Raw genomic sequence first — 47,356 nt, 5'->3', positions numbered from 1 at the left:
CGAAGCAGCCGTGCTTTCCCTGCGCTCGGGCCGCATGGAACCCATTAAGTACTGAAGCAAAGGGACACACGGTAGGAGCTGGACGTTCCATCTATCCGCAGTTCGACCGGAGCGCCGACAGGCGCAATTCCGTCGGCTGATACTGCTGTTCGTTTGAGTCGAACGTCCAGGCATCCAAGATCGGAGACGCTAAGCCACGTGCGTCAGGGCATGCCGAAAATGCCCGCTGAGGTCCTAACCAGGCTTTTTCAAAGTTTGTTCCTTTGGGCCGTGCAGCCGCCGGAGCGGCCAGGACGCTCTGACACTGTGTGTGCCTGGCGCCGCGGGGTCATTTGGGTTGTGGGGAACGGCTTCAGGCTCGGCCGCGGCCGGCGGGGCCCTCCGCATGCGTGCTCATGCTGGGGTTATGCGTTCTTCTCTTGATTCGTCCGATAGGTCGTGGTTGTCCTCAACCTCTGCAGGGCAGAGGGACCGAGCGCAACGTGGCGTCGAGATGCTCCGTCAAAGTTAGTGGTTGGGCTGGTTGCTGCCGCGAGGCGACCGACCCCGGCCGGTCCTTTTGTCAGACCAAAGTGGGAGCGGACATTGTCCACCTAAATCGCCTTTATCGAGCGAAGGACGTGAGAACGTGTTCGCGGTCAACATCCGGGCGTCTTTATAGGTTCCGAGGCCATAGACCACTTGAGCGGCGATTGGCGATCATCAACATCATCTCCACTGCCGGCGGATGTAGGAAAGACCGTCTGAACCCACCCCTCAACATCATGTCCATGTGGTTCTCCATCGCATCGATCGACCACAGCAGGCACAGCATCAAAAGGTGTTGCGGATTTAGGAAGACCGGGGGTTGCCACGTACAGTCCGCCGGATGTGGTCCGGGGTAAGCCCGGTCAGCGAAGCAAGTTCCAAGTCATCACAGACCTGCTTCCGGCGTGCCATGAGAATGAGGGCTTCGCGGCGCCCAAGGATCTGGTCCCGATGAGCTTCGGCGGTCCGGAGCTCCTCGCTTTTCGCCCGTAACGGGGACAGATGGGCCTGGCGGGGGAGTCCGCTCGGATAAAGCTCTTCATAAGCCAAAGCGATGGTCCGGACTGCTTTGATGTTCTCTCCGGCGACGGCAGCAACAGTGCCGACGGGAAGCCCGTCCTCTATAGCTTGGGCGATCAACTCGTTTCTTGCTGCGGTCAAATTCCGAATGGCACTTGCCGCGTGGGAGAGGAGTTGCCGGTGGGCGGCGAGGGCGCGCGTGAGCTTGGCATGTTCCTGGTCGTCCGCAGCTTCGGGTCGGACGGGTTCCTTGGCGCGATAACTGTATCTGCCAGTAGGCGGTCGGCTCTGGACTGACCCGACTTGGGCGCGCATTGTCTCTCTCTCCGACGATTGGCGAACACTTCTGAGCTATGAATCTAGGCAGCCTTCGTCCAGCCGCGGAAATACCAATAACGTGTGAGCCCATAAGCAAAGTGCATAGCCACAACCCGTCCGGGCTGGAAAACACCCTAATCAGCACACGGATCACCGGTACAAGGCCGGACGTCATAAGACCCTCTTATGAATCCACGCACATTAGGTCTTATCCACAGCGCCCCCGGATCCCTAGTCTCGAAAAAGGGATACGCGAATCCGCGCGTCCCGAGTTCCACATTCCTGGAGGAGACATGTCTGAGTTCCTGCCGGCGTCGAGGGTCACGCGTATCAAGTCCTCCGCCAGCGTTGCCGCGGCCGCCCGCGTCCGCGAACTGAAAGCTGAAGGCATCCCGATCATCGACCTTACTGTTGGCGAGCCGGACTTCGACACCCCGGACCACATCAAGGCCGCCGCCATCGAGGCAATCCACGCCGGCGAGACCAAGTACACCTCGGTGACTGGTACGCCCGAGCTGCAGACGGCCATCCTTCGAAAGATCGAAGGCCACACCGGGCACCACTACGAGCGAAACCAGCTCACTATTGGCGGCGGCGCCAAGCAGGTCCTGTACGTCGCACTCATGGCATCGCTCAATGAAGGCGATGAAGTAATTGTCCCGGCGCCGTACTGGGTTTCCTACCCGGACATGGTCCTGGCCAACGACGGCACGCCCGTGATCGTCGCGTGCGGCGAAGACACTGGCTTCAAGCTCACGCCGGACGCGTTGGAAAATGCCATCACCCCCAAGACCAAATGGCTGATCCTCAACGCGCCATCCAACCCGACCGGTGCGGTCTACTCCCGCAAGGAACTTCAGGCTCTTGGAGCGGTCCTCGGTGAACACCCCCACGTCTTCGTCCTCACCGATGAAATCTACGACGAAGTCAACTTCGGCGACGGCCGCGTAACCAGCTTGGTCACTGCCGCTCCGGCTCTCAAGGATCGGATCCTGTTGGTTAACGGCGTTTCCAAGGCCTACGCGATGACCGGTTGGCGGCTGGGCTACGGCGTCGGGCCGGCGCCCTTGATCGCGGCGATGAACAAACTGCAGTCCCAGACGTCGTCGTGCCCGTCGTCCATCAGCCAGGCAGCCGCAGCCGCCGCGCTGAACGGCGATCAGTCCTTCGTTCGCGACAGTGTGGAGGTTTACCGCAAGCGCCGGGACGCCGCCGTCGAGGGTTTGAACGCAATCGACGGCCTGTCAGTTGCGCCGGCGGAAGGTGCCTTCTATGCCTACGTGAACTGCTCAGGGGTAATCGGCAAATCCGCGCCTGACGGCCGGATCATCGAGAACGATCAGGATTTCACGCTCTATCTGCTGGACGCCGCGCGCGTGGCCGTCATCCAGGGTTCGGCCTACGGCCTTGGTCCCTACTTCCGCATCTCCTTCGCCACTTCGCTGGAGACCATCAACGCCGGCGTGGATTCCATCCGCGATGCCGTCAACAATCTCACCTAGAAAGACCCAGGAAATGATCCACGTCAAGACCAAGTTCGAGCGGCCCGAGGCTGATGTCGTCAGCCGCCTCGCCGCCTTCTCTTCTGCAACGATCCATGAAGCGCAGGGCCGCCGGGGCGCCTTGAGCTCCAAGATCAAGCCGATTGACCGCTCCATGTCCTTCTGTGGTCCGGCCGTCACCGTCGCCTGTGCACCGCAGGACAACCTCATGCTCCAGGTGGCCATCCACTATGCACAGGCGGGTGACGTCGTGCTTGTTGGCGCACAGGAAATGGCCGAGGCCGGCACGTTCGGCGACGTCCTGGGCAACGCCATGAAGGCCAAGGGAATCGCCGCGATGGTCACCGATTCCGGCGTCCGCGACACCCAGGACCTGATCGCGCTCGGCCTGCCCGTCTTCTCCGGCAGCATCAGCATCAAGGGCACGGTGAAGGAAACGCTTGGCCCGATCAACCACCCGATTATCTTCGGCGACGAAATCATCTACCCAGGCGACATCCTTCGCGGTGACGCTGACGGGGTAGTAGTAGTTCGCCGCGAGGAGGCCGAGGAAGTCATCGCCTTGTCCCAAGCCCGCGACGACCATGAGCGCGAACTCATCAAGCTTTACCACGACGGCGGCAACACCATTGAGCTGTGCGGCCTGACGGAGAAGCTGAAAGAGAAGGGCCTCCTGGTCGAAGACTAGGAGCTCCGGCCCGGACCGGCCGCTGCTGGTACATCAGCAGCGGCCGGTCTTTGGCGTGCCGTTGACTCTTTGGCTTGCTGTATTCGAGCACAAGAAAGGCGCCTTGCCGGTGGCAGGGCGCCTCAACGTGGTGCAGATTCGGTTAAGGTACGACGGCGGGTGGCCGGGTCAGTCGAGGCCGGCGCGACCGGGCCGGGTGTCCACCAAGTGCCATTCAATGCTGTTGCCCGCGTGCGCCGGCATCAGGCTTCCTTCAAAGACGAACAGCGGTTCGCCGATCCCGCCAAGTGGGCGCCAGAAGCCGTTCCGTGGGCAATGGAATCCGGTTCGTGCGCTGAGGGTTCCGCGGGTTGGATTCGACACCCATCCGGCTGTGCTGATCTTTTTCACCGTTGTTTCCTTTGAACGTGCCCGCGGAATCCGTGAGCTGGTTTCGAATTGTTTGCTAATTCGATATTAGGAAATTAGAACGGTCTTGAATAAGACCAAAGCTGTCTGTCCGGATAAGGCTTTGTTATGGATGGGCCGGGAGTTGCACGGGGTCGGTCCCGTACTTGTTGATCAGTTGCTGATGGAGCATCTCTTTGACCACCAGCAGCACGGCAGACGCGGCCTCGGACAAGGGCTCGTGGTCCGGGGTGCACAGGGCGATCTTGCTCTGCAGGCCGGGTTCCACGATCCGCAGCACCTTGAAGTCCTGGTCCGGGAAGAGGGCATCCGCTGCTGATTTGGGCAACACCGTGCCGCCGAGGTTCGCCCGGATGAGCCTGGTCAGGGAAGGGACGGATTCCACTTCGCCCACCAGCCTCAAAGGCAGGTCCTGGTCCGCCAAGCCTTTTTCGATGAGCTGGCGAAGGGTGTGGTTCTTCTCCGGCAGGAACAGCCCTACTGTGCTGGCTTCCGCAAGCGTGATGGTGTTCTTGCCGTCTTTGCCGGGGGCGAGGTCCACGTCCGGGTGCACCACCAGGTGGAGGTCTTCGACGATCATGGTGGTGAATTGAACGCCCCGGATCTTTCCAGGCTCGTAAATCAACGCCATGTCGAGGCGGCCGTTCTTGATGGCTTCGCTCAGGACTCCGCCAAAAATTTCGGTCAGGTGGACCACGATATCCGGGTAGCGGCGGCCGACCTCGCTGATGATCTGGGGAGTCAGGCTGGAGGCCATGCTGTACGGCGCGATGGCAATGGACACCCGGCCCGGGTGCGGCGCCGGAGGAAGCGACGTCCTGGCGGGCTTGCTCCACCAGCCGCAGGATCGACTGTGCATGGCGGTAGAGCGTGTGCCCGGCTGCCGTGGGTTCGACGCCTTGCTTGCTGCGGATCAGCAGCCGCTGCTTGAGATCGTTCTCCAGTGCCGAGACTTGCTGGCTGAGGGCCGGCTGGGCCACATGGAGGGCAGCCGCGGCCTTCGTGATGCTCCCGGAGTCAACGATCTGAACGAAGTATGAGAGCTTCCGCGTGTCCATGGATGTACCTTCCTGGAGCCGTGCCCCGTGGGTGGGAAGTCCCCTGGGTGGCAGGTCCCGATGTTCAAATATAGACGCATCTCCCAGCAGGGTTCCGCTGGGACCCATGCCACAGGGCCGGGTGGTGTACGTCATAACGGAGACCTATCACGGGATAGCTATTAGGTCTTTGTGCAGGGGTCCCGACGGGTGCGAGACTTTTGGAACGAACTTCAGGCAACGCCCCCGATTTACTCCGGCGACTGCCATTTACCGGGAATTCTTTTATGACCCATTACGCGGCGTTGGCAAATTCCCGCATTACCTGCAGAACCACACGGAAAGAGAACCACGTGAACCCGATAATTGATCTTGTAGCGGATCTTGGAGAGGGATTTGGCGCCTACACCATTGGCGACGATTCCGAGCTCCTGGAGATCGTTTCAAGCGCCAATATCGCGTGCGGGTTCCATGCCGGTGATCCGGACATCATGGCGGCCACGGTGGCTGAGTGCGTTCGCCGCGGAGTCGGCATCGGGGCACATCCAAGCTTCCCTGACCTGCGAGGGTTCGGACGGCGGGACATGGGCCTCACTGCCGACGAGGTCCGGAACGATGTTCTTTATCAGCTGGGCGCGTTGAACGGCTTCGCCGCTTTCCACGGCACCAAGGTCACGCACCTGGCCCCGCACGGCCGGATTGGCAACCTCGTCGCAGTCCGCGACGACTATGCCAAGGCTGTGGCTGAAGCCGCGGTCCGCGTCGACAACGAACTGATCGTGGTGGCCCAGGAAGGCGAACTGGCTGCAGCGTCACGCGACGCCGGGCTGGACGTCGCAATCGTGGGCATCGTGGACCGCGCCTACCAGGAAGACGGCACGCTGGTTCCCCGCAGCCAGCCCGGTGCCGTGCTGCATGATCCTACGGAGATCGTGGACCGTACCCTGCGCATGGTGGTTGAGGGCAAGGTCCGCTGCGCCAACGGTGCGGACCTGGACATCGCCGTGGACACCCTCCTCCTGCACGGGGACAACCCTGGCGCCGTGCAGCTGGCACGTCGGATCCGTTCGGAACTCATTACCGCCGGTGTCCACATCGCACCCCTGGCTGAGGTCATGGACGCAAAGAAGAAAGCGGCCTGACATGTCCGTCCTCACAGCGTCTCCCACCGAGATCTACGAGTCCGGAGACTCCGCAGTGCGTGTGGTTGCCATCTCCGAAGCGAGCGAACAGAACTGGCTCACCGTCCATGGGCTGGCCAACTGGCTCGAAAACTGCGGTGCCGAAGGTCTACACGGCGCGGTTCCCACCTACGATTCGGTGTTGGTGGAGTTCGATCCCCTCCTCGTTTCTGCCCGCCAGGTCCGGGCCTTCGTAAAGCTGGGACTGTTGGAGCTCGCCCACGCCGACGAGTCCGCAAAAGCACCCCGCGAGTTCGATGTCCCCGTCGTGTATGGCGGCGGGTACGGCCCCGACTTGGAGCGCGTCGCTGAGCACCAGGGGATCTCCGTGGAGGAGGTCATCCGCCTCCACATCGAAAAGACGTACACCGTCCGCTGCCTCGGCGCGCCCGCCGGGTCCCCGATGATGGACGGGCCCGCATTCCCCAAGCCCGTGCCGCGGCTCAAGGATCCCCGGCTCAGCGTCCCGGCTGGAGCCGTCTCTGTGGCCGGTCGGCAGGCAGTCATCGCTCCGGCAATGGCCCCGGGTGGTTGGTGCGTCATCGGACAGACTCCCTTTTCGGTACTGAACATTCGTCGCGAGCCTCTGGTGCCTTACAAGCCGGGGGACATCCTGCGGTTCCGCCAGATCCGCCCAGAGGAGTTCAGCGACTACGCCGGCCTGGAGCTGGAACCCTTGGAACCAGGGGTGCAGCCATGACCGGCGAAATCCTCATCCAGCAGCCAGGCAACTCGGTGGTTACTGACCTCGGCAGGACCCGTGGCCCCCGCTTCGGCCTTCCGGTCAACGGGGCCCTGGACCAGTACTCGGCCCGTGCCGCCAACATCCTGGCAGGGAACCTGGACAACCATCCCCTGGTGGAGATCACGGCCCTGGACTTCCGGATGAAGGCCACCACCGACATCCTGATCGCCGTCACCGGGGCTCCACTCACGCTCACAGTTGGCGGACGTCCGGCCAGCCAGTGGGAGCCCGTGTCCGTACGGGCCGGCGAATCGGTTTCCCTTCGCGGGATCCATCGTGGCCTCCGCGCCTACCTTGCTATCCACGGTTCCGTCGAGGCAGAGACCTTGCTCGGCAGTGCAGCCCCGGACACGGTCGTGGGCTTCGGGCTTCAGCTCAAGGAAGGAACTACGCTGCTCACCCGTAGGAGCGTGGGCCCAGTACGCCAGCCGTACTTCGACCTTCCCCTTTTCCGGCTCGGCCTTGAACGCCCGAGCATGGGATCAGACTTGTTGGTCGACGTGACCGACGGGCCGGATGTCGCCGAGTTCGGCGAATCCGGTGAATTGCTCTTCACCACCGAGTACGCAGTCAGCGGCCGCAGCAACCACATCGGTCTGCGACTCGGCGGGGAGCTTCCGGAAAGAACCACCACCGGTGAGGTGCTTTCCCGCGGCGTGCCAGTGGGCGCCGTCGAGGTTCCCTCAAGGGAAGAGCTGCTGGTACTGCACCGTGGACGTGGCGTCACCGCCGGGTATCCGGTACTCGCAGTAGTCACCAGCACCGGACTGGATGTCCTGGCCCAAGCGAGGCCAGGGGACAAAGTCCGTTTTCGGAAAACAACAGTGGCGGAGGCAACTGCCGTCCACAGGCGCTCGCGGGCCCAACTCGAAACCCTCCGCGAATCCGTTAACACCGTCTTCGGACTCCTCGGCATCGGATGCCGTCCCCAGTGGCAGGACCTACCAGTTGCGGCATGCAGCTAAAACCCTGTCGTCATACCAGTAGGCGTTGCTACGCTCATCTCAGTAAGGAAAAGTCATGACCGCAAGCACCAACGCTGCGCCCGCGCAGCATGAGCGGCTCACGGGCCGCCAAACCCGCAAGGTTGTCACCGCAGGTTGTGTTGGCATCTTCGTGGAACTGTACGACAACGGCATTTTCGCCTTCATGGCGGGAACGCTGGCCCTCGTCTTCCTGGCGCCCGGGAACCCGGACAACGCCCTGCTCTTCGTGTTCGCAGGATATGCGGTCTCTTTCTTCGTCCGCCCGCTCGGCGCCGTCGTGTGCGGCTACCTCGGGGACCGGATCGGCAGGCAAAAGCTCCTGGTCTTCGTCATTCTCCTGATCAGTGTTGCCACGGCCGGCATCGGCCTCTTGCCCTCCTACGCGGCCATCGGCATCGCGGCCCCCATTCTGTTGGTTCTCCTGCGTCTCCTGCAGGGCTTCTCCGTCGGCGGTGAAGCTGCCGGCGCCATGACCTTCCTCGCTGAGCACGCCCCGGAAGGCAAGCGCGGCATCATCACCTCCTACGCCCAGATCGCATCCTTCGCGGCACTGCTTACCGGTACTTTGGTCGCTTACTCCATGTCGCCGTGGCTCACCCAGGCAGCGATCGACGGCGGGGGCTTCGGCTCGTTCGCATGGCGCATCCCGTTCCTTGTCGCCATCCCCATGGGCATCATTGGTTGGTACATTCGCAAGGCCATCAGCGACACCCCCAACTTCGTCAAGCTGAAGGAAGAGGGCGGCCTTTCCAGGAACCCGCTCAAGGAAGCCTTCAAGTCTGCCGAGCACCGCCGGGCCATGCTCCTGGCACTCTTCATCCCGCTGATGAACGGCTCCGGCTACTACGTCCTGTTCTCGTACATGCCCACGTTCCTCAAGGGCAAGCAGCTGAACTTCACCATTGGCGAGGCACTGCTGGTTACCGCGTGCAGCCTGGTTGTCATCTGCATCGCCATCCCGTTCATGGGCGCCCTCTCCGACCGAGTGGGCCGCAAGAAGGTCATCGCCGGGTCCGCCATCGCCATGGCAGTCCTCGGCATCCCGTCCTACGCATTGATCGCCACCGGGGAAATGGGCTTGGCCATCCTCGGTGCCTGCATCATGGCAATCGTCTTCGCAGGCCACACGGCAGTGATCCACATCCTCATCGTTGAACTGTTCCCCACACGCGTCCGCTACTCCGCTTACGGCCTTGGGTACAACATCTCTTCGGCACTCTTTGGCGGTACGGCCCCCCTTCTCATGACTTGGTTGATCAGCAGCACCGGCAACATCTACATGCCGGCGTTCTACGCAGTGATCACAGCGCTGGGCACCCTCATCGCGGTCAGCACCGTCAAGGACCGCGCCCACGAACCGCTGCGCGACGCCTAACCCTTCCTAAATAGCGAAGTGCGCCGGATCACCCGGTCCGGTGCACTTCGCCTACCGATTCCCCACCTTTTTGGAGAACCCCAATGTCTTTTTCTGACTACACCACAGCCCTCGTCACCGGAGCTTCAACCGGTATGGGTGCCGCCATCGCCGAACGACTCGCCAAGCGCGGCCTCACCGTCCACGCCGTCGCCCGCAACGAGGAACGCCTCGCCGAACTGGCCGACCGCACCGGAGCAGTTCCGCACGTGGTGGACCTGACCGACACGGCCGCCCTGGCCGCCGTCGTGAATGACCTCAAGGTGGACGTCCTGGTGAACTGCGCCGGAGTTTCCCGGCCCGGCAACATCCTGGACTCGTCCGAAGAGGATATCGACGAACTGGTGGACGTGAACCTGCGCGGCCTGCTGCAGCTCACACGGCTGGTGCTGCCCGGAATGGTGGAGCGCGACCTCGGCCACGTCATCAACATCAGTTCGATTGCAGGCACCTACAACTTCTACGGACACACGGTTTATCACGCCACCAAAGCCGCCGTGCACCAGATTTCCCGCCAGCTCAGGAACGACACCGTCGGCAAGCGAATCCGCGTCACCGAAATCTGCCCGGGCCGTGTGGAGACCGAGATCTTCGGCCGCAACATGGGTGGCACGCCCGAGGCCATGGAAGAAGCCTGGCAGACCTACTACGAAGGCTACGAGTCATTGACCACCGACGACATCGTGAACGCCCTGGACTACGCAATCGAAACTCCCCGCCACGTCAACGTCGGCATGCTCGAACTCATGCCGACATTCCAGGTCCCCGGCGGCCTCACCTTCGACCGCCGCTAGCCGCAGCCCCCACCAGACCGATTGATAGGTTTACCCATGCAAACTGTGCGCACCGTCAGCCTCCCGGACCGGCAGCTCCTCGATGATCTCTCTCCTTTACCCGAAGGGCTGCGGGGGGTGGTCTGGGACCTGGAAGCAGATCCCGACGGCGGGACGCTCGCAGAGATTGACGGCGTTGTCCTCCCGTACATCAACGCCGGCGCAGTGTTGGGTTCCCTCGCCAAGGTTGAGTCCCTGAAATTCGTCCAGACCCAGTCGACCGGGTACGACGGCGTGATTGAGGCAGCGGGTCCGGCGGTCGGAGTCGCCAATGCCTCCGGCGTCCACGCGGCAGCCACGGCAGAACTAGCCATCGGGCTAATCCTTGCCAAGCTGCGCGGTATCGACCAAGCGGTCCGGGACCAGCAGTCCGGCCTCTGGCGGCCAGAGCGGCGCCAGTCCCTGGCCGACCGGCGCGTCCTGCTGGTGGGAATCGGAGGGATCGGGCAGGAGATCCTCCGCCGCTTGCAGCCTTTCGAAGTCACGGTCACCCGGGTGGGCAGCTCCGCCCGCACCGATGAGCACGGTAACGTGCACGCCTCCTCGGAGCTCGTCGCGCTTGCCACCAGCCACGACATTCTTGTGTCGGTGCTTCCCCTGAACCAACACACCCATCAACTGATCGGTGAAGAGGTTCTTGCCGCCCTCCCGGATGGTGCCTTGGTGGTTAACGTGGGCCGAGGCTCCGTGGTGGACACCTCGGCGCTGACCAAGGAGGTCCTGTCCGGTCGCCTGCAGTGCGCCATCGACGTCGTCGATCCCGAACCGCTGCCGAAGGACCATCCTCTGTGGTCCACTACCAACGCCTTGATCACGCCTCACGTGGGCGGCAACGCGTCAGCGTTCCAACCGCGGATCCTGAAGCTCCTCCGGAAACAGCTCAAAGCCCTGGCAGATGGGCAGGCTCCAGCCAACCTGGTGCAGTCAGGGCCGTTTTCATGAGTTCACTTTTCGACCTGACAGGTCGGGTTGCCTTGGTAACAGGTTCGAGCCGGGGGATCGGCAACGGACTGGCACGGGCTCTCGCCGACGCCGGCGCAACAGTGGTGCTGAACGGCGTCACCGAGGAGCGGCTCAAGGACGCCGCTGCCGCCATGGCAGCCGACTACGCGCCCGGCCGGATCCACAGTGTCGCTTTCGACGTTACGAGCGATACCGGAGTGGCGCGGGGCATCGCCTGGGTGGAAGAGCACGTAGGGCCGCTCGGGATTCTGGTGAACAACGCGGGCATCCAGCACCGCGTGCCGATGCTGGACCTGGACGTGAAGGACTGGGATCGGGTCATCTCCACTGACCTGACCAGCGCCTTCCTGGTGGGCCGGGAAGCAGCCCGCTTTATGATTCCCCGCGGCCACGGCAAGATCATCAACATCTGCTCGGTGCAGACCGACCTGGCCCGGCCCACCATCGCCCCGTATGTAGCGGCGAAGGGCGGACTGCGGAACCTCACCCGCGCGATGACCGCCGAGTGGGCTTCGTCCGGGCTGCAGATCAACGGGATTGCGCCGGGCTACATCCACACCGAAATGACCCAAAACCTGGTGGACGACGAGCAGTTCAATTCCTGGATCCTTGGCCGGACTCCGGCGAACCGGTGGGGGACTGTGCAGGATCTGGCGGGCCCGGCAGTCTGGTTAGCATCCGGCGGCTCGAACTTCGTCAACGGACAAACCATCTTTATCGATGGCGGAATGACGGTGGTGGTCTGATGAGTATTGATACAGCCCTTCCAGTGACAGGTCCCGCCGTGGTTGCTCATGCCGCCGGCGACTTACGGATCGAAGAACTCACCCTCGCCGCTCCAGCTCCAAACGAGGCAGTCGTTGAAGTTCACTACGGCGGTGTTTGCGGATCGGACCTGCACTACTGGCTTCATGGCGCAGCCGGGGAGTCGATCTTGAAGGCGCCGTTGGTCTTGGGGCATGAAATTTCCGGGACCGTGCTCCGCCCTGCTGCGGACGGAACCGGTCCCGACGCCGGGACCCCCGTGACGGTTCATCCCGCCACCCCCGGCCCCGGTGTTGCCCGGTATCCGGCAGACCGCCCCAATCTCTCGCCGGGCTGCACGTACCTGGGCAGCGCGGCGCGCTACCCACACAAGGACGGGGCTTTCAGCCGATTCGTGAACCTCCCGACGAGGATGCTCCGGGCGCTGCCCAACAGTATCGACCTGCGCACTGCGGCGCTGATCGAGCCCGCTTCCGTGGCCTGGCACGCTGTAGAGAGGGCCGGTGACGTCAATGGAAAGACGGCGCTCGTGATCGGCAGTGGCCCCATCGGCGCACTTGCGGTCGCGGTCCTGAAACGCGCCGGTGCGCGCCGGATTACCGCCGTCGACATGCATGAAAAGCCGCTTGAAATTGCCAAAGCGGTGGGGGCGGACAACGTCATCACCGCCGAGGACGCTGAGGCGATCGCTGCCGTGGAGGCCGACGTCGTGATTGAATCTTCCGGCAACCACCACGGCCTCGCCTCCGCCATCCAGGGCGCAACCCGCGGGGGCACGGTGGTGATGGTTGGGCTGCTGCCCACCGGTCCGCAGCCGGTGCTGATTTCCCTGGCCATCACGCGGGAGCTTGAACTGAAAGGTTCCTTCCGGTTCAACGACGAGATCGACGAAGTCATTGAAGCACTCGCGGACAGCTCCCTGAGTATCGGTCCCATCATTACGCACGACTTTCCTGTGGAACAGGCGCTTGAGGCTTTCGCTGTGGCCCGCAACTCCGCTGAATCAGGGAAAGTGCTGCTGAGCTTCGGTACAGGAAGTGCATCGTGACGGTGCTGCCGCCGCTGGTGGTGATGGGCGTGTCCGGGTGCGGGAAATCAACGGTCGGGTTGCTGCTGGGGGAGCGGCTGGCCGTTGACTTCTTTGACGGCAACGACTTCCACCCTGCCGCAAATAAGGCCAAGATGGCCGGCGGAGTTCCGCTGAACGACGACGACCGGGCGCCTTGGCTCGCAGAAAAGGGCGCCGCGTTGGCCAACCCGCCCGCGGGGGGCGGACTCCTGCATCATCGCGTGCTCTGCGCTCAAGCGCAGTTACCGCGACCTGCTGCGGAGCCTCGCCCCGGATGTCGTGTTCATCCACCTCGCCGGGGACGCCGTCACCATCTCGAATCGGCTGAGCAGCAGGAAACACCAGTACATGCCCGGAAGCTTGCTGGGCTCCAAGCTGGCTACGTTTGAGGGTCTTGAATCCGACGAGGCGCACATCCCCGTAGACATCAACGAGGAGCGAGAAGGACTGGTGAATCGAATCGTGGCCCAACTGGTCCACGTTTCGGGCAAGGTTGTTAGTACATCCCTGAATCGCTGTTAAGTTCGTAGCACTGAGCCCCGGCTTTGACCTAAGCGGTGTCTCTTGTGCGTCTGCAAAACGAAGTGCACGGCGGCTGGCCTGCTGCGACGTGGATCGTTCCTCTGTCAACGGACCTGCTGCTGTGGTCTCCCGGTAGATCTGGAATGGTGTGGCTGGGAAAGTCCCGCTTTTTTAGGCCATCAGGTTGAGCCCTGATTCTTATGGCATGTCCAAGTCGTTCCGGTAGGCGGTGTTTTTGTTGGTGTTCCAGCTTGCGATGATGCCGGCGCCGAGCATGTGGTCGGTGAGGCGCGAAGCGGTAGCCGGGGTCGGTGTCGAGGGCTAGTTGGAGGTATGGGTGGGCTTTGGATCCTCTGCCTTCCCACCAGTTGATGTAGCCGATGGTGGGGATGGGCGCGGCGTGCTCGGGGCTGGTGAGTGTGCAGTTAGCAGCCGCCGGCGGACGGAACTGGATGGTTTCCATGTGGTGTTCGACGGCGGCCGCGTCCTCTGGCTTGTGGGTCGCCGCCGGCAGGGTGACGCGGGTGGTGGGTGCGATTGTGCTGCTGCGGTATATGAATTCAGCGTTGACCTGTGCGTATTCGGTGGAGCTGATCGGGATGGCGATGTTATCCCCGGGGGTGTCGTAGGGGGAAGTAGGTGGTGTTGGTGACCTCTGGCCGGCAAACGACAACACCGCCCCTTCTTTCGAGAAGAGGCAGTGTTGTCAGGAAGTGTTCAGGAGGCGGCTTCGGCTTCTCCGAGCGAGAGCATCAGCCGGTTGGCCCAGTTGAAGAATGCCGCGCCGTGGACGACGTCTGAAATCTTCAGGGGCTGGGAGCAGGACCAGCAAATAGCCGGTCTCCTGGAAATTGCTGATTTGCTGCCAGCGAATCTGACGTGCCGTTATACCTACTGCTCTCCAACGTGACCGCGAAAAGACCGGGCCGCATCGACCGTAAGGCGTGGCAGAACCAGCGCGGCCCACCGCTCGCGTACCGGTTCTGCCTGATCCAAAGGCACTGCCGAAATCGGATAACGCCGCCGCCGCACGGGTTTCATCGATGTCCGCGGCAGCCCCAAGAGCAGGAGCGGCAGATTTCGCGGCCGCGTTCAGCGCAGAAATCCGGACGACCTCGCGCAGGAACGAAATGATGATCAAAAGTGGCGAACCACGGCCTTTCTTGGCGTGATCGAGCGCCGACTCGGCTTCGACGGTGATTTGCTCGACGTACTCAGCGAGCACAGCCCCCACCAGATCCGTCTTCGTTGGAAAATGCCGATAGAGAGTCCCTAGGGAAACGCCGGCCAATTTAGCAGAAAAGTGTCCGCGGTCAGCAGGCAGAGTTCCGGGTTTATGCCCGAGCCGGCCAGTGCGGTGCCCACCAGCCCGCGCCGCCGCACTGTAACCCTGATTCACTGGCGTCGACATCGGCATTCTCTCTTGTGGTGACCACCGATCACTGCCAGACTGGGCAGTGAGTCGCGCCGCTCCCTCGATAGGTTGAGGTGGTTCCACGAGGCCCGTTCGGTCCGCATCATCCCAACGCAGTACCGTTCCAAGGAGACTCGCCATGAAAACTGTCGTGCAGTATGGAATCAACGGGATCCGGCTGGGTGAGCAGCATGATTGAGTTTGCGTTGTCGGTGACCTTGAAGGCCAAGCCCGGCAAGGAGAAGGACGTCGCGGATTTCCTCCGCAGCGCACGCTCCGTCGTAGAACAGGAGCTTGGTACGCGCGCTTGGTTCGCCCTCCAGTTTGACGAATCGACCTTCGGCGTCTTCGATGTATTTCCCGATGACGAGGCCCGGCAGGCCCACCTGGCCGGGGGTGTCGGGCAAGCTCTTGCCGCTCACGGAGCCGAGCTGTTCAGCGTGGAACCGAACATACAGAGCGTCGACGTGCTCGCTTACAAGCTGCCCGGCGACGACGCCTAGAGGCCTTCCAGCGTCACAGCACCAGCGAAAAGCACCCAGGGCCAGCTGATCCTCAGGCATAGGAGCAGAAGGTGACACGTTCAGACACCGGCCGTGCCGAGGCGTTCAGTGACGCTGTTATCGCGATCGTCATAACGCTCCTGGTACTTGAACTGCAGCCGCCAGAGACCGAGCCCGGGGGGTTGCTGGCGGCATTGCTGGGTCAATGGCCGACATACCTGGCGTACGCGGCCTCCTACCTGTACTTGGCCGTAATCTGGCTCAACCATAAATCCGCCTTCACCCGAATCCGGGAGATGGACATCGGCCTACACTGGTCTAACCTGGGAATCCTCGCGACGCTGGCGCTTTTGCCTTGGCCCACCGCGGTTATCATCGATACCGGCAAGACGGGCAACCTGACCGACGAAAGGGTCGGCGTCGCACTGTACGCGATCATCGGGGCCCTGCTGTGCCTGTCATGGCTGGTGTTCTTCTCACACCTTGCCCGGCATCCCGAACTCACCGAAGAGGAGGTGGAAGATTCCTACTTCGCACGTGAGCGGCCCCGTGCTGCGGCCGGCGTCGTGCTTTACCTTGCGGCGGGGGCGGTGGGTGTCCTCGTCCATCCACTGATCGCGTCGGTGATTTTCGTGATCCTGCCCGTCTTTTATGGCCTCACCAGCCACGGGATCGAGCACCGGCCAACCTTCCTCCGAGGTATTTAGGCCCCGAGGCAGGAAAGCGGTCAGTGCGGCCCGCATGACTGCCGGCCGGGCTTCACGCGCGACGGATTATTCGCTTTGGTCGGCCGACTGTCGACGATGACGTTCCCGTTGGCCGTAAGCCGCCCGAAGAATGTCATCCTTTGACTCGAATCCCGAGCCCAACGCCCCACCGATGAGCACCGCCGACGTCGTCATCCATGCGACTTCCGCAAAGTCCCAAACGGTCACCGGATGTTGCAGGGTCTGCGCCAATAGATCTGCGTCGATGGTAAACGCCGCCGCCAGCAGCACGGCGACGAACAACAGGACGTAGCTGATCACGACGCCAATCACCAGTGACCACACCGTAGAGGTGTTGTACAAGGAAGCCTTGTAGCGTTCGAGGGCATTGTCTCGCCGGGGGCTTTCCCATAGGTCGTGTTGGGTGATGATCCAGAACACCATCGAACAGATCGAAAGGATCATCAGCAAAATCAACCTCGTCGCACCCAGCAAGTCTGCGAGTTGCCAGATTGTGTTCGTGACAAGCGCGAAGGCACCCGTGGCAATGGCGGCAGCCATTGCGCTTCTCAATCCGAAGACCAGACGCCAAGGACGGTTCGCCCGGAGCATGCCCGCCAGCAACCGCCCCCGCCCGAGACGGGTTGCTGAAAGGTAGCGAAACCCGATCGGCCCCTCGTCAAGGACCGCACTCTCAATACGCCGCGATTGGTGCAGCGATGGTGGACCGAAATCCCCGTAGTCATCCTCGGGATCGAAATGGCGATGCATCGCCCACCCGAGGTCGGTGACGGCGGAGCGGACTCGGCGATCAATGTTGACGGCGCCGAGCGCGGGCAAAGAAACCAGGGAGATGGGCTCCCCGAGCGCGACTTCCGCGACCACAGTCCGGCCCTCAAGACGAATCGGAAGATCGGTCAGGCAAACCATGACATCCCATGCACGGTGGGTCCGGTGTTTCGCCAAGGAATCCAACATCGGGGTCAACCCGTTGCCCGCCGTAAAGTCCTGGTACTCGACTACCACGGACCAGTTGTGGCGTTCATCGGCAAGGTTCAGAAGATGGCCCACTTCTCTGCCGTTACGCTCGGCAAACTCGGCGGTGACCTCCGGTTCTGCGAGCACGCCCAGCGTACGGGCCGTTGTTGGGTCTGCGTCGCCTAAACTTTCCGGCACGCCTTGCCTCCTAAGGTTCAGTGTTTGGTAGCGGGTCCATTCCGAAGGAGGCGCAGGTGTTCGTGGATCATTGCCACTGCTGTTGAGCCTTCGCCGGCGGCGGCCGTTACGCGTTTCACCGAGCCATGCCGAACGTCTCCGGCCGCGAATATGCCGGGCACGCTGGTTTCCAAGGGCAATCGTCTTCGCCCCAAGTGGCTGAACTCGGGAGGAAGGTCTGCGAGGTCAGCCCCGGTGAGAACAAAGCCGTGGTCATCCAGGGCCAGGGTATCCTGCAGCCATTCTGTGTGTGGCTTGGCTCCGATGAAGATGAAGAGGTATCGCGAAGGGAAAATGCGTTGTTCGCCCGTGGTCTTCAGTTCTACGACGATACGTTCAAGGGCGCTTGGACCAACCAGGCCCACGATGTTCGCCCCCAGCAGTACCTCTATGCCGTGATGCTCTTCGATTCGATCCGCGAGGTAGCCGGACATGTCCGTCCGGAGGTCTTCCCCGCGCACCACCAGCCGTACGGGCGTTCCCGTGCCAGCCAGGAAAAGAGCTGCCTGGCCCGCGGAGTTTCCGCCACCGACGACGGCCACGGGCCGGGTTCCACAAAGCCTGGCCTCATGGACAGTGGCGGCGTAGAAGACGCTGATTCCCTCGTATTCCTCCAGCCGGGGGACTGGCAGACGGCGGTAGTGGACCCCCGTGGCGAGGAGCGCGGCACGTGATAGAGCCGGGCCGCTCTCGTCGAACTCGGCATGGAAGTCACCGTCCCGCAATGTTATGGAGTTTGCCTGGCATCCGACGTTGACCTGGACTTTGAACTTTCGGGCCTGCATGATCGCCCTTTCTGTGAGTTCCCCACCCGAGATTCCGGAGGGAAAGCCGAGAAAGTTCTCAATCCGTGGTGACGTGCCGGCTTGCCCACCTATCGCATGGCCATCCTTGAGGACCACCGATAAGCCGTCCGACGCCGCGTACACGGCGGCCGCCAGCCCGGCCGGACCGGCCCCGATCACCATGAGATCGTAGGGGGCAGAATGCTCCTTCACTGCCCGCAGGCCGAGGGCAAGGGCCAGTTCCGCGTTGGACGGGTTTTTGAGGACATGTGAAGCGTTCAACACCACTGCGGGCAAGTCACTGGCGAGGATTCCCGCTCGGTTCAGGATCGCCTGTGCCTGCCCGTCATCCTCCAGATCGACGAGGCGGTGGGGCAGGCGGTTGGCAGCTGCAAAATCCAACAGCCGAAGCGTGTCACGGCTGAAACGGGATCCGACGACGCGGATGCCTACGCCCGCGCTGATCAGGAAGACCCGACGCTGAAGATATGCGCGCAGGATGGTCTCACCGACTGCGGGGTCCCCCAGCACCACACGACGCAGAACGTCCCCGCTGATTTGGAGCACCTCACCTGCTTCGGCAACCACAGTACTGACGAAGGCCGGTTGACCCTCGACCAGTCAGAGTTCCCCAAGGAAACGTCCTGGACCGTGAACCTCGAGGATCCGCGTGCCCCGGCCCTCCGCAAGCTCTCTGCCTTCGGCGGCGTGCAGCCCCTCCACCACCAGTACCGTGCCCTGGAGCACGACGAAGAAGTCCGCTTCGATGTTCCCTTCGTGAATGAGGACTTCGCCGACGGAGGTTGCCCGCCTGGTGCCGGTACGTCCCAACAATTCGATCTGGGCCTGGCTGAGCCGTGGATAGGCGCCGGAGACATCCGGCGTTTCGATCGGCGTCAATTCCGAAACAGGTTCCATCAGATGGTTGCACCCCACGGTGTACTAAACGAAGGCCTCATGGGGATAACACCAGCGCCAGTCTTCACCGGGCTCCAAGGAACGAACAATTGGATGCAACTCTGTAGCGTGGGCCCGGGCGTGCCGCATGGGTGAGGAATCACAGCACCCCACATGGCCACAGGTGAGGCACAAACGCAGGTGAACCCAGGGAGTTCCCAAAGACAGGCATTCCTCGCAGCCCTGTGGTGTACGCACCCGAACCGAACGAATCCGGGTGATATGTGGATCGTGAATTCCTGGAAACATGTTGGCTCCTGCGTTGGTTCGGGTATGGGGAACGTTCCTAGCCCATGGAGAGCTTTCCATGGGGATTTATACCGCGTTGGCCAAGGCCCAGCCCCGTGGCCAGCAAGAGTATTCCGAACAGAATTGCGAAGGACGCAAGCAGCCCCAGGAGTCCGAGTATGCCCGGGCCGGGAAGAATGACCAGGAAGAGGCCGAAAACCGTGGTGACGATACCTGTGATCAGCCAGAGCCACCATTGTCCACCGCTCCTTTTGCCTTCCAGGGACAGTGCTATCTGAGAGACTCCGAGGATCACCGCCCACAGACCAATGACGAGCGCCAGCGAGAGGGCGGTGATGCCCGGCCAAACGAACGCGAGGAGGCCAGCGAGCACGGAAACGATCCCGCCCACTACTTGCCAGACGGACCGGCGTTCCTTATGTCTGAAGTAGTGCACGATGTTCGTGACGCCGTCAACGACAGCGTAAGTTCCGAAGATGATCACCAGCGCGAGTACGGAGACGCCGGGCCAGGCGAGAACCAAAATGCCGAAGAGAACGGCAGCAATGCCCCGGATAATCAACGCGGTTCCTGACCCCTTAAGTAACTGTTGCGGTAGTGCGTCAGACATGGGGAGACCTCTGTTTCTGGAAATGGATTTTTCGACATTTTGATGGTCGGGCTGCTCGAACAGGTCTATCCTTTCGCTGTGCTCCCCAAAGTCGCTGTCACTGACTTGTTTTCCTTGCCGCGCTGGAACTCGATGACGGACTGCTGTCCGGGATCTTTCTTCCGGATGCCGGCCAGGAGATCGGTCACACTGGCGATTTTCTGGCCGTCAAACTGGGTGATGATGTCTCCCGGCTGCAGCCCCGCTGTGGCCGCCGGTCCTCCTGGGGCAACTCCGATGACCAGTGCGCCCGACGCCACAGGCAGGCCGAAGCGGTCTGCTATCTCAGGCGAGATGTCGCTCGGGACAATTCCAAGGACAGGGTGTATGGCCGATCCGCTCTTGAGTATCTGTTCAGCGACGTCCGTCACCGTTGCCGTGGGGGTCACGAACCCGATGGACACGGCACCCGAACTGGGTGGCAGATAGGCCTCTGACAGGCCGATGATCTCCGAACTGCTGTTGACCACAGCTCCCCCCGAGTTGCCCGGAGAGATGGGGGCATCTGTTTGGATCAGGTCGATCAGGCCCTGCGGTGACTCTTCAGACGGTGGCATATTACGGTGCAGTGCTGAAACGATTCCCGCCGTCACGGTCTGCTCCAGCCCCAGTGGACTGCCGATCACGACGGTCAGCTGCCCAACCTGGGGGAGGGCCGTTGAGAACTTGGCAGCCGGAAGATTGCCCCGATCAGCCTTGACCACTGCCACATCGGTTGCATCGTCAACACCCACCACGGTAGCCGGCGCTTCAGACCCGTCCGCGAAGCGGATCTGCACGTTCTTTGACGGCTTCTTTTCCTGGTCCTCCACCACATGGGCGTCGGTGACTATGGTGCCGTCGCTGCGGTAGATGACGCCGCTGCCGATGCCGCCTGATGTTTGAATCGTCACTACAGAGGACTCGACTTCCCTGACGATCCCCGGAACGGCGGAAAGGTCCCCGGTGGAACCCGAACCCGCAGGGGCGGTGGTTTGTGATGGGGGCATCGGAGGCGACCCTGTGCACGAGGACATGAGGATGACTAACCCGGCGCCGAGAATGGCGGTCCACGCCCTGCCTGACATCGTTCCTGCGTCGGCCGCTGGTCTGCTCATGCTCATTGGATTCCCATTGCCTGTCCTGGCTGGTTGGATTCGACATGCACCACTTCGAGTCTCCACCACCGACACCAGGCCCGCATTGCCCTTGGGCGTCCAAAAACCGTCCGGATTTGAATCCCCCAGGTCAACTCCCGGCCAGCTGGCCCAGGTTCCGCAGCTTCCCGGAGCCCCTGATGTCTCAGCGCGGCCGCGCGCTTCGCAAGCGCCAGGCACGTGTGGCAACGTGCAGGTTGAGGCGGGTCTCGGGGTCACCAAGTTCAAAACCGGTGATCTGGCTGATGGACTTAAGTCTGTATCGCAGCGTACTCCGGTGAATGGCAAGGCTGTCAGCCGCCTCGTCATAGTTGCCGCCGTGATCCAGATACTGCGCAAGGGTGTGCACCAGGTCAGAGCCCCGCCGGGCATCGTTGCTCTGCAATGCACCCAGCCACTCCTCGACGTAGCCGGAGAGGTCGATTTCGCTGCCCGGCAGGTCAAGGATGCGGTAAATCCCCAACTGGTCGTAGCGCGTGGACCCGTAGGGGTCGGTGGAGTGTACGCGGACGTGCAGCGCTCGCATTGCCTCCGCGTAGGAGCGGGGGATCTCTGTGACATCCCGGCTCGGCCCCCCGATGCCCACGGCTCCGGTGGCGCTGCGCAGGGTCCTTGCCGCAATGCTGAAGAGCTCTGTATCCAGCGGATCTCCCGCAACCACGGCCAGTGCCATGTCCGCGCGTCGCGAGACGAGAGCAGGGATCTGGAGTTCGTTGAGTGTCCTTCGCAAGGCGATCACCACAGTATCGTCCGTTCTGGGCGGTTGCCATTGTGCGACTATGACGTGCTGCGGACCCCTGATGTCGTATCCCAATGCCTCGGCACGCAGGGCGGCGGTTTCTTCATCCATTCCGGACACCAGTTCATACACAAGGTCGCGCCCCAGTTTCAGTTCCAGCTGGGCAATGTTGCGGCGGTGCGCCAGCTCGACCTGCAGAAGCCGAGTTGCATACTGCAAGGCGAAGACGTCTTCAGCTGTGTAGGGCACGCCGTTCTCCAGCAAGCACATTGCCCCGAGCACGTCCCTCTCCGGCAGAACCAGCGCCACGAGCCTTTGGGGTTCCTGGACCGGTAGCCCGGAAGCGACCCAGAGTTGGGCTGTGCGAGACCTGTCGGCCGTGCTGGGCCGGGGGTACGGGCGCTCGGATTTGGTCCCGGCCGTTGCGCGGATGTTGCCGAACCGGTCCTCGACGCAGACGGAGCGCCCCGTCACTACTGACAGCACTTCCGCCAGGAGGGAGTTCCGCGACTTCATTTGTCCCAGGGGAGCGGTAAGTGTGCCATCCAAGGCGTTCTGGACCGACGTCCGGGTTTCGAGTTGCATAACCGTGGCCGAGAGGAGACGCAATCGTTTGGCAACGGCCTGACCATTGGAGAGCGGCGCCATGTCCTCCTGCTGGTGTGTTCCTGACGTTTCTTCAGCTGGACCGGGGACTGTTCTACGGGCCGTTGCACGGAGCTCGGTCATCTGGGCCGGGCTTGGAACAGCGCCGGCATGCAGGACGAGGCATCCGTTCAATTCTCCGCTGTCGCCAAAGACAGAAAGCGCGAATCGCCACACCGGCCCCGCGGCTGAGGGTGCCTTATCCGTGTCCTGGAGTTGGTTGGCATCACGGTCGGGGATCGTCGGTGCCCGGTTGGCGCTCGGGATCAGGTGACCGTCCACCACGAGATAGGCAGCTGTTATGAAGCAGAATTCCAGAGCAGAAACAGATCGTACGGCCCTGCCGAGGACCTCCTCGGCCCCTCGTCGATCGAACATTAAGTTGCCCCGTCGTCTCTGTACACAGCTAGGACTCGTCCGCGCCGAGATGTGTGGCAACAGACCCCAAAACGATCCCGATACCTTCGACACTACGCCTGCGAGGTCTATTCTGGTAGGTCAGTTTCCTGGAGCAGATTGGACCCGGGAGGTCATGCCGCCGTTTCGCCCTACGGGGCAGACTCGACCTATAAGGCCACATGACAAAAGCCCTTCGAGCCTCACGGCACGGCAGACGGGGCGCGTAATCATGGGGTGGAATCTCGGGCGGACGCCGCCACAGGAGAGGGTCGCGCCCACAAGAACCGGAGCGAGTCATGGCCAAAGCAGTAGGAATCGATCTTGGAACAACCAACTCAGTAATCGCTGTCTGGGAAGGCGGGGAAGCCCGCGTTATACCCAACGCAGAAGGAGCCCGGACCACGCCGTCGGTCGTGGCGTACACGGACAGCGGGGAAAGGCTGGTGGGGCAACTGGCCCGCCGCCAGGCGATTCTCAACCCCAAGGGAACTATTACATCGGCCAAGCGGTTTATCGGCCGGCACTATGATGAGATCACGGATGAAGCCAAGGCCGTGAGTTTCGACGTCGTAGCGGATGACAACGGTGTGGCGCGTTTCCAGGTTCAGGGCAAGAAAGTAGCACCCGAAGAGGTCAGTGCGCTTGTCCTTCGCAAGCTGGTGGACGACGCCGCAAAGCAGCTTGGCGAAAAGGTGACGGAGGCCGTCATCACGGTCCCTGCGTACTTCAACGACGCACAGCGCACCGCCACCAAGGACGCGGGCAGGATTGCCGGGCTGGAGGTACTTCGCATCATCAACGAACCGACCGCAGCGGCCCTCGCCTACGGCATAGACAAACGACAGCATGAGACGGTTTTGGTCTTCGACCTCGGCGGCGGAACCTTTGATGTGAGCCTGTTGGACGTGGGGGACGGAGTTGTGGAGGTTCGCTCCACGGCGGGTGACACGCACCTTGGCGGAGACGATTTTGACCGCCGCCTTGTCGATTACCTGGCCGACGAATTCCAGAAGCAGGAGGGCATCGACCTGCGGTCGGACCCACAGGCGTTGCAACGCCTCTTTGAGGCGGCCGAAAAGGCGAAGGTCGAGCTCAGTTCCGTGAGCCAGGCTCAGGTCAACCTTCCCTTCGTCACCGCGGGCGCATCGGGCCCCAAGCACCTGACCACCACCATTCGGCGCTCTGTTTTTGACGAAATCACCCATGACCTGGTGGAACGCACCATGGATCCGGTCAAGCAGGCGATGACGGACGCCAAGGTTACTGCCAACGACATCGATGAAGTAATTCTGGTAGGTGGCTCCACCCGCATCCCCGCGGTACAGAACCTCGTCCGGCGCCTGACCGGCGGCAAAGATCCGAACATGAGCGTCAATCCGGACGAGGTCGTGGCTATCGGTGCTGCGATCCAGGCCGGCGTGCTTAAGGGAGAGGTCTCGGACGTCCTGCTGTTGGACGTTGTCCCACTTTCTTTGGGCGTCGAGACACGCGGCGGCGTCATGACCAAGATCATTGAGCGCAACACGACGATCCCCGCCCGTCGCAGTGAAGTATTCTCCACCGCCGAGGACAACCAGCCCGCCGTCGACGTCGTGGTCTTGCAGGGGGAGCGCGAACTGGCGGCGGACAACCGGGTGCTGGGCCGGTTCCAGCTGAGTGATATCCGGCCGGCGCCTCGCGGGGAACCGCAGGTCGAGGTTACTTTCGACGTCGACGCAAACGGCATCCTGAACGTCACGGCCAAGGACAAGGACACCGGCAAAGAACAAGGTATCACCATCAGCGAGGGCTCCAACCTCGACACCAAGGAAGTCGAGCGAATGGTTGCCGAGGCTGAGTCCCACCGAAACGAGGACCTGCAGAACCGGGAGCGGATCGACACCCTCAACGAGCTCGACGCGGTGGCTTACCGCGTTGAGCGGGCCGTCAATGAACTCGGCGACGCCGTCCCCGCGCACGACAAGGCACGGGCGGAACTGCTGATCGGCCAGGCACGCGACGCGGTCAGCAACCAGGCGGAGGTCGCCAGCGCGAGGGAGCTCATTTCGGAACTCGAGCAACTGCAGGCGGCGCTCCGTGCCTCGGCTGCCTCCGCGTCCACCGCCGGGGCCGGGGCCAGCCAGGAAGCCGGAACGGGCCAGCAGGCCGGAGCGTCCAGCGATGCCGATGACGACGATATCGTCGACGCGGAATTTGACCGCGGCTAGGTAAACCGATGAGCGACGAGACTGCACTCGGGGGCCAGGCTCACGAGGGAAACGGGCAAGCGGGGGCCACCGAAACTCCGGAAACGGAAGCACAGTCCACGGCGCAGGCGGACGCCTTGGCCAAAATGGAGGACCAGTGGCGCCGTGCGCTGGCCGACGCCGACAACGTACGGAAGCGTGCGGCCCGGGACGGCGCACAGCTGAGGGCACAGGAGCGCGCCGCGGTTGCTTTGGCGTGGCTGCCTATCCTGGACAATCTGGAGCTTGCCCTGTCGCACGCGCCCGCGGGTGCCGCGGACCCGCTGGTCGAGGGCATAGCCTCCATCCGGGAACAGGCCATTGACACCCTGGCCCGTCTGGGCTATCCCCGCATCGATGCCGAAAATGTCCCCTTCGATCCGCGGCTGCATGAGGTTGTCAGCGTGGTGGAAACTGAAGAGGTTCCCCCGGGGACCGTGATGACCGTGCTGCGCCCCGGCTACGGCGGCCCGGAAAACACGCTCCGGCCAGCCGCCGTCGTGGTAAGCCGGGCGGTGACCCCCGACCGTGGCTAAGGACCACTATTCGGTTCTCGGCGTCCCGCGGACAGCGGAGGCCGACGAGATCCAACGCGCATACCGGAAACTGGCCCGAAAATTCCATCCGGACGTCAACCGTGAGCCGGACGCCGCTGACAAGTTCAAGGAAATCGGCGAGGCCTACGACACGTTGTCCAATCCCGAGACCCGGGCGCGCTATGACCGTTTTGGGGCGGACTACCGGCAGTACGCCGGCAGTGGCGCCGGGGCGTCGGGCGGAGGACGGCGAGGGGGTTCCGGTGGCCCCCGGCCTGGCCCGCGGCCTGGACCCCGGCCAGGCCCCCGGCCGGGTCCGGGCCCCTACGGAAATGGCGACGGCGGTATGGGGAGCGACGTTGACTGGGAGGACCTCCTCGGCGGCTGGTTCCGGCAACAATCAGGAGGACCGGCCCAAGGGGCAGACCAGGAAGCCGAGCTATGGCTGACGCTCGAGGAAGCCTTCCGCGGCGGCAAGCGCAGTATCCGGCTGGCCCAGGCCGACGGCGAGAGCCGGAGCTACGACGTCGACGTGCCGCCCGGTGTGGTGGACGGCCAGCGTATCCGGCTGGCCGGTGAGGGCGCCCCGGGCAGGGAGGGAGGCCCATCCGGCGACCTCTTCCTGACCGTACGAATCCAACCCAGCCCCAGATACCGGCTCAAGGGCCGGGACATCTACTTCGATCTTCCGGTGTCGCCCTCAGAGGCCGCACTCGGGGCCAAGGTCCCCACCCACGCGCCGGCCGGACCGGTCACAGTCACTGTTCCTGAAGGCTCTTCCAGTGGGCGCAGGCTGCGGCTCCGCGGGCAGGGGATGCCCAATCCTCGGGGGGTGCCGGGGAATCTGTATGCGGAAATCAAGATTATGGTTCCCCCCAGCCCTGGCAAGGAGGAGCGGAAGTTGTACGAAAAGCTCGCCACGGTATCCACGTTCAATCCGAGGGAGGAAAGATGAGCGGCGTCTATCCGCTTGCCTATCCATGGCGCATGAATCTCGATGCGGTGGCCCGAAGCGCCGGCGTTCACCCCGACGTCGTCATGCGGTTCGTGGATCTGGATCTCATACGGCCGCTGGGCGATTCGCCTGGTGGCCCCTGGTTCAGTCCCCGGTCCCCGGAGCTCATAGGGCGCGTCATGAGGCTCCATTCGGAGCTGTCGCTGAACTACGCGGCAATCCCTTTGGTACTGGACCTGTTGGTTCGGGTCGACGCGCTTGAACGACGATTGGTTGAAATCACGCAGGTCGAAGGGACTGCTTCACGATGAACATGGAGAGTTTGACGCAAAAATCCCAGGAGGCCTTGGCGGAGGCTCAGCGGATAGCACAACGCAATGGGCACACGGAGACCGACGGTGAACACCTGCTGGCGGCCCTGCTCGAGCAGGAAAATGGACTGGTTCCACGGTTGATCGTGGCCATGCAGGTTGACGTGAACGAGCTGAAGACGGCGGTCGAGGCAGAGCTGAGGCGTAAGCCGAAGGTCACGGGACCGGGGGCAGCGCCAGGCCAGGTGTATGTAAGCCGCAGGCTGGGCACACTCCTCGATGCGGCTGAACGGGAAGCCAAGCGGCTTAAGGACGAGTACGTCTCAGTGGAACACCTGCTGGTGGCGCTGGCGGAGGAAGGGCGGTCGACGGCGGCCGGCAGGGTGCTGGCCGAGCACGGCATCACCCGCGAGGCGTTCCTCTCGGTCCTGACGCAGATCAGGGGAAACCAGCGCGTTACGTCAGCGACGCCGGAACAGACGTACGAGGCGCTGGAGAAGTACGGCCGTGACCTGGTGGCGGACGCCCGCACCGGAAAACTGGATCCGGTCATTGGCCGCGACGCCGAGATCCGGCGGGTTGTGCAGATCCTTTCCCGCAAGACCAAGAACAACCCTGTACTGATCGGGGAGCCAGGCGTCGGCAAGACAGCCATTGTGGAGGGACTGGCCCAACGGATCGTCCGCCAGGACGTGCCGGAAGGGCTGAAGGACAAGACCATCTTCTCGCTCGACCTGAGCGCCCTCGTGGCGGGGGCCAAGTACCGCGGCGAGTTCGAGGAACGGTTGAAGGCGGTGCTCGCCGAAGTCCTGGCGGCGGAGGGAAGGATCCTGCTCTTCGTCGACGAGCTGCACACCGTCGTAGGGGCAGGAGCCAGCGAGGGGTCGATGGACGCCGGGAACATGCTCAAGCCGATGCTCGCCCGCGGGGAACTCCACATGATCGGGGCCACCACCCTCGATGAATACCGCAAACACATTGAATCGGACGCGGCCCTGGAACGCCGCTTCCAGCCCGTAATGGTTGAGGAACCCGACGTCGAGGACGCCATTTCCATTCTTCGTGGGCTCCGCGAGCGGCTTGAGGTTTTCCACGGCGTACGGATCCAGGACAGTGCCCTGGTGGCTGCGGCCACTCTGTCCCACCGGTATATCACTGACCGGTTCCTGCCGGACAAAGCAATTGACCTGGTGGACGAGGCGTGCGCACGGCTGCGGACCGAGATCGATTCGATGCCGGCGGAACTGGATGAGCTCACCCGTAAGGTCACACGGCTCGAAATAGAAGAGGCGGCACTCTCCAAGGAGTCCGACCCGGCCAGCAAGAACCGGCTCGAGGAGCTGAGACGCGAATTGGCGGACCTGCGCGGCGAGGCTGACGCGAAGCGGGCCCAATGGGAAGCCGAACGCCAGGCGATCCACAAGCTGCAGGATATCCGCAGTGAACTGGAGCGGGTGCGGCAGGAGGCTGAGGAAGCAGAGCGGACCTACGACCTGAACCGGGCAGCGGAGCTGCGTTACGGCAAACTTGCCGACCTCGAACGGCGCCTGGCCGCCGAGGAGGAACGACTGACCGCGAAACAGGGGGAGAAGCGCCTGCTACGCGAGGTGGTGACGGAGGACGAGATCGCCGACATCGTCGCGGCTTGGACAGGCATTCCGGTGGCGCGGCTGAAGCAGGGAGAACGGGAGAAAGTCCTGCATTTGGACGAGATCCTGCGCGCCCGCGTGATCGGCCAGGAAGAAGCAATCGGTGCGGTCACGGATGCCATCATCCGCGCCCGCTCCGGCATCCGGGATCCGCGTCGGCCCATCGGATCGTTCATTTTCCTGGGACCGACCGGCGTCGGCAAGACCGAACTCGCCAAGGCCCTTGCCGCGGCCCTTTTCGACAGTGAAAACGCGATGATCCGGCTGGACATGAGCGAGTACCAGGAGCGCCACACCGTGAGCCGGCTCTTGGGTGCCCCTCCGGGCTATATCGGTTACGACGAGGGCGGCCAACTCACCGAGGCCGTACGCCGCAAGCCGTATTCGGTGGTGCTTTTCGATGAGGTGGAAAAGGCCCACCCGGACATTTTCAACACCCTCTTGCAGGTCCTGGACGACGGCAGGGTTACGGACTCCCAGGGACGGACCGTTGATTTCCGCAATACCGTGATCATCATGACCTCCAATATCGGTTCCCAATATCTTTTGGAGGGTTCCACCGAAGGCGGGACGATCACCGAGGAGGCGCGCAGTATGGTGTTGGGGGAGCTCCGGGGCCACTTCCGTCCCGAGTTCCTGAATCGTGTGGACGATACCGTGCTGTTCACGCCGCTCGGCCTGCCGCAGATCGAACGCATTGTGGACCTGCAGTTCCAACAACTGCGCCAGCGGTTGGCCGAGCAGCAAATAGAGCTGCACCTGACCGAGGAGGCTCGTGTGTTGATCGCCGAACGTGGGTTCGATCCCATCTACGGAGCCCGCCCGCTACGCCGCTACATTTCCCATGTAGTGGAAACCCAAGTGGGCCGGGCCCTGCTGCGCGGCAGCATCGCCGAGGGGGGAGTCGTGACCGTGACCGCGGCCGAAGGCGAACTCCTCGTGGACTACACCGCCAGCGAAATGGAAGAGGCCCGAACCCCGTGAACAAAGCCATTACCAAATGTCCCCATTGTGGCAAGTCCAACCGCGTGCCGGCCGCTGCGGAGGGCCGGCCGCGCTGCGGGAATTGCCACCGGGACCTTCCCTGGGTGGTTGAAGCAAGCGACGACGACTTCGGCGACATCGCCGAGCGGTCCGGCGTTCCGGTGATGGTGGACTTCTGGGCGGTCTGGTGCGGACCCTGCCGGATGGTAAGCCCGGTACTGGACCAGTTGGCGCACGAGCGTGCGGGGCAAATCAAACTTGTGAAGGTCGATGTGGATCACTCTCCACAGCTCTCCGCCAGATTCTCCATACAGGCCGTTCCAACGTTGATGGTTATGGTCGACGGCAAGGTCATCGCCCGGCAGGCCGGCGCAGCTCCGGCCCCGGTGCTGAGGTCCTGGCTGGAAGATGCACTCAGGAAGTAGCGCAAACAGCGGATGACGGCGGGCAGTTAGCCCGCTGAGGGTCAGCGGCGCGGCCTTTACGCGCGGTCGAGCAGGTTATCGCGTGGCGGGGTCTGGCTCTGAGGAGTGCGCCTTTCGTGGGTGATGATAGTGGCGGCCAGAGCGATGGTGAGACCAATAACCGTCTCGAGGGCGCGCTGGCTCAGGAGGATGTCGATCGGGGCTGGCAGCATGAGATCGCCGAGCAGGAGGGCCATCGGGGTGAAGAAGACCAGGCCGAGGCTGTAGTTCCGCCCGGTCGTCAGCTCGGTGCACGCCTGAAGCACAGCGATCAAGATGATCGCGGCATAGCTGCTTGGGTGGGCGGCCAGGACGAGGGCTGCGACGCCGAGGCCGGCGGCGGTGCCGATGACCCGCTGGGCGGCGCGGATGAGGCGGGCGTGCAGGTCGGGTGCCGACATGGGGACGGATGCCGTGACGTAGGTCCAGTAGGGGTGGCCGATGCCGGTGGTCGCGACGGTGACGCCGGCGGCGGCGATGCCGAGCAGATACCGGGCGGCGTGGCTGCCCACCGGGCTGGACGGGCGTAGGTCGCGCCACGACAGCCGGGGCCGCTCAGGGTCGCCGAGGTCTCGCGGGCTTCGACCGGGGAGGGCGAGCAGCAGTGCGAAGACGGCCGCGCCGGCCGCGGCGAGGGCTGCTGCGGGCACCGTGCTCAGCATGATCGGGACCGTGGCCGAGGCTGTGAGGGCGAAGACCGGGTTGAGGGCTCCGGCCGGATGCCATCGGCCCAGCTCGGCCAGCACTACCGCGAGGCCGGCCCAGGCGGCCGCGACCGGGACGAGCAGCCAGAGCCTGAACGGGACGGTCGCCACCAGGGCGCCGACGACGACGCCGACCACCAGCACCACGCCCGCCTGCGCCTGCATGGCCAGGCGTAACCGAACCGGCTCGTGTCGGCCGTAAAGGGCGGTGAAGGCGCCGATCGCCGCATACAGCAGCAGATCGCCGCGGCCGGACGCCAGGCAAGCCACCAGCGGCACGAAGATTGCCAGGCTTGCGCGGAGGGCGGTCCAATGGGCGCCGGCATGCGGGCCCAGGTCGAAGACTGCCGCCCACCAGGACCGTGCGGCGGTGGCTTGCGTCATTCTAACCTTCCAAAGTAGTACAGGAATGAAGTACTTCAAGGTTACTACACTTGTGAATTACTATTGTGGTTGACCGTGGCGGGGTGGGAGGAGCCGGATGGATCAGGACCCGGACGTACTTTCCGATCACGGCGACGTCGTGGATCAGATGCAACGTGAGTGGGCCCGGCTGCGCCCCGACCTGAGCTTCGCCAGCCTCGGGGTGATCCACCGCGTGCTGCGCGCGTCCCGCCTCATCCTCGAAGCCAGCGACGCCTTCCTCGCCGATTATGGGCTCACCCGCGGCGAGCTGGACGTGCTTTCGGCGCTGCGCCGCACGGACGAACCTCTGAGCCCAACGACACTGGCCCACACGCTGCTTGTCCCGCGTTCCGCGATCACCATGCGGCTGAAGGCCCTCCAGGTTCGGGGATTGCTGAGCCGGACGGCCAACCCGGCCGACGGCCGCTCGTCCCTGCTCGTCCTCACGGACGCTGGCTCAGCGCTGGTGGACGAGGTGATCCCCGCCCAGCTCGCCCTCGAAGATGCCCTGCTTGCCGAAATCCCGCCCGGGGTTGTGGAAGGCTTGGTCGATCCCCTGCGAGCGCTGACCTCCGTGTGGGAGCAAGGACGCGGCCACCAAGCCGGGTCCAGCAAGAACGGGCGGAGCGGCGCAGCGCCAACGTCCCCGGGCCGCTAAAAGTCCTCCAGGCCTCCACTGACTCGTTCAATAATCAGCGCACTCTGCGTCCGGATTGCCGGCAGTTCGTTGCCACGTCCGCAGATGATGAGCCCGGCGTCTGCGGCCTCGAGGGGTGAACTTGGAAGGACCAGCCCATCCGCGCGCAGGTTCACCAGCGATTCGATGAGGCGGAACACAAGGTCTCCGGGGTTCCCGGCCGCGCCCGAGGAGGGAGCGCTGGCGAGGACTCCCAGAGTCCCATAGATCGCGCGAAGTTCGCGCCGGCTTGCCAGGAATTGTTCGTATTGACCACCTCGGGCCTCTGGGAGGTGGTACAGGATACCCAGGTTCCAGCGGGAGCTGCAGAGTTGGGTGCCGTCGTAGAGCGCAAGGGCGTGCAAGACCACCTCGGCGGACGCTGAACCGCTGGAAACGCCGGACACAGCCTTCGCGAACGACAGGCTGGCGGCCACCGTACTTTCCAAGAGGTCCTTGAGAATGTCGTCCTTGGTTTTGAAGTGGTGGTACAGCGAGGACTGCCTCATTCCTACGGCGTCCGCAATTGAGCGGGTGGAGGTGTTGGCGAAGCCTTGGGTGGTGAAGAGTTCTGCCGCTGCGTCGAGGATTTCTTCCCTGGCGGTGGCGCCGGGGCGGGATGGTTGCTGGTTACGTGGGCGTCCTGGTCCGGCTGAAGTCACCCCTCATTCTTGCACCCGCCGGCCCGCCTTAGACGCCGCGGAACCGGCGCCGGAATAGCGGTGAGAAGGCGGAAATCCAACTGAAACACAATGTCTATGCGCCTTTTACAGAGGTGAAACTGTTTGGGGACATCGCGCTGGAAAACTATCAAGTGACCGGTAACCAGCAGCTTTCGGCCGAGCGCTGCAGTGCCGGACGGTTTTTACCCTTCATCCCGTTCCAGCCCCGGAGAAACCGATGACCTCAACCGTAGTTCCAGCCGTCCATGTGGATGATGCGGACCTCACGTCACTTGGCTACGAGCCCACTCTGCACCGCAAACTCGGCCGTTATGCCTCGTTCGCTGCAGGCTTTTCGTTCGTCTCGATCCTCACCACGATCTTCCAGCTGTTCGCTTTCGGCTACTCATTTGCCGGCCCCGCGTTCTTTTGGACCTGGCCCGTAGTTCTGGTCGGCCAGCTGTTGGTGGCCTTGAACTTCGCTGAACTCGCCGCCCGCTATCCACTCTCCGGAGCCGTCTACCAGTGGGCGCGCCGGATGGGCGGTGAAGCGGTGGGTTGGTTTGCCGGCTGGTTCATGGCCATCGCCCAGGTCGTTACCGCCGCGGCTGCCGCCATTGCCCTGCAGGTGGTCCTGCCCCAGCTCTGGGACGGCTTCCAGGTGGTCGGCGGCGATCCGGCCCTCAACACGGTCACCGGCGCCTCGAACGCAGTCATCCTGGGCGCCGTGCTGCTGGTAGCTACCACCATCATTAATTCCCTTGGTGTGAAGCTCATGGCCCACGTGAATTCTGTCGGCGTTACCTGCGAAATCGTCGGCGTGGCCGCCGTCGTGCTTGCTTTGATCAGCGCGGCTCAACGCGGTCCGGAGGTCGTGGCGGACACCACCGTGCTCCAGTCCTCGGACCTTGGCGCTGTGGGCGCCTTCCTGGTTTCGGGCCTGATGGCCGCCTACGTCATGGTCGGCTTCAACTCGGCTGGTGAACTGTCCGAAGAAACCAAAGACCCCCGCCGGACGGCGCCACGCACTATCCTCTCGGCGCTCCTGATCTCCGGAATCGGCGGTGCCCTCATGATCATCACCGCCCTGATGGCCGCGCCGAGCCTCGACGACGGCCGGCTCGCCACCGAAGGCCTTCCCTATGTCCTCACCGCAGTCCTTGGCACTTTCTGGGGCAAGGTCCTGCTGGTGGATGTGGCCATTGCCATCTTCGTCTGCACCCTGGCCATCCAAACCGCAGGCTCCCGTCTCGTCTTCTCCATGGCCCGCGACGGCAAGCTCCCCGCATCCGCGCTTCTTTCCTCAGTGCACCCATCCCGCGGCACGCCCATGTGGCCGTCCATCGCCATCGGCGCCCTCGCTGTTGCCGTGCTGGCCATCAACGTCGGCAATGCAGCGCTGTTCACCACGCTCAGCAGCGTCTGCATCGTGATGGTCTACCTCGCATACCTGATGGTCACGGTGCCGCAGCTGGTGAACCGGCTCCGCGGTGACTGGGGCCGCGTGGCACAGACCACCCCCGCAGGTCTCTTCTCACTGGGCCGCTGGGGACTGCCGGTGAACATCCTCGCCGTCCTCTATGGCGCCGTGATGGTGGTCAACCTGGCCTGGCCCAGGCCGGAAGTATACGACCCCACAGGCGAGAACCCAGTCCTCCTCTACTCGGCACCGCTCATGGTGGCGCTGGTCCTGGTCCTCGGTCTCTGGGTCCGGCGACGGACATTGGCAACCAAGGCGTAAGCAGCGAATTCCCCTGACCTTAAGAAACCAGCACAGGATTGACATGACACAAGTAACCGATCGCCCCGCAGGCACAGCCACCACGGCAGGCGCACGCGCCCACGCCAGGGAACAGCACGGCAGGACTGCCAAGACAATGCGCCACGTACCTGCCGCATCCGCTCCCGCCCAGCTCCTGGACGCAGCGCCCGACGGCGTGGTCCCCACTTGGGCGGAATCGCTCGCTTTTGGCCGGTACACCACCATGGCCCTGGCACGGGGAACCAGGGTCAAGCTCACCGACGTTGGCGGGGACGCATGTGTACACACACTCCTCTACCGCAGTGGTGCACTGCATGAACGCCTCAACGTTGCCGACACCGTGAAAGTCCCTTGGCAGGCCTATCCCGCTGCCGGGCATCCGCTGCTCTCTGATGCTGGCCGCCTGATGGCCACGATCGTCTCGGACACTTCCACACGCCATGATGCGCTCACTGGTGCCACCACGCTGGCCGGCAACACTGCGAAGTACGGAGCCGGAAGTCCCCACAGTGCCTCGCCGGCCGCACGTGAACTGCTCACCCTGGGCGCACTCAAGAACGGCTTGGGTGTCCGGGATGTTGCCCAGTCAATCTCCTTCTTCAAGGGCATCAAGGTGGACCCCAGCGGCACCATCACGTTCATCGGAAGCTCGGGGCCACGTGCCGCCGTCGAACTGCTCCTCCACATGGACGCCGTTCTGGTCCTCGCCAACACCGCCCATCCGCTGGATCCGCGGGACGCGTTCAGCGGCACGGCCGTGGACATCACTGCCTGGCAGGCGCCACAGGATCTCGTCGCCCTGGAAGCCGGCACCCTGCTCGGCCCGCTCGCCCCGGAGCACCTGCAGGCTCTCCGCAACACCGAACACGACCTCACCGCAAGGAACGCCCGATGACCACAGCAATCACCACCCAGAGCTTTCCTGGAGCCTCCGAAACCGCCCTTGCCGTCGGCCCTGTGATTCTGGACGAGTTCGTTCAGGCGCGTGGCCCTTGGTCGGCAGTCGTGGCCGCCGGGGACGTGCTGACCATTGTGGACCTGGAAGGCAACCAGGCGGTGGACTGCCTCCTCTACGCAGCCGGAGACACCACGGTCCGCTACTCGGCAGCCGTTACCATCGCGGCCCAGGAATCGATTGTCCTGACCACTGGTTCGGTCCTCAGGGCGGACACGGGCGCGCCACTCATGACCGTGGTGGCGGATGAAGTTGGCGTCCACGACACCATCGGCGGGGCCTGTTCGCAGGAATCCAACACCCTCCGCTACGGCCAGCACACCCGCGAACAGCACGCCTGCGTGGAGAACTTCCTCATCGAGGGCTCGCGCTGGGGCCTGGGAAAACGAGACCTGGTGTCCAACATCAACTGGTTCATGAACGTCCCGGTAGACCCCGATGGCGCCCTTGGCATAGTTGACGGGCTGTCCGCCCCCGGCAAGAGGATTGCCCTGCGCGCCGAGATGGACACGTTGGTTCTTGTCTCCAACTGCCCCCAGATCAACAACCCCTGCAACGGATTCAACCCCACGCCCGTCCGCATGATTGTCACCCGACCGGAGGCAGCACGATGAACACCTTTGACACCCTCCTGATCGCCAACCGCGGCGAAATCGCTTGCCGGATCATCGAATCCGCCAGGAAGCTGGGACTTCGGACAGTAGCGGTCTTCTCGGAAGCAGACCGGGGCGCCAAGCACGTCCTGCTTGCCGACGAAGCCGTCCTCCTGGGGCCGGCACCCGCCAAAGACTCCTACCTGCGCGTCGACGCGATCCTTGAAGCGGCCAGGTCCACCGGCGCCGGTGCGATCCACCCCGGCTACGGATTCCTGTCGGAGGACGCAGGCTTCGCCGAAGCCGTGGAGGCGACCGGGCTTGTCTTCGTCGGCCCCACGGCCGCGCAGCTGCGCATTTTCGGCACCAAACATACCGCGCGCGACGCCGCCCGGTCGGCCGGGGTGCCCATGATCGCCGGGTCGGGGCTGCTGGAGAATGTAGATGCCGCCGTCGCGGCAGGCCAGGAGATCGGGTTCCCGCTGATGCTCAAGGCCACCGGTGGTGGTGGCGGCATAGGCATGACCGTGTGCCGTTCCGAAGCAGAACTCGCGGAGAGTTTTCCCCGTGTTGCCCGCCTCGCGGACGCAAGCTTCGGGACCGCCGGCGTCTTCGCCGAACGGTATGTGGAAAACGCCCGGCACATCGAGGTCCAGGTCTTTGGCGACGGCAAGGGGCGCGTCGTCAGCCTTGGCGACAGGGACTGCTCCCTCCAGCGACGGCACCAGAAGGTCCTTGAGGAAGCCCCTGCGCCCGACCTTCCGGATGAGCTGCGTGAAGAACTCCACCGCACCTCCCGTGCCCTCTGCGCTTCCCTTTCCTACCGTTCCGCCGGCACCGTCGAGTTCGTCTACGACTCCACGCGCCAGGAAGCGTCCTTCCTGGAAGTCAATGCCAGGCTCCAAGTCGAGCACCCGGTCACCGAAGCTGTGACCGGCGTCGACCTGGTGGAGTGGATGCTGCGCCTCGCCCAAGGCGGCGCGCAAGCCGACGCCGTCCTCGCCGACGTCCCGGACGCCATGCCCGTGACCGGCCACGCCGTTGAAGCGCGTGTGTACGCCGAGGACCCGGCCCGGGGCTTCCAGCCGAGCGCCGGAATCATCACGAACGCCACCTACCCGGGCGCGGAAGCAGCACGGGTTGATGCATGGGCGGGGACCGGAACCGAGGTTTCCACCAACTACGATCCGCTGCTCGGAAAAATCATCACTTCCGGCACGGACCGGACGGCCGCCTTCGACCAGCTGGCCCTGGCGCTTCGCAGCACGAGGATCGACGGCATCGAGACCAACCTGGGTATGCTCCGTGCCGCCGCCGACCTGGATGAGGTCCGCAGGGTCCGTCACTCCACCAGCACCCTGGACAACGTGGGGGACCCTGAACCACGCATTACCGTTAACAGCCCCGGGCTGCAGACGAGTGTCCAGGACTGGCCCGGAAGGACCGGGCTTTGGCAGATCGGAGTGCCGCCGAGCGGACCGATGGATGATCTCTCCTTCCGCCTGGGGAATACCGCACTTGGAAACGCCGAGGGCGCGCCCGGCCTTGAGTTCACCATGACAGGACCAAGCCTCACCTTCACCCATGCCACCACCGTCTGTGTCACCGGGGCCGAGGTTGCGGTCACTGTTGACGGGCTCGACGTACCCGCCTGGACACCGGTCACTGTGCCGGCAGGCGGAACACTCGACGTCGGCACGGCGAACGGCAGGGGCCTGCGAGGCTACATCCTGTTCCAAGGCGGGCTGGACGTGCCCGAATACCTGGGCAGTGCCTCCACCTTCACACTGGGCCAGTTCGGTGGCCACGCCGGGCGCGTCCTGCGTGCCGGTGACGTGCTCCGTACGGTGATCTCCGCCGTCGGGCATGTACCGACGGCGGTTGTTCCGCTGGACAGCCGTCCCGCGCTCACCTCCACGTGGGAACTGACGGTCGTCGAGGGGCCGCACGGTGCCCCCGAGTTCTTCCAGCGCGAGGACATCGAGGAGCTGTACGCCACGGACTACGAGGTGCACTTCAATTCGGCCCGCACCGGCGTCAGGCTCATCGGACCCAAGCCGCGTTGGGCCCGGACCGACGGCGGCGAGGCGGGGCTGCACCCCTCCAACATTCACGACACCGCCTACTCAGTGGGCGCCCTGGACTTCACCGGGGACACCCCCATCCTGCTCGGGCCTGACGGCCCCAGCCTTGGCGGCTTCGTTTGCCCGGTCACCGTAGTCACCGCAGACCGATGGAAGCTCGGCCAGCTTCGGCCAGGGGACAAAGTCAGGTTTGTCCCGGTCACAGTCACCCAAGCCCCCTCTGCCAAGGACCTTGGCCCCGGCCGCCAGCTGGTGCTGCCGGGGGATGCTGCGTGGTCGTCGTTGACGGGAACTACCAGCCGTCCTCCCCGCGGCGACGGCGACGACGGCGTACTGGGCAGGGTGCCGGAGGCCGACGGCAGGCCTGCCGTGACTTACCGTCGTTCCGGCGACGACAACCTGCTGGTGGAATACGGTGAGATGGTACTGGACCTTGGGCTCCGTGCCCGGGTCCACGCGCTGCACCAGCATCTTGAACGGCTTCGGGTTCCCGGGATCGTTGACCTGACCCCCGGGATCCGGTCGCTGCAGATCAAGGTTGACCCCTCTGTCCTGTCCACGAAGCGGCTGCTCGATGTGGTTCGGGAGGTCGAATCCGTGCTCCCGGCAAGCTCCGAACTGGTGGTCCCGAGCCGGACGGTCCGGCTTCCGCTCTCCTGGGACGATCCGGCTACTCGCGAGGCCATCGAACGGTACATGGCCGGTGTTCGGGATGACGCACCGTGGTGCCCATGGAACATCGAGTTCATCCGCAGGATCAACGGCCTCGACTCCGTCGATGATGTCTTTGATACGGTTTTCGACGCCGACTATCTGGTCCTCGGGCTGGGGGATGTGTACCTCGGCGCGCCAGTGGCCACCCCCTTGGATCCGCGGCACCGGCTGGTGACTACCAAGTACAACCCGGCCCGCACCTGGACCCCGGAGAACGCGGTGGGAATCGGCGGGGCGTACATGTGCATCTACGGCATGGAGGGACCCGGCGGCTACCAGTTCGTTGGCCGCACCACCCAAGTGTGGTCCCGGTACGCGGACTCTGCGCCCTTTGAGCCTGAGTCGCCATGGCTGCTTCGCTTCTTCGACCGCATTTCCTGGTACCCGGTCAGTCCCGAGGAACTCCTGGACCTCCGGGCCGACATGGCAGCCGGCCGCGGCCGCGGCGTGGAAATCGAAGATGGCACCTTCTCCCTGGCCGAGCACGAGGCCTTCCTGGCTGAGAACCACGAGTCCATTGAGGCATTCCGCCAGAAGCAGGGCGCAGCGTTCGCAGTGGAACGGCAGGCATGGGCCGATGCCGGCGAGTTCGACCGTGCGGAAGCGTTGGTCGGCGTTGAGGCCCCCGCTGCAGAGGAGGCAGTAGTCCCCGAAGGCGGTTCCCTGGTTTCGGCGCCCTTCGCTGCCAGTGTGTGGAAAGTGGACGTTGCGGAAGGCGAACGGGTAGCGAAGGGCCAGCCACTGGTGTCATTGGAGGCCATGAAGATGGAAACCATCCTTGAAGCCCCCTGCGATGGCGTGGTGCTCCGTGTCCTCCCGAAGGCCGGATCCCAAGTGGTAGCCGGGGAAGCGGTTGTGGTGCTCGGTGGGATGGAGCTGGAGCCCGACGGCGACGATCGGCAAGCACCCGAACTGGAAGAAGCAGCAGTATGAACACGGTGATGAACGGCAGTGCTACCACCCGTGTGCATGCTGCACTTGCATCGATCGACACGGTGGACCGCCCCGAAATCTGGATCACGCTACGGACACCGCAGGAGCTGTTGGCCGAGGCGGCGAGCGTTGACGCCGCAGTTGCCGGGGGCGCGGACCTGCCTTTGGCCGGTCTCCTGCTGGCGGTGAAGAACAACGTTGATGTCGCTGGAATCCCAACTACGGCGGGGTGCCCTGGCTTTGCCTATACGCCGACGGAGGACGCGGAAGCGGTTGCCCGTCTCCGGGCAGCCGGCGCACTCGTGCTCGGGACAACCAACCTGGACCAGTTCGCCACCGGCCTGGTGGGGACCCGCAGCCCCTACGGTGCAGTTCGGGACTCACGGCGCCCGGAGTACATCTCCGGTGGTTCCAGTTCCGGTTCCGCTGTTGCCGTTGCCCTCGGACTGGTGGACATAGCGATCGGAACAGACACTGCAGGCTCCGGCCGAGTCCCCGCAGGCCTGCAGGGCATTGTGGGTATCAAACCGACGCTGGATGTCGTCTCTACCGTCGGTGTTGTGCCTGCCTGCCGGTCCTGGGACGCCGTCACCATCTTCGCCCGGCACCTGGCCACCGCCGAACTGGCCATGGGCATCATGGCCGGAAACTCGCGGGCTTGGCCGGCGGACATCCGGCTCGCCGCGCCGCAGAGACCCCGGGTGGCTTACCCGGCGGCCCTTCCGGCCCTCCCGGAAGCCTGGGCGACCGAGTTCGCCCGCCACGTGGACCGGCTGCAGGCTTCCGGTGTGGACACCGAACCCATCGGATTCGACGCCTTCCTCGAGGCAGCCCGGTTGCTGTACGACGGCGGCCTGGTCGCCGAACGCTACGCCGCGGTGGGCAGCTTCCTGGAAACGCTCGACGCCGGAACAGAGGCTTCCGGGAACATCGATCCCACTGTTGCGTCCATCATCGGGGCTGCCGGCAACGTGCCGGCGCATCGGTATGTTGCAGACACTGCCCGGCTGGAAGCGCTGAAACGGGAGGCCATGGCGGCCCTCGACGGCTTCGATGCGTTGCTGATTCCCACCACAGCCTTCCACCCAACAATTGCTGAAGTAGCCGCTGATCCCGTCGGCGTGAATTCGCTGATGGGCACCTACACCAACTTCTGCAACCTGTTCGATCTGTGCGCCGTGGCCGTCCCGGCAGGGGAGGTGGACGGTGCCCAGTTCGGGCTGACCTTGGTAGGCAGGACTTTCGACGACGCCGTCGTGGCCAGCCTTGCCCGCCGCCTCGAAGCGACGCCCGCACCGCCGCCGCTATTTGTTTCCGGAGCCGCCCCGGAGGCAGGCGCGGAAGGCGGCAGGCCGTCGTCGTCCCTTCCTTGGCCGGTGACTGCGGGTGCAGAGGCTGTTCCGTTGGTGGTGATTGGGGCACACCGCCGGGGCCAGCCACTGGCACCACAACTGGAGGAACTCGGCGCCGTTTGGGACGGGCCCGTGCGGACAGCACCCCGATACCGAATGGTCGCCCTTGATACGAATCCGCCCAAGCCCGGAATGTATCGCTCGACGGATGGGGCCGCGCTGGCAGGGGAGCGCTGGTACGTTTCCGCGGCTGGATTGGGACGGTTCCTGGCAGCCTTGCCGGAACCCATGCTGCTCGGACGTGTCGAACTCGACGACGGCACGATGGCGGTCGGATTCGCGTGCGACGCCGTCGCCTCAGCGACCGGCACGGACATCACCGGCTACGGCGACTGGCTTGAGTATCTTCAAGAATCGGCCAATGCACACGGGAGGCCGTCACGGAGTCTACGGCAGGGCCTGGGTGACGCCGTCCTGGCGGGGTTTGCCCGTGGCGGTCCCAGCTAGGACGGACCGAGTATTCATTGACGTCCGCTTCGACTCTGAAACCGATTACGACGCTTTCTTGGCCCGCATCGAACCCATCAAGTCAATTGTCGATGCCACTCGTATGACTGCGCCCTACGACTACCTCCTGCGAGCGCAGCCGCGAGCCGGGCCTTCGCCGCCCGACCGGGCAGTGAAAGGATGTCAGTCCGGGAGAAGCAGCGCCTCGAGTTCGGGAAGCCTCTCGAACAGGATAGGGAGCACATGGATCCCGTTGCTCACGGACTCATGCGACAGGGCGAGTTCAGGGCCAGTGGTCGCCTCGACACCGGCGAGACACCTGAGGATGTTCCACCTGTCCCTGTGGGTCAGCACGACAGGACCCGGACGTCCGCACCTGTTGACGAAGTTGGTGATGGTGAGAAAGATCTCGACGTGAGACGCGAGTTCGTCGGCCCATGGCTGTCTGGTTGCCTTCGCTCGCTTTGCCAACAGGGGCCAGTCCTTTGGCGCATGGTCTTGGACCGGCGGATGGTTCCAGGCGATGTGAAGTGAATGAATGCCCGCGAGGATCTCACTTATCTCAAACGCGTACGCCTTCGATACCGGCGCTTCAGGCTTTTTCGGCGGCGGGGCTCCCTATGACAGCTGGGTGGGATGTCTGCCATAAGTCCGGTCTGAAAAGCCAGTCCAGTGACTTTCCGTTACCTGTTGAGGCTGTTGCATGGGTCACTTTCATTTGCTTCCAGCCGCAAGGACCCTGATCCTTGCAAGACCTAGTTTTTTCAGCGCTTGTCAGAGCGTGCCCAATGGAGGACACAATTTATGACTAACGTTCTTTGGTTTTCTGAGCTTGGCTTGACCGACCTTGACCAGGTTGGCGGCAAAAATGCATCACTCGGGGAAATGGTTCGGAATCTTGCCTCGGCTGGGGTGAAGGTTCCGGACGGTTTCGCGACGACGGCGGACGCTTACCGGCGTTTCCTGGCGGAGTCGGGGCTTGATGCGCGGATCGAAGGCATCCTGGAGGGCTTGGACAGCGGCGACGTGGCCGCTTTGGCCAAGGTCGGCGGGCAGATCCGGGACCTGATCCGTCAAACGCCGTTCCCTGCCGGTTTCGAAGAGGAAATCCGCGCGGCCTACCAGCGCCTGACCGAGGAGCATGGCGGGGATGTGTCATGGGCGGTGCGTTCCAGCGCAACAGCCGAAGACCTTCCTGACGCTTCCTTTGCCGGCCAGCAAGAGACGTTCCTGAACATCCGCGGGATGGAAAACATCCTGCTGGCTATCAAGGACGTTTTCGCATCCCTGTACAACGACCGCGCGATTGCTTACCGCGTTCATCACGGCTTCACGCATTCGGAAGTGGCACTTTCGGCCGGTGTGCAGCGGATGGTGCGTTCCGACGTCGGCGCTTCCGGCGTGATGTTCACGATGGACACAGAGACCGGTTTTCAGGATGCGGTCTTCATCACCTCCTCTTACGGCCTCGGCGAGGCCGTGGTCCAGGGGGCCGTGAACCCTGACGAGTTCTATGTTTACAAGCCGGCATTGGCGGCTGGCAGGCCGGCAGTTCTCAAGCGCGGGCTGGGGGAGAAGGCCGTGCAGATGGTGTACACGGATTCGGACGAAGTTGGCAGGACCATTGACTTCACTCCCGTGCCCCAGGATTCCAGGAGCCGTTTCAGCCTTACGGATGCTGAAGTCGAGCAGCTTGCACGCCACGCCGTAGCGATCGAGCAGCACTACGGCCGTCCCATGGATATCGAGTGGGGTAAGGACGGGGTGGACGGGGAGCTCTACATCCTGCAGGCGCGGCCCGAAACCGTGGAGTCCCGTAAAGCAGCGGGCGTCACGTCCCGCTACACGCTCGCTGAGCGTTCAACGGTATTGGTCGAAGGCCGCGCGATCGGTCAGAGGATCGGCGCCGGGCAGGTGCGGGTGCTGTCCTCCATTGAGCAGATGGCCTCCTTCCAGGAAGGTGATGTCCTGGTGGCGAACATGACGGACCCGGACTGGGAACCGATCATGAAGAAGGCCGCCGCGATTGTCACGGACCGCGGCGGCCGGACCTGCCACGCTGCGATCATCGCCCGCGAACTGGGGATTCCCGCCGTCGTCGGAACCGGCTACGCGTCCCAGATCCTCAAGGACGGCACTCCCGTGACAGTCTCCTGCGCCGAAGGCGAAGCCGGGCTGGTCTACGAAGGGCTGCTGGAGTACACGCTCCAGGAAACCAGCTTGGAGACTATGCCCGAGGCCCCGGTGAAGATCATGATGAACGTCGGGACCCCGGAGCAGGCGTTCAGTTTCGCCAAGCTCCCCAACCACGGTGTTGGTTTGGCCCGCCTTGAGTTCATCATCAACCGGCAGATCGGTGTCCACCCCAACGCCTTGCTGGCCGTCGCCGGTGAGATCGAGCGCCCGGCGAGCCTGGATGACTACACCGTCCGGCTGATCCAGGAAAAGACGGCGGCCTATGACGGTCCCCGCGACTACTATGTCCGCCGCCTGGCTGAAGGCATCGCGACCATCGCGGCCGCGTTTGCCCCTGAACCTGTGATCATCAGGCTCTCGGACTTCAAGTCCAACGAGTACGCCAATCTGGTCGGCGGTCCTGCGTTCGAACCCGAGGAAGAGAACCCGATGATCGGGTACCGGGGTGCGTCGCGGTACCTCTCAGCGGCGTTCCGGCAGGCTTTCGAACTCGAATGCGAGGCGCTGAAGTACGTTCGCAACGAGATGGGCTTGAGCAACATCAAGCTCATGGTCCCGTTCGTGCGGACATTGGACGAGGCCAGTGGCGTGATCGACCTCCTCGCCGCCAACGGACTGCGGCGCGGCGAGGACGGACTGGAGATCGTGATGATGTGCGAGCTGCCTGCCAACGCGCTCCTTGCGGACGAGTTCCTGGAGTACTTCGATGGGTTCTCCATCGGTTCCAACGACCTCACCCAGCTCACTTTGGGCCTGGACCGGGATTCTGCGCTTGTGGCTGAAGGCTTCGATGAGCGGAACCCGGCAGTGACCAAGCTGCTGGAGATGGCCATCAGTGCTTGTCGCGCCAAGGGCCGGTACGTCGGAATCTGCGGCCAGGGCCCCAGTGACCACCCGGACTTCGCGGAGTGGCTCCTTGCCCGGGGCATCAGCTCCATCTCGCTGAACCCGGACGCAGTCACCGAGACCTGGTTGCGCCTGGCTAAGACCACCAGCACCGCGGTCTAAGTGGCAGACAACCAAACCGTGGGGGCGGGCGCAGCGTCCGCCCCTACGGTGTTCTTTCTCTCTGACAGCACCGGTATCACTGCTGAAACGCTGGGCAACACCTTGTTGACCCAGTTTCCCGGCCAGCGGCTTGAACGGCGGACCATCCCTTTCATCACCACCATTGAGCAAGCCCGCGAGGTGGTAGCGGTTATCGACAAGGTGGCAGCCTCCGGTCCTGTGCCGATCATTTTCTCCACTGCCGTGGGACAGGACATTCGTGCCGTGCTGTCGGAAAGCCGTGGTCAGTTTTTCGACTTGTTCGGATCCCACATCGGGAAGCTCGAACAAACACTTGGTGCGGTCGCCAACGGAAAACCGGGCCAGGCACACGGCGTGGGCGACGCCGTCCGGTACCAGTCCCGTATGGCCGCCGTCGAATATGCCATTGAACACGACGACGGCCAGTCGCTCCGTGCGCTCGAACGCGCCGAACTGATTCTGATCGCGCCCTCCCGCTGCGGAAAGACGCCCACCACGATGTACCTTGCCCTGCAGCACGGCATCCTGGCAGCGAACTTCCCGTTGGTCGAAGAGGACTTTGATGTCATGGCGCTGCCGAAACCCTTGCTGCCGTTCGCGGACAAATGCTTTGGCCTTACGTCCCAGCCCGTCCGGCTGAGCCAAATCCGCCAGGAACGCCGGCCGGGCAGCAACTACGCTTCGCTGAACCAATGCACCTTTGAACTTCGCAACGCGGAGGACATGTACCGGGCCAACAACATCCCCTACGTGAACTCCGCCTCCATGTCCGTGGAAGAAATTTCCGCCACGGTCCTTCAACGCATGCAACTGCACCACTGACAATCGGAGGCTTCGGGGCTGTCCCAACAGCGGTGGGTTGAGTCTGGCTTGATCCGAGGAGGCAGTCGTATCACTCACTGTTACTTCATCGAAGTTGCTGCTGAGGGATCGATCTCCGTGGCCGCCGATCTTCTCTATGTAGCGCAGCCGACAATATCCGCCGCGATGAAGGACCTTGAGGCCCGGGTTGGCGTTCGCTCCGCTCTCGCTGGTGTCCACCAGCGTCAGTAGGCTCCCTGTTGCCGTCGACGCCGGCGGTTCACGGAGTCGGAAACTGCAACGCCTATGAGGGGGAGAACAGCCGCGAAAGCGGCAAGGAAGACGGGAAGCAGAAAGCTCAAACCTGCCAGCACTACCAAGGCTCCAATGCCGACAAGATCGGATGGTCGGCGGGTGCCGAGTACTTGTCGAATAAAAAGGCCCCGGCCAGCAAGGAAGAGAGCCGGCCCGCCGAACAGGAGCAGGACCGTCGGCAGATTGGAGTGGGCTGCCGGGTCGGTGATCACGAGCTGATCCCCGACCGCCACCAGAATCAGGCCAGCCAGTAACGCGACCAGGGTGTTTCCCGCCAAAATGCCGGGTCGGAACTGATCATCGACAGAAGCAAGCTTCTCCAGAATGTCCTGTTCGAGGCCATGGAAGTAGCACCACCAGATCGCGACGCTTCCTGCCAGGCTGATGGTTCCGGTCAGGAATATCAGCGGGTCCTCAAGGTTGCCTGCAATGGCCAAACCCGTGGAGAGGATCGTCTCGCCGAGCGCGATCAGGTAGAACAATCCGAACCGTTCAAAGATCCTCTCTCCCGGCAGCGGGACCCGGCTTCCTTCGGTTTTCCGGCCCGGCAGACGGTGGGCCAGCATGTGTCCGCCCAGATCGATCGTGGCAGCGATACCCCAGGACATCAGGCGAAGTTCCGTACCGAAGAGGACGCCGGCAATCCAGAACGGCATGCTCATGCACCCCCAGATCAGGGTGCGCACAAAATGGTTGTGGGTAGTCCTGTCGAGTCCGACGCTCAGCATCCACGCGCCGCGGCCCAGTTGGACCAACAGATAGCTGACAGCAAAGAGCCAGCCGAAGGCACCAAACGCTGAGCTGATGGATGCGTTCATGAACAGCGTGACGAGCATGACGGTCAGCAGCATCCACTGCACCTCAAGCCGCGAAGTGTCCAGCAATGTCGCCGACCAGGTCGTGTAAACCCACACTTTGTAGACCGCGAGAAGAAGCACGAACGTCTCTCCGGCACCCACCCATGAGAGATGTTCCAGCAAATGATGTGATAGCTGCGATAGTGCGAAGACAAAGACCAGGTCGAAGAATAATTCAACGCGGGTAACACGGTCGTCGGAGGCCGCGGACCGAATCAGCGACCTGGCACGGACCATCAGTATCCTCCACTGGACCAGGAACGGACGGACGCCCCCTCCTGCTGTCTGCAAGAGTGACGACGGTGCGGAGGAAAGTCAAGAGAAACGGAAGATGCGGTCCGCCTGGGCCGGCCCGGTTTGGGGGGCGCCCCTGAGCGGCCGGTCCTACTACGGTCTAGCGGCGGTGCGTCATCGGTGCCGGCCAGCAACACGCGGTTCTTAGCGAATCAGGTTCAGCGCAGCGTTCACGATGGATGCCTCGTCGATTCCGTGGATGCTGTAGGCGTCCTGCAGATCTGAGGACTGCCCGAACTCCCTTACTCCCAGGGAGACTGTGCGGTCCCCGCGTGCCCCGGCCAGGAAGGACAAGGTATGTGGGTGTCCGTCCTGGACCGTGACGAGCGGCGCTGGGGCGTGACGCGGAAAGAGTGCGTCAACGATGTCGAAACCGATCGCGTTGGATCCTTGGTTCAGGGAGTTGCGGTTCTGGAGGGATTCGAAGACCAGGTCAGGGCTGGTGAGGCAAACGACGCCGGCATTGACGCCAAATGTCTTCAGCCGCGCGGCCGAGGCGATGACTTCGGGCATCATT

General features: G+C 63.5%; 42 protein-coding genes and 2 pseudogenes (1 of these 44 running past the window's edge). 28 read left to right on the top strand and 16 right to left on the bottom strand.

Annotated elements, in window-relative coordinates; translation table 11 throughout:
- Positions 1–831 precede the first annotated feature (831 nt).
- Positions 832–1,188, bottom strand: coding sequence for a hypothetical protein (locus ABHM97_RS19235; protein ID WP_349471874.1), 357 nt, complete (start codon positions 1,186–1,188; stop codon positions 832–834).
- A 470-nt stretch (positions 1,189–1,658) separates the two neighbouring features.
- Between ABHM97_RS19235 and ABHM97_RS19230 the strand changes: the two genes are divergently transcribed.
- Together ABHM97_RS19230 and ABHM97_RS19225 are read left to right on the top strand one after the other, a co-directional pair.
- Positions 1,659–2,867: an aspartate transaminase gene (locus tag ABHM97_RS19230; protein ID WP_235521888.1), complete on the top strand. Its 1,209-nt coding sequence runs from the start codon at positions 1,659–1,661 to the stop codon at positions 2,865–2,867.
- A gap of 13 nt (positions 2,868–2,880) precedes the next feature.
- Positions 2,881–3,555 carry a 4-carboxy-4-hydroxy-2-oxoadipate aldolase/oxaloacetate decarboxylase gene (locus ABHM97_RS19225; RefSeq protein WP_235521889.1) on the top strand — a complete coding sequence of 225 codons (675 nt, stop codon included), beginning with the start codon at positions 2,881–2,883 and terminating at the stop codon, positions 3,553–3,555.
- Positions 3,556–3,723: 168 nt separating this feature from the next.
- Here the strand turns inward: ABHM97_RS19225 and ABHM97_RS19220 are convergent, their stop codons facing one another.
- Both ABHM97_RS19220 and ABHM97_RS19215 read right to left on the bottom strand, forming a co-directional pair.
- Entirely contained in the window at positions 3,724–3,945 is a 222-nt protein-coding gene (locus ABHM97_RS19220) for a hypothetical protein (RefSeq protein WP_309992788.1), read from the bottom strand.
- A gap of 124 nt (positions 3,946–4,069) precedes the next feature.
- Positions 4,070–5,021 (bottom strand): annotated as a pseudogene (locus ABHM97_RS19215) (LysR substrate-binding domain-containing protein).
- A 332-nt stretch (positions 5,022–5,353) separates the two neighbouring features.
- On the opposite strand from ABHM97_RS19215, the gene ABHM97_RS19210 reads away from it, so the two are divergent.
- The 9 genes from ABHM97_RS19210 to ABHM97_RS19170 all read left to right on the top strand — a co-directional run bounded on the left by ABHM97_RS19210 (position 5,354) and on the right by ABHM97_RS19170 (position 13,478).
- Positions 5,354–6,142, top strand: a complete 789-nt coding sequence (locus tag ABHM97_RS19210; RefSeq protein ID WP_349471873.1) for a LamB/YcsF family protein — start codon at positions 5,354–5,356, stop codon at positions 6,140–6,142.
- 1 nt (position 6,143) lies between these two features.
- Positions 6,144–6,881 (top strand): 5-oxoprolinase subunit B family protein, encoded by a 738-nt coding sequence (locus ABHM97_RS19205; protein WP_235521893.1) that lies wholly within the window; start codon positions 6,144–6,146, stop codon positions 6,879–6,881.
- Positions 6,878–7,891: a 5-oxoprolinase subunit C family protein gene (locus ABHM97_RS19200; RefSeq protein ID WP_235521894.1), complete on the top strand. Its 1,014-nt coding sequence runs from the start codon at positions 6,878–6,880 to the stop codon at positions 7,889–7,891. Before ABHM97_RS19205 ends, ABHM97_RS19200 begins: the two co-directional genes overlap by 4 nt.
- A 55-nt stretch (positions 7,892–7,946) precedes the next feature.
- Positions 7,947–9,287, top strand: coding sequence for an MFS transporter (locus ABHM97_RS19195; RefSeq protein WP_235521895.1), 1,341 nt, complete (start codon positions 7,947–7,949; stop codon positions 9,285–9,287).
- Positions 9,288–9,370: 83 nt separating this feature from the next.
- Entirely contained in the window at positions 9,371–10,120 is a 750-nt protein-coding gene (locus ABHM97_RS19190) for an SDR family oxidoreductase (protein ID WP_235521896.1), read from the top strand.
- A gap of 36 nt (positions 10,121–10,156) precedes the next feature.
- The gene (locus tag ABHM97_RS19185) at positions 10,157–11,101 is read left to right on the top strand and encodes a 2-hydroxyacid dehydrogenase (RefSeq protein ID WP_349471872.1); all 945 of its coding nucleotides are present in this window, start codon (positions 10,157–10,159) and stop codon (positions 11,099–11,101) included.
- Positions 11,098–11,868, top strand: coding sequence for an SDR family oxidoreductase (locus tag ABHM97_RS19180; protein WP_235521898.1), 771 nt, complete (start codon positions 11,098–11,100; stop codon positions 11,866–11,868). Before ABHM97_RS19185 ends, ABHM97_RS19180 begins: the two co-directional genes overlap by 4 nt.
- Positions 11,868–12,935, top strand: a complete 1,068-nt coding sequence (locus ABHM97_RS19175) for an L-idonate 5-dehydrogenase (protein WP_235521899.1) — start codon at positions 11,868–11,870, stop codon at positions 12,933–12,935. The genes ABHM97_RS19180 and ABHM97_RS19175 overlap by 1 nt, the downstream gene beginning before the upstream one ends.
- A 300-nt stretch (positions 12,936–13,235) precedes the next feature.
- Complete coding sequence (locus ABHM97_RS19170; RefSeq protein ID WP_349471871.1) at positions 13,236–13,478, top strand: hypothetical protein; 243 nt, start codon at positions 13,236–13,238, stop codon at positions 13,476–13,478.
- 706 nt (positions 13,479–14,184) lie between these two features.
- Here ABHM97_RS19170 and ABHM97_RS19165 read toward each other — a convergent pair.
- Complete coding sequence (locus tag ABHM97_RS19165) at positions 14,185–14,889, bottom strand: TetR/AcrR family transcriptional regulator (RefSeq protein ID WP_349471870.1); 705 nt, start codon at positions 14,887–14,889, stop codon at positions 14,185–14,187.
- A gap of 194 nt (positions 14,890–15,083) precedes the next feature.
- On the opposite strand from ABHM97_RS19165, the gene ABHM97_RS19160 reads away from it, so the two are divergent.
- Complete coding sequence (locus tag ABHM97_RS19160) at positions 15,084–15,395, top strand: putative quinol monooxygenase (RefSeq protein WP_235521975.1); 312 nt, start codon at positions 15,084–15,086, stop codon at positions 15,393–15,395.
- A gap of 71 nt (positions 15,396–15,466) precedes the next feature.
- Positions 15,467–16,102: a TMEM175 family protein gene (locus tag ABHM97_RS19155; protein ID WP_281450340.1), complete on the top strand. Its 636-nt coding sequence runs from the start codon at positions 15,467–15,469 to the stop codon at positions 16,100–16,102.
- 66 nt (positions 16,103–16,168) lie between these two features.
- Here the strand turns inward: ABHM97_RS19155 and ABHM97_RS19150 are convergent, their stop codons facing one another.
- From ABHM97_RS19150 to ABHM97_RS19120, 7 genes are all read right to left on the bottom strand, one after another.
- Positions 16,169–17,278, bottom strand: a complete 1,110-nt coding sequence (locus ABHM97_RS19150) for a hypothetical protein (protein ID WP_349471869.1) — start codon at positions 17,276–17,278, stop codon at positions 16,169–16,171.
- Between the two features lie 17 nt (positions 17,279–17,295).
- Positions 17,296–18,669 (bottom strand): NAD(P)/FAD-dependent oxidoreductase, encoded by a 1,374-nt coding sequence (locus ABHM97_RS19145; protein ID WP_349471868.1) that lies wholly within the window; start codon positions 18,667–18,669, stop codon positions 17,296–17,298.
- A gap of 54 nt (positions 18,670–18,723) precedes the next feature.
- A complete protein-coding gene (locus ABHM97_RS19140; RefSeq protein WP_349471867.1) occupies positions 18,724–19,020 on the bottom strand; it encodes a cyclic nucleotide-binding domain-containing protein in 297 nt (98 codons plus the stop codon).
- 24 nt (positions 19,021–19,044) lie between these two features.
- Positions 19,045–19,308 (bottom strand): UBP-type zinc finger domain-containing protein, encoded by a 264-nt coding sequence (locus ABHM97_RS19135; RefSeq protein WP_235521903.1) that lies wholly within the window; start codon positions 19,306–19,308, stop codon positions 19,045–19,047.
- A 37-nt stretch (positions 19,309–19,345) separates the two neighbouring features.
- Positions 19,346–19,918 carry an HdeD family acid-resistance protein gene (locus ABHM97_RS19130; RefSeq protein WP_349471866.1) on the bottom strand — a complete coding sequence of 191 codons (573 nt, stop codon included), beginning with the start codon at positions 19,916–19,918 and terminating at the stop codon, positions 19,346–19,348.
- A gap of 65 nt (positions 19,919–19,983) precedes the next feature.
- Positions 19,984–21,054, bottom strand: coding sequence for a S1C family serine protease (locus ABHM97_RS19125; RefSeq protein WP_349471865.1), 1,071 nt, complete (start codon positions 21,052–21,054; stop codon positions 19,984–19,986).
- Between the two features lie 184 nt (positions 21,055–21,238).
- Entirely contained in the window at positions 21,239–22,855 is a 1,617-nt protein-coding gene (locus ABHM97_RS19120) for a PucR family transcriptional regulator (RefSeq protein ID WP_349471864.1), read from the bottom strand.
- Between the two features lie 317 nt (positions 22,856–23,172).
- Between ABHM97_RS19120 and dnaK the strand changes: the two genes are divergently transcribed.
- Genes dnaK through trxA form a run of 6 tightly spaced genes read left to right on the top strand, consistent with a single transcriptional unit; the run spans position 23,173 to position 29,961 of the window.
- Entirely contained in the window at positions 23,173–25,083 is a 1,911-nt protein-coding gene (gene dnaK / locus ABHM97_RS19115; protein ID WP_349471863.1) for a molecular chaperone DnaK, read from the top strand.
- 8 nt (positions 25,084–25,091) lie between these two features.
- The gene (locus ABHM97_RS19110; RefSeq protein ID WP_235521908.1) at positions 25,092–25,637 is read left to right on the top strand and encodes a nucleotide exchange factor GrpE; all 546 of its coding nucleotides are present in this window, start codon (positions 25,092–25,094) and stop codon (positions 25,635–25,637) included.
- A complete protein-coding gene (locus tag ABHM97_RS19105; RefSeq protein ID WP_349471862.1) occupies positions 25,630–26,592 on the top strand; it encodes a DnaJ C-terminal domain-containing protein in 963 nt (320 codons plus the stop codon). The genes ABHM97_RS19110 and ABHM97_RS19105 overlap by 8 nt, the downstream gene beginning before the upstream one ends.
- Positions 26,593–26,624: 32 nt before the next feature.
- Complete coding sequence (locus ABHM97_RS19100; protein WP_502921310.1) at positions 26,625–26,903, top strand: chaperone modulator CbpM; 279 nt, start codon at positions 26,625–26,627, stop codon at positions 26,901–26,903.
- Positions 26,900–29,536: an ATP-dependent chaperone ClpB gene (gene clpB / locus ABHM97_RS19095; RefSeq protein WP_235521911.1), complete on the top strand. Its 2,637-nt coding sequence runs from the start codon at positions 26,900–26,902 to the stop codon at positions 29,534–29,536. The genes ABHM97_RS19100 and clpB overlap by 4 nt, the downstream gene beginning before the upstream one ends.
- Positions 29,533–29,961, top strand: a complete 429-nt coding sequence (gene trxA / locus ABHM97_RS19090; RefSeq protein WP_235521912.1) for a thioredoxin — start codon at positions 29,533–29,535, stop codon at positions 29,959–29,961. The genes clpB and trxA overlap by 4 nt, the downstream gene beginning before the upstream one ends.
- A gap of 56 nt (positions 29,962–30,017) precedes the next feature.
- On the opposite strand, the gene ABHM97_RS19085 is transcribed toward trxA, so the two are convergent.
- Positions 30,018–31,088, bottom strand: coding sequence for an FUSC family protein (locus ABHM97_RS19085; RefSeq protein ID WP_235521913.1), 1,071 nt, complete (start codon positions 31,086–31,088; stop codon positions 30,018–30,020).
- 97 nt (positions 31,089–31,185) lie between these two features.
- On the opposite strand from ABHM97_RS19085, the gene ABHM97_RS19080 reads away from it, so the two are divergent.
- Positions 31,186–31,767: a MarR family winged helix-turn-helix transcriptional regulator gene (locus ABHM97_RS19080; RefSeq protein ID WP_235521914.1), complete on the top strand. Its 582-nt coding sequence runs from the start codon at positions 31,186–31,188 to the stop codon at positions 31,765–31,767.
- Here ABHM97_RS19080 and ABHM97_RS19075 read toward each other — a convergent pair.
- A complete protein-coding gene (locus ABHM97_RS19075) occupies positions 31,764–32,447 on the bottom strand; it encodes a TetR/AcrR family transcriptional regulator (RefSeq protein ID WP_349471861.1) in 684 nt (227 codons plus the stop codon). The two genes, ABHM97_RS19080 and ABHM97_RS19075, sit on opposite strands and share 4 nt — an antisense overlap.
- A 238-nt stretch (positions 32,448–32,685) precedes the next feature.
- Here ABHM97_RS19075 and ABHM97_RS19070 point away from each other — a divergent pair, with 238 nt between their 5' ends.
- The 5 genes from ABHM97_RS19070 to atzF are packed head-to-tail and all read left to right on the top strand — an operon-like array spanning position 32,686 to position 41,347.
- Entirely contained in the window at positions 32,686–34,188 is a 1,503-nt protein-coding gene (locus ABHM97_RS19070; protein WP_235521916.1) for an amino acid permease, read from the top strand.
- A gap of 43 nt (positions 34,189–34,231) precedes the next feature.
- A complete protein-coding gene (locus ABHM97_RS19065) occupies positions 34,232–35,104 on the top strand; it encodes an urea amidolyase associated protein UAAP1 (RefSeq protein WP_349471860.1) in 873 nt (290 codons plus the stop codon).
- Positions 35,101–35,778: an urea amidolyase associated protein UAAP2 gene (locus ABHM97_RS19060; protein WP_349471859.1), complete on the top strand. Its 678-nt coding sequence runs from the start codon at positions 35,101–35,103 to the stop codon at positions 35,776–35,778. Before ABHM97_RS19065 ends, ABHM97_RS19060 begins: the two co-directional genes overlap by 4 nt.
- On the top strand, positions 35,775–39,488 hold the full coding sequence (uca, locus tag ABHM97_RS19055; protein ID WP_349471858.1) for an urea carboxylase: 3,714 nt from the start codon (positions 35,775–35,777) through the stop codon (positions 39,486–39,488). The genes ABHM97_RS19060 and uca overlap by 4 nt, the downstream gene beginning before the upstream one ends.
- On the top strand, positions 39,485–41,347 hold the full coding sequence (gene atzF, locus ABHM97_RS19050) for an allophanate hydrolase (RefSeq protein ID WP_349471857.1): 1,863 nt from the start codon (positions 39,485–39,487) through the stop codon (positions 41,345–41,347). The genes uca and atzF overlap by 4 nt, the downstream gene beginning before the upstream one ends.
- Positions 41,348–41,530: 183 nt before the next feature.
- Here atzF and ABHM97_RS19045 read toward each other — a convergent pair whose 3' ends face one another.
- Positions 41,531–41,818, bottom strand: a complete 288-nt coding sequence (locus ABHM97_RS19045; protein ID WP_349471856.1) for a hypothetical protein — start codon at positions 41,816–41,818, stop codon at positions 41,531–41,533.
- A gap of 333 nt (positions 41,819–42,151) precedes the next feature.
- Here ABHM97_RS19045 and ppsA point away from each other — a divergent pair, with 333 nt between their 5' ends.
- From ppsA to ABHM97_RS19030, 3 genes and pseudogenes are all read left to right on the top strand, one after another.
- Positions 42,152–44,551, top strand: coding sequence for a phosphoenolpyruvate synthase (gene ppsA / locus ABHM97_RS19040; RefSeq protein WP_349471855.1), 2,400 nt, complete (start codon positions 42,152–42,154; stop codon positions 44,549–44,551).
- Positions 44,552–45,394, top strand: a complete 843-nt coding sequence (locus ABHM97_RS19035) for a pyruvate, water dikinase regulatory protein (RefSeq protein ID WP_257368261.1) — start codon at positions 44,552–44,554, stop codon at positions 45,392–45,394.
- Between the two features lie 48 nt (positions 45,395–45,442).
- Positions 45,443–45,586 (top strand): annotated as a pseudogene (locus tag ABHM97_RS19030) (helix-turn-helix domain-containing protein); the annotation flags it as partial.
- 32 nt (positions 45,587–45,618) lie between these two features.
- Here the strand turns inward: ABHM97_RS19030 and ABHM97_RS19025 are convergent.
- Together ABHM97_RS19025 and ABHM97_RS19020 are read right to left on the bottom strand one after the other, a co-directional pair.
- Complete coding sequence (locus ABHM97_RS19025) at positions 45,619–46,782, bottom strand: low temperature requirement protein A (protein WP_349471854.1); 1,164 nt, start codon at positions 46,780–46,782, stop codon at positions 45,619–45,621.
- 201 nt (positions 46,783–46,983) lie between these two features.
- Positions 46,984–47,356: the 3' portion of a thiamine pyrophosphate-binding protein gene (locus ABHM97_RS19020; RefSeq protein WP_235521924.1), read on the bottom strand. Its footprint extends 2,000 nt past the window's final position; the window shows 373 of its 2,373 coding nt (coding positions 2,001–2,373); its start codon lies off the right edge, out of view — the gene reads right to left on this strand; the stop codon is at positions 46,984–46,986.

The organism is Paenarthrobacter sp. CAP02 (assembly GCF_040137855.1).
In the GTDB taxonomy this organism is placed as follows: Bacteria; Actinomycetota; Actinomycetes; order Actinomycetales; family Micrococcaceae; genus Arthrobacter.
Note: the sequence above shows the minus strand (reverse complement) of the source record. Positions and strands in the feature narration are given on the sequence as shown.

Excerpts from the sequence above, each read along its gene's own strand:
- ABHM97_RS19230 (WP_235521888.1), top strand. The coding sequence starts at position 1,659 with ATGTCTGAGTTCCTGCCGGCGTCGAGGGTCACGCGTATCAAGTCCTCC.
- ABHM97_RS19225 (WP_235521889.1), top strand. The coding sequence starts at position 2,881 with ATGATCCACGTCAAGACCAAGTTCGAGCGGCCCGAGGCTGATGTCGTC.
- ABHM97_RS19205 (WP_235521893.1), top strand. The coding sequence starts at position 6,144 with ATGTCCGTCCTCACAGCGTCTCCCACCGAGATCTACGAGTCCGGAGAC.
- ABHM97_RS19200 (WP_235521894.1), top strand. The coding sequence starts at position 6,878 with ATGACCGGCGAAATCCTCATCCAGCAGCCAGGCAACTCGGTGGTTACT.
- ABHM97_RS19195 (WP_235521895.1), top strand. The coding sequence starts at position 7,947 with ATGACCGCAAGCACCAACGCTGCGCCCGCGCAGCATGAGCGGCTCACG.
- ABHM97_RS19190 (WP_235521896.1), top strand. The coding sequence starts at position 9,371 with ATGTCTTTTTCTGACTACACCACAGCCCTCGTCACCGGAGCTTCAACC.
- ABHM97_RS19185 (WP_349471872.1), top strand. The coding sequence starts at position 10,157 with ATGCAAACTGTGCGCACCGTCAGCCTCCCGGACCGGCAGCTCCTCGAT.
- ABHM97_RS19180 (WP_235521898.1), top strand. The coding sequence starts at position 11,098 with ATGAGTTCACTTTTCGACCTGACAGGTCGGGTTGCCTTGGTAACAGGT.
- ABHM97_RS19175 (WP_235521899.1), top strand. The coding sequence starts at position 11,868 with ATGAGTATTGATACAGCCCTTCCAGTGACAGGTCCCGCCGTGGTTGCT.
- ABHM97_RS19165 (WP_349471870.1), bottom strand. The coding sequence starts at position 14,889 with ATGTCGACGCCAGTGAATCAGGGTTACAGTGCGGCGGCGCGGGCTGGT.
- ABHM97_RS19160 (WP_235521975.1), top strand. The coding sequence starts at position 15,084 with ATGATTGAGTTTGCGTTGTCGGTGACCTTGAAGGCCAAGCCCGGCAAG.
- ABHM97_RS19140 (WP_349471867.1), bottom strand. The coding sequence starts at position 19,020 with ATGGAACCTGTTTCGGAATTGACGCCGATCGAAACGCCGGATGTCTCC.
- ABHM97_RS19135 (WP_235521903.1), bottom strand. The coding sequence starts at position 19,308 with ATGTTTCCAGGAATTCACGATCCACATATCACCCGGATTCGTTCGGTT.
- ABHM97_RS19130 (WP_349471866.1), bottom strand. The coding sequence starts at position 19,918 with ATGTCTGACGCACTACCGCAACAGTTACTTAAGGGGTCAGGAACCGCG.
- ABHM97_RS19125 (WP_349471865.1), bottom strand. The coding sequence starts at position 21,054 with ATGAGCAGACCAGCGGCCGACGCAGGAACGATGTCAGGCAGGGCGTGG.
- ABHM97_RS19120 (WP_349471864.1), bottom strand. The coding sequence starts at position 22,855 with ATGTTCGATCGACGAGGGGCCGAGGAGGTCCTCGGCAGGGCCGTACGA.
- dnaK (WP_349471863.1), top strand. The coding sequence starts at position 23,173 with ATGGCCAAAGCAGTAGGAATCGATCTTGGAACAACCAACTCAGTAATC.
- ABHM97_RS19110 (WP_235521908.1), top strand. The coding sequence starts at position 25,092 with ATGAGCGACGAGACTGCACTCGGGGGCCAGGCTCACGAGGGAAACGGG.
- ABHM97_RS19100 (WP_502921310.1), top strand. The coding sequence starts at position 26,625 with ATGAATCTCGATGCGGTGGCCCGAAGCGCCGGCGTTCACCCCGACGTC.
- clpB (WP_235521911.1), top strand. The coding sequence starts at position 26,900 with ATGAACATGGAGAGTTTGACGCAAAAATCCCAGGAGGCCTTGGCGGAG.
- ABHM97_RS19085 (WP_235521913.1), bottom strand. The coding sequence starts at position 31,088 with ATGACGCAAGCCACCGCCGCACGGTCCTGGTGGGCGGCAGTCTTCGAC.
- ABHM97_RS19080 (WP_235521914.1), top strand. The coding sequence starts at position 31,186 with ATGGATCAGGACCCGGACGTACTTTCCGATCACGGCGACGTCGTGGAT.
- ABHM97_RS19070 (WP_235521916.1), top strand. The coding sequence starts at position 32,686 with ATGACCTCAACCGTAGTTCCAGCCGTCCATGTGGATGATGCGGACCTC.
- ABHM97_RS19065 (WP_349471860.1), top strand. The coding sequence starts at position 34,232 with ATGACACAAGTAACCGATCGCCCCGCAGGCACAGCCACCACGGCAGGC.
- ABHM97_RS19060 (WP_349471859.1), top strand. The coding sequence starts at position 35,101 with ATGACCACAGCAATCACCACCCAGAGCTTTCCTGGAGCCTCCGAAACC.
- uca (WP_349471858.1), top strand. The coding sequence starts at position 35,775 with ATGAACACCTTTGACACCCTCCTGATCGCCAACCGCGGCGAAATCGCT.
- atzF (WP_349471857.1), top strand. The coding sequence starts at position 39,485 with ATGAACACGGTGATGAACGGCAGTGCTACCACCCGTGTGCATGCTGCA.
- ppsA (WP_349471855.1), top strand. The coding sequence starts at position 42,152 with ATGACTAACGTTCTTTGGTTTTCTGAGCTTGGCTTGACCGACCTTGAC.
- ABHM97_RS19025 (WP_349471854.1), bottom strand. The coding sequence starts at position 46,782 with ATGGTCCGTGCCAGGTCGCTGATTCGGTCCGCGGCCTCCGACGACCGT.